Consider the following 56,296-nt stretch of genomic DNA (forward strand, 5'->3'; position numbering starts at 1 on the left):
CACGGGCGGGGCGCCCCCGCGCGGTGGGTCAGCCGAGGATCTCGACGTCGTAGCCGGCCGCCTCGGCGGCCGCGCGCAGGTCCTCGACGGAGGTGGTCGGCAGCTCCTCGAAGATCTCCGTCACCATGAACTGCTTGATGCCGGCCAGGGAGGAGGAGAGCCGGGTGGCCTGCTCCGCGTCCTCGAACTTCGAGAAGGCCAGGTTCGCCATCAGCGACTGCAGGGCCTCGTCGCCGGAGGCGGCGGCCTCGCGGAGCTTGACGAGGGCCTCCTCGCTCACGCCGTCCCAGTTCGCGTCGCCCTGGGCGCCCTCGGCGTAGAGGCCGTCCAGCAGCTGCTTGGCCGGGGTCGTCACAGCGGTGTTCTCAGCCATGATTGGCTCCTTCTGGCTCGATACGGATCAACAGGACCACGGATAAGGGAAGTTCCCCGGCTTTCGCCGTTCCGTCTGTGCATGTATTCGACCAGTCGCGCAGAAGTCGGGTCAATGAAATGCCCATTGCGTTCGCTGAACCGCTCAATCGGACATGCCGATTCCCGCAGCTCCCGGCGGTCAGGCCGCCGTTGACATCGGATTGCCGCTCTCGTTCCCGCCGGAGTCCTCGGCCATGAATTCGACGGACCTGTCGATGAAGGTGCGCAGTTCCGCCGGCATCTGCCGGCCCCGGCGCCAGACGATCTGGGTGAAGACCTCGAAGGGCGGCGACCAGTCGAGCGCGACCAGCGAGCCGGCGGCGATCTCGTCGGCCACCGCGACGGCGGGCAGCAGGGCCACGCCCAGCCCGGCGCGCATGCCGCGCTTGGTGGACTCGATGGTGCCGAAGCCCAGCACGCCGGCCGGGCCGCCCCGTACCCGCCGCACGGCGGTCTCGAACAGTTCGCGGTAGCCGCTGCTCTCCTCGGGGGCCAGGACGGGCACCCGCGCCAGGTCCTTGGTGGTCACCGGCCGCACCGCGGCCAGCGGATGGGACGGCGGGGCGACCAGGAGCAGGGGAGCGGGCCCGAGCACTGTGGCGCGCAGGCCCGGGTGCTCTCCCCTCGGCGCCGGCAGGAAGCCCGCGTCCAGGGTGCCCTGGCGCACCGCCCGCAGGGTCTCCGCGCAGGGAGTGGGCCGCAGCACGACCTCGAGCCGGGGGTAGCGGCGGTGGAAGAACTCGAGCAGCGGAGGCATGCGGTACGAGATGACGCTCTCGGTGGTGCCCACCGTCAGGGTGCCGGACACGAGCCCGGCGCCCGCCGTCGCCGTGCGCGCCTCCTCGGCCAGCGACAGCATCCGCTCGGCGTACGGCAGCAGGCGCTGTCCGGCGGGAGCCAGGACGACCCCGCCCGGCAGGCGCTCGAAGAGGCTGACCCCCAGCGAGTTCTCGAGCCTTTTGATCTGTCCGGTGACGCTGGACTGCGCGTACTTGAGCTCGGCGGCGGCCCGGGTGAAGCTCAGGAGGGTGGCCACCTTGTGGAAGGCGGCGAGCTGCCGGATGTCCATGTGTTCTCCTTTCACGCAAGAGGAGCCACGGGAAGGTGCGGTGCCGGCCGGCGCTTCAGCGGCCTCCGCCGACTTCCAGGACGGCTCCTGTCGTATAGGACGAGGCGTCGGACAGCAGGAACCAGACGGCCTCCGCGACCTCGCCGGGCTTCCCGGCGCGCCCCAGCGGCACGTCGTGCCACGGAGGGCAGGCGCTCCCGGACGCGCCGCCGTTCCCGCCCCGGCCGTTCTCGATCACTCCCGGGGCCACGGCGTTGACCCGGATCCCCTCCGCCGCGAGCTCCTGAGCCGCTCCCCGGGTGTGGGCGTTGACGGCCGCGTGGAGGGCCGCGCCGTGCACGGAGAGGAATCCGCCGCCGGTGCGGGCGTCGAGCGAGGAGACGTTGACGACGGCGCCGCCGGCGCCGCCGCGGGAGACGGACATGCGGTGGGCGGCCTCACGGGTGCACAGCAGCACGCTGCGCAGCACGGACCGGTACGCGGCGTCGGCCTGCTCGATGCTCAGGTCGCCGATCCGGGCCGGGAGGCCGGTCGCGCGGGCGTGGTTGACCACGCCCGTCACCGGGCCCAGGGTGGCCGTGGCCGTGTCGAAGAGGCGCTCCACGTCGCACTCCTCGGAGGTGTCCGCGCGGACCGCCAGGGCCTGGCGGCCGGCGTCGCGGACCGTGCGCACCAGCGCGTCGGCCCGGCGGCGGTGGTGCAGATAGCCGACGCACACGGAGTGGCCCAGGCCCGCCGCCCGCTGGGCGACGGCGGCTCCGATGCCGAGACCGTCGGCGGTGACGATGATCAATGCGGCTCCCGGGCTCCGGTCGTCGACGGCACCTGCCGGCTGTGGGGCGTGTCCGCCCCAGGGGGTGTCCGCCCTAGTCCCAGATGTTCCCCGGCCCCGGCGAGGGGTCCTGGCCGGGAGCGGGCGCGGTGCCGGCGGAGAGGGGGGAGGCGGCCGGGACGCCGGGCCGGGCCGCGTGGGCCACGGGCAGCTGGGTGACGGCGACGGCCGCCGCGGTGAGCAGAGCGGCGGCCAGGCTGCGCTGAAGACGGCGACGGGTTCTCATCGGAATCCTCCGTGGGGGTCTCGCGGGCCCTGGGGGTGGCCCGCGTGGGACCGATACTCGAGGAGGAGGCGCAGTGGAACCAATGGTTCTAGGCTGGCGTGGCCTCGCCTGGCGAGTAGTTGCCACCTGCCACCTGCCGCACGTCCACGGGGGGATTAGGTCGATGGAGCCGTTCACTCTTGACGATGTGTCCGTCGCGGTATACCGCCTCTACATCATGCGTCCGGAGATCGAATCGGGGCGCATACCCGTGGCCCTGGGCCTTCCGGAGGAGCGGACGAAAGAGGCCGAACGGAAGCTGCGGCTCGCCCAGCTGCTGCAGCCCACGCCGGCCGGGGGATGGGTCGCGGTCAGCCCGGAGACGGCCGCCGACACCCTGCTCGCCGAGGCGGAGCAGAGCGTCCTGGAGCACCGGTCCCGCATCGCCGCCGTCCGCGTCGGGCTCGGGGCCTGGTCCGGTTCCTACATGGAGGCCAGGAGCATGCGGTCCGTGAAGGACCGCATCGAGGTGGTCCGCGGGGTCGAGGCGATCCGCGCGGTCATCGACGACCTGGCGCGCACCTGCACCGACAGCGTCGACGCGATGGTCCCCGGCGGGGGACAGACGGACCGGGCCATCAGCGCCGCGACCCCGCTGGACCTGGCGACGCTCGAGCGCGGGGTCGCCCTGCGCACCCTCTTCCAGCACGCGGCCCGCAACCACCGCGCCACGACGGCCTACGCCGAGGTCATACGCGCCGCCGGGGCGGAGGTGCGGAGCGCCAGCCTGCTGCCCTCCCGCATGCTCGTCTACGACGCCGCCACGGCCGTGCTCCCCCTCGACCCCGACCACACGGCCGCCGGAGCGGTCGTCGTCCGCGACCCCACCGTGATCCGGCTGCTGACCCACCTCTTCGACTCGCACTGGGAGCGGGCCATCGCCTTCGCCGCGGCCGAACGGCACGAGGGCGGTGAGCCCTCGGACCTCGAACTCGCCGTGCTGCGACTCATGGCGGCCGGCAAGAAGGACGAGGTCATCGCCCGTCAGACGGGACTGTCCGCCCGTTCCACCAGCCGCCTCATCGGCGGTCTGATGGAACGGCTGGGTGCCGACAACCGCTTCCAGGCCGGTGTCCGGGCCACGGTGAAGGGTTGGCTCCCGTGAGCGGACGGCACAGGGGGCGGCGCAGGGGACGACACAGGGGGCGGGCGCCGTACGGCGCCCGCCCCCTGCGGGATTCACTTACGGATCACGGCTTGGCGGTGCCCGCGGTGACCGTCAGCGTGTAGGGGTTCTCCAGCAGCGGGGAGGTGCGGCGGGACTCCACCTCGAACTCCCAGACGCCGGGGACCGGGTTCTTGTACGAACGCTGGTCCGGGCGGCAGGTGTTGTCCGGGTTCGGGTAGTTCGGGTAGCAGTTGATCGTGGAGGTCTTGTCCACCGGCACGCCGTAGGGGTTGATGGCGATGAACCGGGTCTGGCTGCCGTCGGCCAGGCCGCTCATGGCCACGTCCAGCGACGTGGCGCCCTGGGGGACGGTCACGAAGTACGACGTGGTGGCGTTGCGGGTGGCCTTGCCGGACGACTTGAAGACGTTCGAGACGAGCGGCTCGGCCACGATCACGGTGGTCATGATCTGCTTGTCGACGCCCTCGGTGCGCTCGTCGTCCAGGGCCAGGATCGCGCTGTGGACGCCGGCCGACTTGGCCTTCGCCCTGACCTTGACGGTCACCGGCTTGTTCAGCGGCAGCTTGACCTCGTCGTCACCGACGAGCTTGAAGGTGCCGTCGTTGTTGCGCCACTCCAGCTCGTGCCGCACCGGCTTGTCCGGGCCGGAGGTGCGGGTGATCGTGACGTCGTACGTACGGGTCTCGCCGGCCTTGAGGCCGCCCTCGCGGTCGTAGACGCCGGTGCCGAAGCCGGGGGTCTTGAGCCGGCCGGACAGGGCGGTGGACACGGGCGCCTTGACGGCGTACTCGTGGGCGGTGGCGCCGTCGCGCAGGGATTCCCAGGCCTCGACGATGTCGATCAGGCCGGAGCCCTGCTCGTAGGCCTGGAAGCCCTTGATCTTCTTGGCGGTGCTGGTCAGCGCCGTGCGCAGGTCGGCCGGCGCCAGCTTCATGTGCTTCTGCTTGGCGGCCGAGATCAGCAGCGCCGCCGCGCCCGTGGCCTGCGGGGAGGCCATCGAGGTGCCCTGCAGCATGCCGTAGCCGGGCGGCAGCTCGTAGCCCGCCTCGGCGACCGGGGCGCCGGGCTGCCAGGTCGGGATGGTGTTGATCGACGCGCCCGGGGCGGTGATCGTCGGGGCGAAGCCGCCGTCCTCGCGCGGGCCGCGGGAGGAGAAGGGCATCATCGCGTACGAGGTCTTGACCTCGGAGCCGTAGTTGGCGGCCCAGGTCTCCTTGGAGACGGAGGCGCCGACGCTGACGACCTTGTCGGCCAGGGCCGGGTCGCCGATGGTGTTCAGGCCGGGGCCGCTGTTGCCCGCGGAGATCACCAGCTGGACGCCGTAGGTGTCGATGAGGCGGGTGTAGAGCTCGGCGCGGGCGTTGTTGCCGTCGTTGAGCGCGGGCAGGCCGCCGATCGACATGTTGACGATGTCGACGCCGCGGTTGACCACGAGGTCGATCATGCCCTCGGTGAGCGCGACGTTGGTGCAGCCGCCGGTCCAGGTGCAGGCGCGCGAGGAGACGATCTTCGCGCCGGGCGCCGCGCCGTTCATCCTGCCGCCGAACAGCCCGTTGGCGGCGGTGATGCCCGCGACGTGGGTGCCGTGCTCGGACTCGATGACGCCGATGTTGACGAAGTCGGCCTTCTTGCCGATCCAGTCGCCGCCCTTGGGGTCCATCGGCACGTCCTTGCGGACCTGCACGACGAAGGGGATGCGCTCGGCGATCGGGGTGTCCGGGTTGTCCTTGCCGAAGTAGCCGACCTGGAAGCCGTCCTTGTACGGCTTCATGTCCGCGTCGTCGCCGAAGTTCCCGTCGTCGTCGAGGTCGACGCGGACGGTGCCCTTGGCCTTGTCGTAGAGGACCGCCCAGGAGTCGGTGGTGTCGCCGTCCCGGTTGAGGTCGCCCTTCATGTCGCCGCCGGTGGTCTCGCTCTCGCGGAAGAGGGCGACCTGGTACGAGCCGGTGGCGGGCGCGGTGTAGGTGCGGCCGTTGAAGGAGAAGGAGGGGCCGGACACGTCGGACGTCATCGGCAGCCAGGTGCCGTCCTCGTCCGCGAGCGGGTCGGTGGCGGTCACCCAGTCGACGATCTTGCGCTCGCCGGTGGTGGTCTTCTGCAGCGCCGGGTGCCCGAGGTCCACGCCGGAGTCCAGGATGCCGATGGTCACGCCGCGGCCGTCGGCCTTGGGGTGGTCCTCGGTGAACTCGACGGCGCCCGTCTCGAAGGCGGGCTGATAGGGGTTCTTCGCCGGGGTGTTCTTCCCCGGGGCGGGGTAGGTCCGGCCCTTGGCGAGCTTCCGCGCGGACTGCGCCGCGGCGCCGGTGTCGGCGCGCGGGGTCGGGTCCGGGAGTCGGATCTCCTGCTTGAGGTCGATGCCGTGCACGGCGTCGAGCTTCTTGGCCTCGTCGATGGCGGCGTCGGCCTTGCCGGTGGGCACGGTGACGCGGACGTAGCCGAGCTTGTCGTAGGCCTGGCCCACCGAGGCGCCCTTGATCGCGTCCAGCGCGCCGGCGACCTGGCCGGTCTTCCCCGGCTGGGTGGCGATCATCATGGTGACGGTCTTGTCGCCGTCGGCCTTGGCCTTCGCGAGCAGGTCCGCGTCCTGCGAACCGAGCTTGTCGGCACCGGACTTGGCCGGTCCCGGAGTGGGCCGCGGGTCGTCGGCGAGCGCGGGGGCGGCGCCCGCCGCGGTGAGGGCGGCCACGAGCGAGGCCGCTATGGCTATTCGGGCCGCGGTTCCGGCGCCCGGCGGCGCGTTCCGGGGGTCGGGGGTGGTGGTCATGGGCATCCCTGACTGGAAGTGAGAAAGAGAAGAAAACGCAAACAACGGAGAGTGCACAGCGGTGGGCACTACGACCTGGCGTCCGGAATGCGGAGGCCGGTGAGCGATCACTTTGATGGAAGTGGCGGGGGTTTGGGGAGAGTTGTCGGAGAGGGAATATAAGGATGGCGTAAACCCGCCAGGCGCCACGCGGGATGAAGCGGGACGGAGGCCGTGAAGCGGTCAGCGGCGTTCTCGCAGCTCAGCGGCTGTACGACAAACGGACCAACGCATTGGCCGGTGATGGGCGCCAGGGTTCCCCTCGCGAGTGAACGCTGAGTGAGCGTCAGTGCTCCAGGGGACGAGTGGTGTATGTCAGTTCGCACCAGCCAAGATCCATGTGAGGTGATCGGCGGCGACCGTTGCGGTCATGTTCACGCCCAGGTCATTCGCGCTGCCGACGATCCTGACTGACCGGGGCCGCAGCCCGCCCGCACGACCGCCAGCCTTCGCGTTCGCACTCGGGGAGACCGCCATGCACCGCAGATCCCACAGAACCGCAGACTCGCAGTTCGACCGTCGTTCCTTCCTGGCCGCCGCGGGCGCCGTCACCACGGCCGCCGGCCTGGGCCTGACCGTGGGCATGGACGCCCGCCCGGCCGCCGCCGCGCCGGGAGACCCCACCCCCACGGCCGCGACGCCCGCCCAGGAGACGCCCGCCGCCGAGGCCGCGCCCACCAACGCGGGCACCACCCTGGTCTCCGTCGCCGCCCCGCGCGGCAGCGGAGGCTACCGGCGCCTGGGCGAGGGCCCCGGCTGGTCCAGGGTCGTACGCGCCGACCTGGCCGAGGGGCGGTCCGGGCGCGAGGACCGGCGTACCGCGCTCGCCTGCTTCGTACAGTTCACCGACCTGCACCTGACGGACGTACAGCACCCGCTGCGCTACGAGTTCTTCCGCTCCGCCGACGCCGGCGGGTGGCGGCCGCACGAGGCGCTCACGCTGCCCGGTGTGGTCTCGCTCGTCGAGCGCGTCAACAAGCTGCGCCGCGGGCCCGCCACCGGTAAACCGCTCGGCTTCATGGTCACCACCGGCGACAACGGCGACGAGAACGCCAGGATCGAGGTGGAGTGGTTCCTCACCGCCCTCAGCGGCGGCCGGATGAACCCCAACACCGGCGACCCCCGCCACTACGAGGGCGTGCAGAACAGCGGCCTCAAGCTCTACTGGCACCCCGACACGGCCCTGCGCGACCAGGACAAGGCCGTCGGCTACCCCCGGATCGACGGCTACCTCGCCGCCGCCTGCCGCGGCGTGACCAGCCCCGGCCTGAACATCCCCTGGTACTCCACCTTCGGCAACCACGACGGCCTCTCCGGCGGCTGCTACCCGGCCGCGGGCACCTTCATCTCCGACGTCGCCGTCGGCAACAAGAAGCTGCAGTACATCCCGCCCGCCGAGGCCAAGTACCTGATCGAGGGCGAGGTCAACGGCGCCGACCCCAAGGGCAAGCGCATCGAGGCCATGCTCAAGGCCCACAAGAAGGACATGCGCACGGTCACCCCCGACCCCCGCCGGGTGCCCCTGACCGCCCGGCAGTACGTGGCCGCCCACCTCGACCCCCGCTACGCCGGCCGCGGTCCCGTCGGCCACGGCTACACCCGCGCCAACCTCGACTCCGGCAACCTGTACTACACCTTCCGCGTCTCCGACCGGGTCATCGGCATCAGCCTCGACTCGACGGACCCCGGCGGCCACTACCAGGGCTCGCTGGGCACCGCCCAGTTCAACTGGCTCGACCGGACCCTCGCCCAGCACAAGGACGAGTACGCCCTGGTCTTCAGCCACCACCCGAGCTGGAGCATGAGCAACATGACGCCGGACCCCGCCCGCCCGGGCGAGAAGCGGCACAACGGCGACGAGGTCCTCGCCCTGCTCGGCCGCCACCCCAACGTCCTGGCCTGGATCAACGGCCACAGCCACCGCAACCGCATCCGGCCGCGCGGCACCTTCTGGGAGATCGCCACCGCCTCGCACGTCGACTACCCGCAGCTCGCCCGCGTCATCGAGATCACCGACAACAAGGACGGGACGATCTCCCTGTTCACCACCCTCGTCGAGTCGGCGGCGCCCTACCGCACCGACTTCCACGACCTGTCCCAGACCGGGCTCGCGGCCCTCTACCGCGAGCTGGCCTTCAACGCGCCCGGCTCGGACACCTCGCTCGCCGGCTCGCCCACCGACCGCAACACCGAGCTGCTGCTCACCAGGCGCTGACGGCCCGCGGGCCGCCCCTCACCGGGGCAGCACGACGAGATACGCGGCGGGCTCGCGGTCGGCCGACGCCACCAGGGCGGTACGGACGACCGCGGCCTGCTCCTCGAGCGCGTACCGGCCCCGCAGTCCCCCCGGCGTCACCCGCACGACCGTGATCCCCAGACGCTCCAAGTGCTCGTGCCGACGCGACTGTTCGGACCACAGAGCGTCGCTCCCGCCGTGCGCGGCCCGGGTGTCCAGCTCGAGCGCCACGGCGTGGTCGGGCCAGAACGCGTCCACGCGGCCCAGGCTGGGCCCGCCCGGCAGCCGCAGGTCGACGTTCCACAGCGGGGCGGGCAGGGCCTGCTCGCGCACCATGTCGTACAGCCTGCCCTCCGCGGCCGAGCGGCTCTCGGCGAGCAGCGCGTCGACCGTCTCGGTCACCCGCGGCCGGCTCAGCAGCCGGGCCCGGGTCAGCTCCCGCACCAGCTCGGACGCCTCGCAGTGCCCGCCGCGCACGGCCTCCGTCAGCAGCCGCCGCACCTCGCCGGCGTCCGTCATAGGGGTCACGGCGTCGGCCACCGCGCGCGCGGCCGGCGCCACCGGCACCCCGGTGAGCATCGCCGGCCGGGGCAGGGTGTGCGCCCGTACGATCCGCGCGAAGCCGGTCGACCGCAGCCGCCGGGTGCGCGGCACCAGCACGTCGATGCGCTCCAGGGACAGCAGCGAGGGCACGGCCGTGAAGCGGTGCAGGGCCAGCGCCGCCGCGCCGGTGATCATCGCGTGGCCGTACGGGCCGGGGTCCGGCTCCCGCACGCCGCCCGGGCCCGGCTGACGCGGCACCTGGGCCCGCGGAAGGGTGTACATCAGGGCGGCGTGCAGCCGCTCCTCGCTGGTGGCCGGCCCGGTGTGGAGGAGGTAGACCCCCGGCAGCAGCAGCCGCCAGGGGCCGCCGGAGCGGCAGCGCTCACCCGCCTCGGCACCCGTCACGCCGTGCTCCCGCAGCTGACGGGCGGTCATGACACGGTGCCGGACGTCGGAGAGGTGGTACAGGGGGCGTGGCGAGAGGGGGGTGTCGGGGTTCATGCCCCGGCCATTCCCGCTCCCGCCCCACCCGCTAACCGCTGTTACGCACCCGTCGGGATTTCCGGACAACCCCGCCGTCTTGTAAGGGATTTGAAGGTCCGGTGAAGGCGCGTGGCCGGGCCTACCGGGCGGCGGCCCCCGCGTCGCACTCCTGGGCCCGCAGCGCCCGCGCCAGGTCGTCCCGGGCCTCGGCCACCAGCCGCCGCAGGGCGGGTGCGGCGTCCTCGTGCCCGGCGAGCCAGGCGTCGGCGGCCTTGAGCGTGCTCACGTCGTCCTGCAGCGCCGGGAACAGGCCGCGGACGATCGCCATCGCGATCTCGATGGACCGCTCCCGCCACACCCGCTCGATCGCCTCGAAGTAGCGCTCCGCGTACGGCGCCAGCAGATCCCGCCGGTCCGGCCGGGCCCAGCCGGTGATGGTGGCCTCGACCAGGGCGTTGGAGAGCGTGTCGGACTCCACGACCTCCGCCCACGCCGCGGCCTTGACCTCGGCGGCCGGGCGGGCCGCCAGGCAGCGCACCTGGTGCCGCCGGCCGGAGGCGGTGTTGTCGCGGGCCAGCTCGGCCGCGATCGCCGCCTCGTCGGCCGTGCCGCGGGCGGCCAGCGTGCCCAGGAACGCCCAGCGCAGTTCCTGGTCGACGTCCAGGCCGTCGATCCGCGCGGTGCCGTCCAGCAGGCCGCCGAGCAGCTGCAGGTCGGCCTCCGTGGCGGCGAGCTGGGCGAAGAAGCGGGCCCAGGCCAGCTGGTGGCCGCTGCCCGGCTCGGCCTGCCGAAGCTCGCTCAGCGCGCTGCCGGCCAGCTCCCGGCCGGCGGGCTCCCGCGAGTCGGGGGCCGTGTAGTACGTGAGCGCGCCGGTGGCCCAGGCCTGCACCATCTGGAGCACCCCGATGTCGGTCTCCGCGCCCGCGAAGCGCCGCACGAGGCCGAGGTAGTCGCGGGCGGGCAGCAGGCCGTCGCGGGTGAGGTTCCACAGGGCGGACCAGCACAGGGCGCGGGCCAGCGGGTCGGTCAGGTCGCCCAGGTGCTCGCGCAGGGTGTCCAGCGAGCCCTCGTCGAAGCGGATCTTGCAGTAGGTGAGGTCGTCGTCGTTGACGAGGATCAGCTCGGGACGCTCCGCCCCGGCCAGCTCCGCGACCACCGTGCGGGGCCCGGCGACGTCGACCTCGGCGCGGGCGTAGCGCTCGAGCGCGCCGCCGGCCTCGCGCCTGCGGTAGAGGCCCACGGCCACGCGGTGCGGGCGCAGCTCGGGATGCGCCTCGGGCGCCTCCTGGAGGACGGCCAGCTCGGTGATCCGGTCGGCCGCGTCGTAGGTCGCCAGGGGGGTGAGCGAGTTGACCCCGGCCGTCTGCAGCCAGGAGCGGGACCAGGCGGCCATGTCCCGCCCCGAGGTCTCCTCCAGCACCTCGAGCAGGTCGGCGAGGCGGGTGTTGCCGTAGGCGTGGCGCTTGAAGTAGCGGCGGGCGCCCTCGAGGAAGGCGTCGCGGCCCACGTAGGCGACGAGCTGCTTGAGCACCGAGGCGCCCTTGGCGTAGGTGATGCCGTCGAAGTTGAGCTTGGCGTCCTCCAGGTCGTGGATGTCCGCCGTGACGGGGTGGGTGGAGGGCAGCTGGTCGGCGCGGTAGGCCCAGGCCTTGCGGTTGTTGGCGAAGGTGATCCAGGCGTTGTCGAAGCGCGTCGCCTCCACCTGCGAGAAGGAGCCCATGAAGTCGGCGAAGGACTCCTTGAGCCACAGGTCGTCCCACCACCGCATGGTCACCAGGTCGCCGAACCACATATGGGCCATCTCGTGCAGGATGATGTTGGCCCGGCGCTCGTAGGACGACCGCGTCACCTTGCCGCGGAAGACGAACTCCTCCCGGAAGGTCACACAGCCCGGGTTCTCCATCGCCCCGATGTTGTACTCCGGCACGAACGCCTGGTCGTACTTGCCGAAGGGGTAGGGGTAGTCGAAGTGGTCGTGGAAGAAGTCCAGCCCCTGCTTGGTGACGGTGAAGATGTCGTCGGCGTCGAAGTGCCGGGCCAGGCCCTTGCGGCACAGCGCGCCCAGCGGGATGTCGAGGACGGTCCCGTCCTCGAGAGTGCGGCTGTAGTGGTCGCGGACGACGTGGTACGGGCCGGCCACGACGGCCGTGATGTAGGTGGAGATCGGCCGGGTGGGCACGAAGCGCCAGGTGGATGAGGAGACGTCGGCCTTCTCGGGCTCGCCGTCCTGCTCGCCGTTGCTGAGCACCGTCCAGTCGGCGGGCGCGGTCACCGAGAAGGTGAAGGGCGCCTTGAGGTCGGGCTGCTCGAAGTTCGCGAAGACGCGGCGGGCGTCGGCGGGCTCGTACTGGGTGTAGAGGTAGACCTCGCCGTCCTCGGGGTCGACGAAGCGGTGCATGCCCTCGCCGGTGCGGCTGTAGGCGCACTCGGCGTCGACGACGAGGACGTTCTCGGCGGCGAGGCCGTCCAGGGCGATCCGCGAGCCGTCGAAGACGGCCTTCGCGTCGAGCTCGCGGCCGTTGAGCGTGACCGAGGTGACGGCGGGCGCCAGCAGGTCGGCGAAGGTGGCCGCGCCCGGCTCGGCGCAGCGGAAGCGGATCGTGGTCACCGACCGGAAGGTGCGCGGCTCGGGGCCCGGGCCCGGCGCGGACCGCAGATCGAGGGCCACGTCGTAGGCGTCCACGGTCAGCAGCCTGGCCCGCTCGCGGGCCTCCTCGCGGGTCAGGTTCTCACCGGGCACGTCGCGGCTCCCTCGTTCGTCGGCTCGACTTCGTCACGTATATCGAACACCAGGAATCATGGCACGGGGCGTGCTTGTTGAATCGCTGACCGTTCAGTCCGTTCAGGACCCGTCAGAGGAGAATCGCGTGACCGCGGAGAGAGTGACCGCCGACTTCTGGTTCGACCCCGCCTGCCCCTGGGCCTGGATGACCTCGCGCTGGATGCTCGAGGTGGAGAAGGTGCGCCCGGTCGACGTGCGCTGGCACGTCATGAGCCTGGCGGTGCTCAACGAGCACAAGATCGACGAGCTGCCCGAGGAGTACCGCGCGTTCCTGAGCGTCGACGCCTGGCGCTCGGTGCGGGTGTGTGTGGCGGCCGCGAAGGAGTTCGGCGACGAGGTGCTGGGGCGCCTCTACACCGCCCTCGGCAACCGCTTCCACCTCCAGGGCCTGCCGCAGAGCCGCGAGACGCTCGTCGCGGCGCTGGAGGAGGCCGGCCTCCCGGCCCGCCTCGCGGACGCCGCCGAGACCGACGCCTACGACGCCGACCTGCGGGTCTCCCACAAGGAGGGCATCGACAAGGTCGGCCAGGACGTCGGCACCCCGGTCATCGCCGTGCCCGGCCCGGACGGCGACGAGGTCGCCTTCTTCGGCCCGGTCGTCACCCCCGCCCCCAAGGGCGACGCGGCGGCCCGCCTGTGGGACGGCACCCTGCTGGTCGCCTCCACGCCGGGCTTCTACGAGATCAAGCGGACGCGCACCAAGGGGCCGGTTTTCGACTGAGGCGGCCGAAGGGCGTGGCCGATCTTCGACTGACGGCGTTGCGGTTTCCCGTTCGGCGGGCGCCCGAGGGGATGGTCCCTTAATGTCCCGGTATGGACCAGGTCGACCTCTCCCGGCCGCTCGGCCGTGACGGCGGCTGGGCCGAGGCCGAGCCGCCCAGCGGCAACGCCGGCCACGCGGAGCTGCCCGTACGCCCGTACGACCTGCTGACGCTGGCCGGGTGCCACGCCCTGCGGGGCGTGTGGACGCTGCTCGGGCTGCGCTCCGCCTCCGGTGCGCTGCGGCACTATCTGCGCGGTACGGGTTCCCCCTACCGGGTGGACGCCGAGGCGCTGCTGGCGCTGCCCGCCGTGCGGCACGCGGCCGAGGCGCAGCTGGAGCGGTGGCGGGCGGAGGCCCTCGCGCGGTGGCGCGCCGGCGCCCGCGCCGCCGCCGCGTACCCCGCCGACAGCGGCTGGCGCGACGTGCTGATCACCCGGCGGGTGAGCCCCGACTGGTGGCTGGCCCTGCGCTGTGTGGAGTTCCGCCTGACCGGCACGGTCCGGGTGGCCGCGGACGGCGCGACGATCGTCGACTACCGCTTCGCGGTGCACAAGGCGTGGAACTTCGACCGGGGCAAGTCGGAGCTGGGGGTGCCGTTCACCCCGTTCGCCCGGCTGCACGAGACCGGGCTGGCCAAGGAGTTCCCGGTGACGGGAGAGGCGTTCGGCCATGGGTGAGGCGAGGCCCCCGTCGCGGTATCGGACCGCGCGGGGGCCCCGCCGTTACGCCTGCCGGGTGAAGGGTGAGAAGACGATCACGAGGCAGGCAGCCTGAGCGTCACGCGCGAGGCGTCACGGTCACGGCGCCAGCAGGATGCTGTTGCCCTTCGCCTTGGCGGCGGCGTAGCGCGCGGCGACGTCCTGCCAGTTGACGACCTGCCACATGGCCTCGATGAAGTCGACCTTCTGGTTCTTGTACTGCAGGTAGAAGGCGTGCTCCCAGGCGTCGAAGACCAGGATCGGGGTCGAGCCCTGGCCGACGTTGCCCTGGTGGTCGTAGACCTGCTCGACGATCAGGCGGCCGCTGACCGGCTCGTAGGCCAGGACGCCCCAGCCGGAGCCCTGGGTGGTGGCGGACGCCTTGGTCAGCTGGGCCTTGAACTTGGCGAACGAGCCGAACGACTCGGCGAGGGCGTCGGCGAGCTCGCCCACGCCGTCCTTGTCCAGCGGCTCGCCGCCGCCGTCGCCGGTCATGTTCTGCCAGTAGATGCTGTGCAGGATGTGGCCGGAGAGGTGGAACGCGAGGCTCTTCTCCAGGCCGTTGACGGCACCCCACTGGTCCTTGTCACGGGCCTCGGCCAGCTGCTCGAGGGTGTCGTTGGCGCCCTTGACGTACGCGGCGTGGTGCTTGTCGTGGTGCAGCTCGATGATCTCGGGGCTGATGACCGGGGCCAGCGCCGAGTAGTCATAGGGAAGTTCAGGAAGTGTGTAGATGGCCATGCCGAGCCCTCCGACTGCTTATTGCAATGAACTTGCAGGTAGACGCTACCAGTAAGTACTTGAAAGGAGGGGTAATGGGGGCAGGACTCGGACCAAAGACGGAGGCGGGGTAGGTCCTGAAGATCAGGACCTACCCCGCCTCAAGGAGTGGGGTGCCGCGGGCGCGTCAGGCGCGGGCCGCCGCCGCGCGCTGGCGGACGTATCCGGTCAGCGCGAGCACCAGCGTGAGACCGCCGGTGAAGTACAGCTGGATGCGGGTCTCCTCCTCGCGCAGCATCAGGGCCAGCACGCCGACGATGCCGGCCAGCGCCAGCCAGGTCAGGTACGGGAAGAGCCACATCTTGACCAGGAGCTGCTCCTTGGGGATGCGGCGCCGGCCCACCAGCTGGGAGACCGCGATGAAGCCCCAGACCACCAGGGTGGCCGCGCCGACCATGTTGAGCAGCCACTTGAAGATGGTGTCCGGCCACCAGTAGCTCAGCAGCACCGCGAGGTAGCCGAAGGCGGCCGAGGCGACGACCGCGTAGCGCGGCACGCCGCCGCCGCTGACGCGGCCCAGCGCCTTGGGCCCCTGGCCACGGCTGACGAGGGAGAAGGCGATGCGCGAGGAGCCGTAGATGTTGGCGTTCATCGCCGACAGCAGCGCGATCAGCACGACGACGTTCATGATCTGGCCGGCGCCGGGGATGTCCAGGTGGTTGAGGACGGCGACGTACGGGCCCTTGACCACGGACGGGTCGTTCCACGGGATCAGGGTGACGACGACCAGCAGCGAGCCGACGTAGAAGAGCCCGATGCGCCACATCGCGGTGCGCACGGCCTTGGCGACGCCCTGGCGGGGGTGCTCGGACTCGGCCGCGGCGATGGTCACCGTCTCCAGGCCGCCGTAGGCGAAGACCGAGGCGAGCAGGCCGACGACCAGACCGTTGGCGCCCATCGGGAAGAAGCCGCCGTGGCCGGTGAGGTTGGAGACGCCCGGGGAGTGGGTGCCGGGCAGCATTCCCATGACGGCGAGGATGCCCAGGACGAGGAAGACCGCGATCGCGGTGACCTTGAGGGTGGCGAACCAGAACTCGAATTCACCGAAGTTGCTCACCGCGGCCAGGTTGGACACGGTGAATATGATCATGAATAGGCCGACCCACATCCAGGAGTCGGTGCCGGGGAACCAGCCGGTCATGATGGACGCCGCGCCGATTCCCTCGGCGCCCACGGCCACGCACAGCAGGGTCCAGAACACCCAGCCGGAAGTGAAGCCGGCCCAGGGGCCGATCGCCCGGTCGGCGTGCACGGAGAAGGAGCCCGAGGCCGGGTTGGCCGCCGACATCTCGCCGAGCATGCGCATCACGAGCATCACCAGCAGCCCGGAGGCCGCATAGGCCAGCACGATCGACGGGCCGGCCGCGGCGATGCCCGCGCCGGAGCCGACGAAGAGGCCGGCGCCGATGACGCCACCGAGGGCGATCATCGAAAGGTGGCGCTGCTTGAGGCCGTGCGCCAGTGCCGGACCCGACGGTGGGATGTCCGCCGGGGCGGCTTCGGGGACGGGGGTCCCGCACGCCGCCGGCGGGGAGGGTGTACCAGTCATGATCGTGTTGCCCCGTTGGTGAGAGCGGAAAAGTTGCCTCAGTGTCGGGGCGATGTTGGCTGAGGACAATACCCCTTACACAGATATCCGATATTCGGACAGACGTATGACCGTCTGTGCCTGACATATCGGCAAAAACGAAAAACCTCAGGCGTCGCGGTGCTCGGACCGGCGCAGCCGGACCTCGCGCAAACCGGCCACCAGAAGCACCGCGCCGGTCGCCGCCGCCGACCACATCAGCTGCGGCCGCGCCTCCGCGTCGGTGAGCATCAGCACCAGCACGCCGCCCATGCCCGCCAGCGCCGCCCACGTCAGATAGGGGAAGCACCACATGCGCAGGGTCAGCAGCTCGGGCGTCTCGCGCTCGATCCGGCGCCGCAGCCGCAGCTCGGACACCGCGATCAGGCCCCAGACGAACAGCAGGACCGCGCCCACCGCGTTCAGCAGGTAGCGGAAGATCGAGTCCGGCCACTCGAGGTTCAGCACGACCGAGGCGAAGCCGAACGCCACCGACGCCAGCACCGCCCGGCGCGGCACGCCGCCGCCGGAGACCTTCAGCAGCGACCGCGGCGCCTCGCCCCGCTCGGCGAGCGAGAAGACCATCCGCGACGAGCCGTAGAGGTTGGCGTTCAGGGCCGACAGCAGGGCCACGAAGACCACGATGTTCATGATCTGCCCGGCCGCCGGCACACCGACGTGGTCCAGCACGGCGACGTACGGGCTCTGCCCCGGCTTCAGCGACGTCCACGGCAGCAGGGTGACGATGACGAGCATCGAGCCCACGTAGAAGAAGAGGATCCGCCACACCGCGCTGCGCACCGCGCGGGCCACGGCACGGGCGGGGTCGTCGGACTCGGCGGCGGCGATCGTGACGACCTCCAGGCCGCCGAAGGCGAAGACCACGGCGAGGACGCCGGAGATCACGCCGCTCCAGCCGTTGGGCAGGAAGCCGCCCTGCCCGGTGAGGTTGGTGAAGCCCACCGGCTCGGTGTCCGGCAGCAGGCCGAAGATGGCCAGCAGGCTCAGACCGAGGAAGAGGACGATGGCGCCCACCTTCAGGGCCGCGAACCAGAACTCGAACTCACCGAAGTTCTTCACGGCCGCGAGGTTCGCGGTCGTGAAGACCAGCATGAAGATCAGGACCCAGCCCCACTGCGGCACCGACGGCGCCCAGCCGTGCGCGATCTGCGCCGCGCCCGTCGCCTCGACGGCGAGCACGACCACGAGCAGGAACCAGTACAGCCAGCCCACCGTGAAGCCCGCCCACCGGCCGAGCGCGCGCTCCGCGTGGACCGAGAAGGCGCCGGAGGCGGGCATCGCCGAGGACAGCTCGCCCAGCATCCGCATCACCAGCATCGCGAGCGCGCCCGCGATCAGATAGGAGACGATGATGCCGGGACCGGCGACGGCGATGCCCGCGCCCGAGCCGACGAAGAGGCCGGCGCCGATGACGCCGCCCAGGCCCAGCATCGTCAGATGACGCTGCTTGAGTCCCGGGGCCAGAGGTTCCTTCTCACCGGCGGCCGGCGGCTCGGCGACAAGCTGTGCGTCGTGCATGGGGCTCGTTCTTTCGGTTGTGCGTGGTGCCGCGCGGGGCGCGCGAGAAACAGGGGGGCGCGCGCGAAAACGCGAGGTGCGGTTCCAGATTCCCCCGGCCGGGCGGCCGCCGCCAAGCCGCACGCGGTCTCTCGTGACAAGCATCACGTTTACGTAAGCAACCACTTTTGAAGTGGGCACACACCGGACGGCGCGCTGGGAAACCCGCCAAAGCTCAGTGGTCAGCCTTTGTCGCAGCGCTCCGGTGCCCAAGGCGTGACGCTCGGCTAACGTCGGGCTGTCCCTGCTCATCCCTTCCCGCGGAGTACCGATGGCCACCGCTACCGTCCCCGTCACCCGTGCCCGTACCGGTGCGGTCCTCGCCGATCTGCTCCCGGCCTCCACCGCCGGGCGCGCCCGCGTCCGCGACGCGGCCCTGGTCCTCGGCGGCGCCGCGCTCACCGGCCTCACCGCGCAGATCGCCGTGCCCGTCCCCGGCTCGCCGGTCCCGGTCAGCGGCCAGACCTTCGCCGCCCTGCTGGTGGGCACCGCCCTCGGCGCCCGCCGCGGCTTCCTCTCCCTCGCGCTGTACGCCGTCGCCGGCGTCGTGGGCATGCCGTGGTTCGCCGAGGCCCGCTCCGGCGCCACCTTCCCGTCCTTCGGCTACGTCCTGGGCATGCTGCTGGCCGCCACCGTCGTGGGCGCCCTCGCCCAGCGCGGCGCCGACCGCTCCGTGCTGCGCACCGCGGGCACCATGGTGCTGGGCTCCGCCATCATCTACGCGGTCGGCGTCCCCTACCTCGCGCTGGCCACCCACATGCCGATCGGCCAGGCCGTCGCGGTGGGCCTGACGCCGTTCCTCATCGGCGACGCCCTCAAGGCCGCGCTGGCCATGGGCGCCCTGCCCACCGCCTGGAAGCTGCTGGGCCGCCGCGGCTGAGCCGTCTCCCCTCTCTACGTGCGGATCTCTCTACGTACGGACCGGGCCCGCACCCTCCTTCGGGGGTGCGGGCCCGACTCGTGGGCGGTGCGCCGGGAGGAGCTCAGCGGCGGCCGCCCCGGCCCCGGGTCAGCCAGACGCCCGCGGCGCCCCCGGCCAGCAGGAGGGCGGCGAGTGCGGCCGCCACGAACAGCGGGGTGGACGAGGTGCCGGTGCGGGCCAGCTCGTCGTCGTCGTACTCGTCGTCCTTCGACGGGGACGCGGCCGGCCGGTCCGCGCTCTTCGTCGGGGCGGGCGAGGTGCCGCGCGGGCCACCGGTGCTCTGGCCGGGCGGGGTGGCGGGCGCCGTGGTCCGCGGGCCGCCGGTGGTCGCGCCGGGTGTGGCGCCGGGCCCGCTGGGGGTGGCCGCGGAGCCGGAGGGCACGTTCTTGGTGCCCAGCAGCAGCGGGGTGTCCGGCGCGTCGGAGCTGGTGTCGGTGGTCCCGAAGTGCACGGGGCCCTGCTGCCACAGCAGTGTCTTGCCGTCGCCCAGGGTGACCGGGAGACAGATCTGTCCGGTCTTTCCCAGATCGAAGGTCGCCGCCACCCGATAGCTGTGGCTCCGGCCTGCCGCGAGTTTGTCGACGGTGCACACGAATCCGCTGTTGGAGTCCGGCGGGAGTTGTCCGGTGGGAATGGCGGTGCAGCCCTCGACGGATGTGATCCGCATTCCCTGGAATCCCACGACCTTCAGTTTGAGACCGCTGACCTCCTTGGTCCCGCCATTGTGGACCGTCGCGGTCAGACTGGTGTTCCCCGTCTTTTTGTTCACGGTTATCCGGCCCGGCAGTTCGGTGCTGACCTGATATCCGGCCGGCGCGCTCGCCGCCGGGCTGCCGCCCTGACTGCTCCCCGGCGTGGGCTCGTCGGCCCGCGCGCCGAACGGCAGCAGCGCCACCGCCGCCACGGTCAACGCCACCGCATGGCGCATTCGGTGACTACTTCGGAACATTTCCGCTCCCCCCTATCTCCACTCCCTGCAGAAGTATTTGAATAGGTACCACAAGATTCCAATGTCCGAAGGTGCGGAAAGGTAATTCCGCAATGGGGGCGGGCCTGGTGGGAAATTCGGGTGACGAGATGCGGGGGCGGCTCGTGGTGGGCCGCTACCGGCTGCTGGAATTGATCGGGCGCGGCGGAATGGGGCGGGTGTGGCACGCGGCCGACGAGACGCTGGGGCGGCGCGTGGCGGCCAAGGAGATACGCATCGACGGGCTCGTCGGCGAGGAGAGCGCGGTCCAGCGCGAGCGCAGCCTGCGGGAGGCCCGGGCCACCGCCCGCATCGACCACCCCAACGTCGTGCGCGTCTACGACGTGGCGGAGGAGGACCGGCGGCTGTGGATCGTGATGGAGCTGGTGGACGGCCGCTCGCTGGAGCAGGTGCTGGTGCGCGAGGGGCCGGTGGCGCCGCCGGAGGCGGCCCGGATCGGGCTGGGGCTGGTCCGGGCGCTGCGCGCGGTGCACGCGGTCGGGGTGCTGCACCGTGACATCAAGCCGGGCAACGTCCTGCTCACCGCGCGCGGCCGGATCGTCCTCACCGACTTCGGCATCGCGGCGATGCAGGACGCCGCCGCGCTGACCATGGCCGGGACGCTGGTCGGCTCGCCGGACTACATGGCCCCGGAGCGGATCGAGGGGCGGCTGCAGGGGCCGCCGTCCGACCTGTGGTCGCTCGGCGCCACCCTGTGCGCGGCGGTGGACGGCCACTCGCCCTTCAGCCGGGCGACCACGATGGCCACCCTGCACGCCGTTCTCTACGAGCAGCCCGAGATCCCGGCGGCCTCGGGACCGCTGCGGGAGCTGCTGGCCGGGCTCCTGTTGAAGGACCCCGCCCGGCGCCCGACCCTGGACGGGACCGAGGAGACGCTGGAGCGCCTCCTCGCGCCCCCGCCGCCGGAGCCGGTCCCGCACCCGCCGACGGCCGCCGTGGCCGCGCCCGCGCCCGTCCCCGCGCTCCCGCCCGCTCCGGCACCCCCGCCCGTGCCCGTGCGCGACGGCGCGCCGCCCCGGCGCTCACGGCGCAGGACGACCGCGCTCATCACCGGAGCGGTCGTGGCCGCCGCGGCCGCCGCGGCCGTGATCGTCCTCGTCGTCCAGGGGCCCGGGGGAGGGGACACGCCCGGGGGAGACGACACGAGCCGCCCGCCTGGGACGACGGCTCCCGGAAGGACGCCGTCCGGAACGAGGCCGTCCGGCTCCGCCGCGCCCGGCACCACCGGCCCCGGCAGCCCCCGGCAGAGCCAGGGCGCCTCGACCGCCGCCGCGCGCCGCTCCGAGGACGGCTTCAGCTGGGTGCCGCCCGCCGGCTGGAACCGTACGCAGCAGAGCCCCAGCGACGTCACGTACACCTCGAAGGACGGCGCGATCGAGGTCTCGGCCAAGCAGGGCCGTACGACGGAGGACCTGCTGACGCACTGGCAGCGGTTCGAGGAGGGCTTCCACGGCACCCCCGGTTACCGCAAGATCCGGCTGGAGCGGACGACGTTCTCCGGCGATTCCGCGGTGGTGTGGGAGTACGCCTTCCTCCAGGGCGGCGAGCCGCGGCAGGGCCGTCAGCTGGGCTTCGAGGAGGGAGGCAGGACGTACCAGGTCAGCGTCTGGTACGCCGACGCGGCCGAGAGCACCGCGCTCGGCGTCTACGAAAGCGTGAAGGGGTCGTTCCGCGCCGGTTGACGGCGTGGAACGACCCCTTCGGGCGTCCGGTGAGGCGGACCGTTACTTCTCGACGGCCGCCGCGCGGTGGCGACGGTCCCTGACCACGCCGATGAGCAGGACGAGCACGCCCACGAGGGTCGAGAGCAGGACCTGCTCACGGTTGTCGCCGCCGTCGTAGACCATGAAGCCGAGCACGAAGGTGATCATGCCGATGGTGGCCCACGTCAGGTACGGGAACAGCCACATCTTCACGAAGTGCCGGTCCGGCATCTCGCGCTTGATGATGCCGCGGAACTTCAGCTGCGTGACACAGATGACCAGCCACACGAAGAGGGCGATGGCACCGGAGGAGTTCAGCAGGAACTTGAAGACGGTGTCCGGCCAGACGTAGTTGAAGATCACCGACACGAAGCCGAAGACGACCGAGCCGAGGATCGCGGCCTGGGGCACGCCACGCGAGTTCGTCTTGGCGAACGCCTTGGGGGCGTCGCCGCGCTGGCCGAGGGAGAAGGCCATGCGCGAGGCGGTGTACAGGCCCGAGTTCAGGCAGGACAGCACGGCGGTCAGCACGATGACGTTCATGAACTGGCCGGCGTGCGGGATGCCGATCGAGTCCAGGGCGGCGACGTAGCTGCCCTTCTCGGTGATCGTCTTCGAGTCCCACGGCAGGAGCGAGACCACGACGAGGATCGAGCCGAGGTAGAAGACGCCGATGCGCCAGATGACGCTGTTGGTGGCCTGGCGGACGGCGCGCTGCGGGTCCTCGGACTCACCGGCGGCGAGCGTGACGATCTCGCTGCCCATGAAGGAGAAGACGACCATCAGCACACCGGTGAGGATCGCGCCGGGGCCGTTGGGCAGGAAGCCGCCGTGCGAGGTGAGGTTGTCGAACCCGGCACCCGGGTTGTCCGAGCCGGGCAGGACGCCGAACATCGCCAGGCCGCCGATCACGATGAACGCGGCGATCGCGACGACCTTGATACCGGCGAACCAGAACTCGAACTCGCCGTACGAGCTCACGGAGGCCAGGTTGGTCGCGGTCAGGACGACCATGACGATCAGGGCCCAGGCCCACTGCGGGACGGCCGGTATCCAGCCGTTGAGGATGCCGGCGCCCGCGGTCGCCTCGACCGCCAGCACCACGACCCAGAAGAACCAGTAGAGCCAGCCGATGGTGAAGCCGGCCCAGCGGCCCAGCGCCCGGTCCGCGTAGGCGGAGAAGGAGCCGGAGGTCGGGTTGGCCGCGGCCATCTCGCCCAGCATTCGCATCACGAAGACGACCATCGCGCCCACGAGGGCGTAGGACAGCAGGATGCCGGGGCCCGCGGCGGCGATGCCGGATCCGGAACCCACGAAGAGGCCGGCGCCGATCACACCACCAATGGCGATCATGGACAGGTGGCGGTTCTTGAGTCCGGCCTTGAGGCCATCCCCGCCAGCCTCCGGGGCGTGGCCGGGATCGCCGGTCGTCGACCCCTTCGTCATGGTCGGCGGTGTCGCGCTCATATGCACGTTCCTTCGGGTTGTTCCTTTGGTTCTCGGGTTACGAGCCACCGCATTAGAACTTTTCGAAGGCGTCTTTAGGAAGACCTGAATCCATTTCGTTGTGTTCACTCAGAGTTACGTATCCCCTGATGACCGGCCGGGGCCTCGGGACGTGCCACACTCGTGCCCATGCGCGTGTACCTCGGCTCCGACCATGCCGGCTACGAACTGAAGAACCACCTCGTCGAGTGGCTCACGGCCCACGGCCACGAGCCCGTGGACTGCGGTCCCCACATCTACGACGCCCAGGACGACTACCCGCCGTTCTGCCTCCGCGCCGCGGAGAGGACCGCCGCCGACGCCGACGCCCTCGGCATCGTCATCGGCGGTTCGGGCAACGGCGAGCAGATCGCCGCCAACAAGGTCAAGGGCGTCCGGGCCGCGCTGGCCTGGAGCGAGCAGACGGCCGCGCTGGGCCGCGAGCACAACAACGCCAACGTGATCAGCATCGGCGGCCGCATGCACACCCAGGAGGAGGCGACGAAGTTCGTCGAGATCTTCCTGAGCACCCCCTACTCGGGTGACGAGCGCCACACCCGCCGCATCGAGATGCTGAGCCGCTACGAGACCACCGGCGAGCTCCCGGCGATCCCGGCCCACCACCCGCAGCAGGACTGACACCGCCGGGCCCTTCCCCCTCCTGTTCGCTCTCCGATTAAAGGGGCGCGCGGCCGGGAGGGGCCCGCCGTGCGGCGGCGGGCGGCTACGCGCCGGCCCGCGGTCGGCGACGAACGAACCGTCGGAGGACGAGACCCCATGCCCGAAGGGCATACGATCCACCGCCTCGCGGCGGACCACACCGAGGCCTTCGCGGGCCGGACGGTGCGGGCGACCAGCCCGCAAGGCAAGTTCTCCGACAGTGCCGCGCTGATATCCGGCCAGATCCTCGAGACCGCCGAGGCCCACGGCAAGCACCTCTTCCTCGGCTTCGCCGGCCCGCACTGGGTCCATATCCACCTGGGCCTCTTCGGCAAGTACACCTGGGGTGCGGGCGCCTCGGCGCCGCCGCCCACCGAGACGGTGCGGCTGCGGCTGGCGAACCCCGGCGCGTACGCGGACCTGCGCGGGCCGACGACCTGCGCGCTGATCACGGACGCCGAGAAGCAGGCGATACACGACCGCCTCGGCCCCGACCCGCTGCGCGCGGCCGACGACCCGGACCGGGCGTGGCGGCGCGTCTCGCGCAGCCGCACCACCGTGGCCGCCCTGCTCATGGACCAGAAGATCGTCGCCGGCGTCGGCAACGTCTATCGCGCCGAGGTCCTTTTCCGGCATGGCATCGACCCGTACCGCCTGGGCCGCGATCTCAGACGCTCGGAATGGGACGCCATCTGGTCGGATCTGGTGCTCCTGATGCGCGAGGGCGTCCGTAACAACCGCATCGACACCGTGCGGCCCGAGCACACCCCCGAGGCTATGGGGCGCCCGCCGCGCGTGGACGACCACGGCGGCGAGGTGTACGTCTACCGCCGCACCGGACAGCCCTGCCATATCTGCGACCAGGAGATCCGCACGGCGGACCTGGCCGCCCGCAACCTCTTCTGGTGCCCCGGCTGCCAGAAGAACTGACACACCGGCATACCGGCCCCGGCGCGCGTGCGGCCCCGCGCGCGGCCGTGGACACCGGCGAGCGGGACCGCACTCCATCTGTTGCGTATGAGGCGTACGTGAACTCTGCGGCGCGCGGCCGGGAAAGAACGGCTCCGGCCGTCCTGCGTACCCGCAGCTCGGCACGCGAAACCCGCCCTCGGCGGGGCGTTACCGATCAAATGAACGAATGTCGCATATGGTTGCTCTTCGGGTGGCCGCCCGGCGCCCCGAACGCGGTCGTCTCGGCGCGGCGTGAATCGACGCACCGCCGAATGGGTGGATAAGGTCCCGATGCAATGACTGGCGGTGCGGAGACCCCGACGGCCCGGATGCGCAAAGCACTGCACCGGGCCCGAACGAGCATGCGCAAGGCCGGTGTCGACTACTTCCGGGGCGACGGTTCCGACTGGCTCGCCCTGACCGCGCTGCTGGTGTCCGTACCCGCGCTCGCCCTGGGCACCATCGCCCAGCCCGAGTGGTGCGCGCCCGCCGCGCTCGTCCTGCCCATCGTGGCCGGCGGCCTGCTGCTGCGCCCCGCCAGCCTCCTCGGGCTCTACGCCGCCGCGGCGGCGGCGCTCATCACGGAGTCGGCGGTCCTGGACGACCCGTACCGCTACGGCACCGACCGGGTCAGCCCCGGCACCATCCTCGTCGTCGCGGCCGTCGGCTTCTTCGGGCTGCTCATCGCGCAGTTCCGCAGCCGGGTCGGGGTCCCCTGGCGACGTGGCGGAACGATGCTCTTCGACCTGCGCGAGCGCATCCGCGTCCAGAGCAAACTGCCCAAACTGCCCCGGGGCTGGCACCGCGAGATGGCGCTGCGCCCGGCCGGCGGCCAGTCCTTCTCCGGCGACTTCGTCGTCGCCGCCCGCACCAACAGCGGCCGCACCCTGGAGGTCGTCCTCACCGACGTCTCCGGCAAGGGCATGGACGCGGCCTCCCGGGCGCTGCTGCTGTCCGGCGCCTTCGGCGGCCTCCTGGGCTCCCTGCCGCCCCACGCCTTCCTGCCCGCCGCCAACGGCTACCTGCTGCGCCAGGACTGGGACGAGGGCTTCGCGACCTCCGTCCACCTCGTCCTCGACCTCGACACCGGCGACTACGAACTCTTCTCCGCCGGCCACCTCCCGGCCCTCCAGCTCAGCGCCGGCACCGGCCGCTGGGAGGAGAAGGCCGCCGACGGCCCGCTCCTGGGCGTCTACGACGGCGCCGGCTTCGACCCGGTGAAGGGCACGCTCCGCCGGGGAGACGTACTGATGCTCTTCACCGACGGCCTGGTCGAGACGAACGAACGCGAGCTGACCGAGGGCATGGACCGCCTCACCGGCGAGGCCGACCGCTATGTCACCTCCGGCTTCCACGGCGCCGCCTGGCACCTGATCGAGGCGGTGGCCAAGGACGTCAACGACGACCGGGCGCTGCTGCTGATCTGCCGGGACTAGGGCCTGTCCGATGGGTTCAGCACAGGCCCTGGGGCGCGGGCGCGTCGTGGCCGCCCGCGGGTAGGTTGGGCGGATGCCCACGCCGCCCATGATCCTCCTGCTGTCCGGAAGCGTACGTTCCGGCTCGTCCAACGAGGCCGCGCTGCGCACGGTGCGGGCCGTGGCCCCCGACCGCCTGCGCGTCGTCCTCCACGAAGGCCCGGCGGAGCTCCCGCACTTCAACCCCGACGACGACCACGACCCGCTGCCCCCCGCCGTGGCGAGGCTGCGGGCGGCGATCGACGAAGCGGCCGCCGTGCTGATCTGCACGCCCGAGTACGCCGGCACGCTGCCCGGGGCGTTCAAGAACCTGCTGGACTGGACCGTCGGCGGCACCGAGATCTGCGACAAGCCGACGGCCTGGATCAACGTGGCGGCCCCCGGCCGCGGGCACGGCGCCGAGGCCACGCTGCGCACCGTGCTCGGCTACACCGGCGCCCGCATCGTGGAGCCGGCCTGCGTGCGGATCCCCGTCGCACCCGGCACGGCCGGCCCGGACGGCGTCCTCACGGACGCGGACGTGCGCGAGCGACTGGCCGAGGTGCTGGACGCGCTGACGGCCTGACGCGCCCGGCGACGCCGCACGACCCGTCGGAGCGTCAGGAAGCGGAGCCGGCAGCGCTGTTCGCCGCCGCCGCTGCCCCGGCGCCGCCCCCCGGAGGTAATCTCGGACGATGTCCCAGATCTCACCCGCGACCGCCGCCGACACCGTCACCGACCGCATACGCGGCGCTCTGCTCGGCGGCGCGATCGGTGACGCCCTCGGCAATCCGATCGAGTTCCTCTCCCTGGCCGCCATCCGCTCCGCCCACGGCCCCGACGGCGTCACCGGCATGGTCGCCGACGCGGATGGCGTGACCGGCCGGGTCACCGACGACACGCAGATGACGCTCTTCACGGCGGAAGGGCTCATCCGCGCCCGCGCCCGGGCGGCGGCCAGGGGCATCGGCGGAGCCCAGACCGCGATCATGCGCCACGCCTACCTGCGCTGGCTGGACACCCAGCACCACCCGGCCCCGCCGCCCGCCGACGGCCGCCTCGACGTCGTCCGCTCCGGGTGGCTGCGCCTGCAGCCCTGGCTGTACGCGCGGCGGGCGCCCGGCAACGCCTGCCTGTCGGGGCTGCGCCAGGGATACACCCCGGACCCCCGGGCCGCCCTCGACGGCAGCCGCGGCCCGGTCAACCCCGAGTCCAAGGGCTGCGGCACCGTCATGCGCTCGGCCCCCTTCGGCCTCACCGGCATCCCCGCCCGCCGGGCCTTCGAGCTCGCCGCCCGCTGCGCCCGGATCACGCACGGCCACCCCACCGGCGCGTACGCCGCGGGCGCCTTCGCCGTGATCGTTCGCCACCTCCTGGACGGCGAGTCCCTCGCGGGGGCGGTCCGCCGGACGCTGGAGCTCCTCGCCTCCTACCCGGGCCACGACGAGACGACCGCCGCCCTCCGCGCGGCCCTCGACCTCGCCGCCGAGGGCCCCGCCACCCCGGAGCGGCTCGAGACGCTCGGCGGCGGCTGGATCGCCGAGGAAGCCCTCGCCATCGCCGTCTACGCCGCCCTCGCCCGTACGGACTCGGTCGCCGAGGCCCTGCTGCTGTCCGTCAACCACTCGGGCGACAGCGACTCCACCGGCTCCCTCTGCGGAAACCTCCTCGGCGCCCTGCACGGCGAGGCGGCCCTGCCGGCGAGCTGGCTGGCCGCCACCGAGGGCCGGGCCGTCATCGCCGAGCTCGCCGACGACTTCGCGCTGCAGTTCCACGGACCGACCCCTCCCTACGGCGAGTCGGCCCTGCCGCGCGAGCGCTACCCGCACAACTGACCCCACGGCACGGCACGCCGCCGGCCCCGGGACGACAGGGGGAGACCACCACCGCATGACATACCTGAACCTCACCGAGGTCGAGGCCCTCGCCCGCCGCGCCCACGCCGGGCAGACCGACAAGGCCGGACGCCCGTACACCGAGCACCTCGCGGCCGTCGCCCGCGGCGTGCGCGAACGCGGCGGGGACGAGGCGCAGATCGCCGCCGCGTGGCTGCACGACGCCGTCGAGGACGACGCCCTGACCGTCGAGTGGCTGGCGGGCGCCGCGCTCCCGCGGCGGACCAAGGACATCGTCCTCGCCGTCACCAAGCGCCCGGGCGAGCCCCCCGAGGCCTACGCCGCCCGGATCCTCGCCACGCCCGGCGCGCTCCTGGTCAAGGCCGCCGACCTGGCCCACAACGCCGACCCCGGGCGCCTGGCCGCCCTGGACGACGCGGCCACCCGGGACCGGCTCCGCCGCAAGTACGCGCGCGTGCGCGCGCTGCTCGGGTTGGCCGACGACCCCGGCGCGTAGCGGCGGGCGGAGACGACGAGAGGCCCGGCGCCTTCCGGCGCCGGGCCTCTTTCTTGTGCGTGTTTCTTGTGCGTGCGGGAGGGCTATCCCTTGCGGAACGCCCAGTCCATCCGCGGTTCCATCACGCAGCGGAACACCCGCCGCACCGGCGCGGTGCACAGCACGGTCATCATCGCGATCGCGAGGAGGGTCACCACGACCTCGCCCACCGGCTTGCGGATCCAGTCGGCGGCGTCGTACCACTCCCACCACCGGGAGAGCTTGATCAGGAAGCCGTGGAGCAGGAACCCGTAGAGGGTGCCGCCGCCCAGCGCGGTGAACCACATCGTCCGGCGCGGCACCCAGGCGAGGAAGCCGGCGATGAGCACGGCGGCGCAGGCGAAGAGGGCGAGGAGGACGACCGGGGCGGTCCAGACCGGCTCGTGCAGGCCCTGGGCGCTGTCGTTGTGGAAGAACCACTCGGTGTTCAACTGCGGCGGCTGCCAGTAGGCCACCGCGATGGCCGCGGCGAACACCGGCACGGCGGCGATCCGCACCCAGCGCCGCCGCACCAGGTCGAAGTGGGAGCGCTTGAGGTGCAGGCCGATCACGAAGAAGGGCAGGAACTGCAGCACCCGCTGCAGGTCGAAGTCGCTGCCGACGTCGGGGGAGACCGCGGCCAGGAGGGCGATCGCGAACGAGATCGGGATCGGCCAGCGGATCACCTTCCAGATCGGCGTGGTCAGCCGCCAGATGAACAGCGCCGCCAGGAACCAGTTCAGGTACCAGGGGTTGGTCAGCGAGATGTTCTCCGGCGGCGCGTCCTCCGCCCAGTGCTGGAAGTAGGTGTAGGCGATCTCGAAGACCACGTACGGCACGACCACGCCGGTGATCAGGCGCTTGACCTTGGCCGGGCTGAGGTCGAAGCTCCGCGAGAAATAGCCGGATATGAGGATGAAGGCCGGCATGTGGAAGGCGTAGACCGTGTAGTACAGCGCCGACGCCGCGTGACTGGTGTAGGTGAGCGGCTGCCAGGCATGACCCAGGGCGACCAGGACGATCGCCAGGTACTTCGCGTTGTCGAAGAACGGGTCGCGCCCCGCCGGGGCGCCGGCCGCCGCGACGGGCGGCTCGGGAGCGGGGGCCACCGTGGCAGGAGTGGCGGTGGGGGACATTCGAGGCACCCTAGCCGTCGATGGGGGGCCGGTAAAACCCTCGCCGGCGCCCCTCCGGAGAGACTCTGAATATGGTCGGATCTTTACTCCGTCCGCATGGATTCCGACCGTACCCGCCCTCCGGCACCCCTGATAATCCCCCGATGCGGCATCAGGGCATCCCCCGGGCCGGGAAGTTGGTGGCACCATGGTTCGGCAGAGTGGGGGCGTGCGGGGCGGCATGGCTCCCGGGCCCGGCCAGGCTTCCGACCGAAGGTGTGATCAGTTGTGGCCATTTCACTGTCCGTGGTGCTGCTCCTGGCGATCATCCTGGTGGTGATGATCCGCAGCAACAACATCAAGGCGGGGCCCGCGATCGTCGCCGTCCTCTTCGGCTTCTTCCTCGCCTCCACGGGCATGGCGCCGTCGATCCACAGGTTTCTGGACTCGATCGCCCGGACCATAAGCGGCATCAACATCTGAAGGTCCCGAAAAGACAAATGCCTCCGGCCGGGGCCGGAGGCATCGTGGAGCGGGCGACGGGAATCGAACCCGCGTAGCCAGTTTGGAAGACTGGGGCTCTACCATTGAGCTACGCCCGCGTGAGCCGCACAACGCCAGAGCGGAGCGGCACGCAGTGCATCGTAGCGGGTCGACGCGGTGCACCGCACGCCACCCCCTCACGACCCCCGTCCACGGTCCGGCCAAGCGGCGTCCGACACCCCCGGGGGCATGTACCCTACGTCTCGCACCGACGGGGTGTGGCGCAGCTTGGTAGCGCGTCCGCTTTGGGAGCGGAAGGTCGTCGGTTCGAATCCGGCCACCCCGACCAGCAAGATCACATTGTGGGGCCCATCCTGCTTGCGGTTACTATGCAAGCTGCGCGTCCGTGTGTCCTTCTACCGGGCGCGGTCCGCTGACCATCACTATCCGATGAGCAGCAAAACCCAGCAGTCAGCCCCAAGGAGACCGAACCGTGAAGAGCGCCGTGGAGACCCTGAACCCGACTCGGGTTCGGCTCACTGTCGAGGTGCCCTTCGAGGAGCTCAAGGCCAGCCTCGACGCGGCGTACAAGAAGATCAACCAGCAGGTCACGGTGAAGGGCTTCCGCTCGGGCAAGATCCCGGCGCGCGTCATCGACCAGCGCTTCGGCCGTGGTGCCGTGCTGGAGGAGGCCGTCAACGACGCGCTTCCGAAGTTCTACACCGAGGCGGTCAACGAGGCCGACCTGAACCCGCTGGGTCAGCCCGAGGTCGACATCACCGAGCTGAAGGACGGCGAGCTGCTGGCCTTCACCGCCGAGGTCGACGTCCGTCCGACCCTGGAGATCCCGGACTACTCCGGTATCGAGGTCACCGTCGACCCGGTCGAGGTCACCGACGAGGACATCGAGAAGTCGGTCGAGCAGCTGCGTGAGCGCTTCGCCACCACCTCCCCGGTCGAGCGCGCCGCCGCCGAGGGCGACATCGTCACCGTGGACCTCGAGGCCAAGGTCGACGGCGAGGTCCTGGAGGACGGCGTCGCGTCCGACGTCGACTACACCATCGGTTCCGGCCAGCTGCTGGACGGCATCGACGAGGCCGTGAAGGGTCTCGAGGCCGGTGCCTCCGCCACCTTCACCTCGCAGCTCAAGGGCGGCAGCGCCGAGGGCAAGGACGCCGAGATCAAGGTCGACGTCAAGTCCGTCAAGGCCCGCGAACTGCCTGAGCTGGACGACGACTTCGCCCAGCTGGCGAGCGAGTTCGACACCCTCGACGAGCTCAAGGCCGACAGCCGCAAGCGCCTCGAGCGCATGAAGAAGTTCGACCAGGCCACCCAGGCCCAGGAGAAGGTCCTCGACGAGCTCATCAAGCTGGTCGAGGTTCCGATGCCCGAGAAGCTGCTCGAGGACGAGGTCAACACTCGTAAGCACAACCTCGAGCACCACCAGCTCGGCCAGATCGGCATGGACCTGGACAAGTACCTGGAGATGCAGGGCAAGTCCGTCGAGGAGTTCGAGGCCGAGCTCAAGGAGCAGGCCGAGAAGGGCATCAAGACCCAGTTCATCCTCGACGAGATCGTCAACAAGGAGAAGGTCTCGGTCGGCCAGGACGAGCTCACCGAGCACCTGGTCCGCCGTGCCCAGTCCTCCGGCATGAGCCCCGACCAGTTCGCCCAGGCCGTCGTCGAGCAGGGCCAGGTCCCGATGCTCGTCGGTGAGGTCGCCCGCGGCAAGGCCCTCGCGACCGTCGTCGAGGCCGCCACGGTCAAGGACACCAACGGCGAGGTCGTCGACCTCGAGGACGAAGACGAGGCTGCCGAGGCCGCCGAGGCCGGCGAGACCGTCGAGGCCGCGGACGAGACCACCGAGGCCTGAGCCTCGTCTCACCGCTCACCTGAGCGGCCACGGCACCCCCGGGCGGTGTGAGGGAGTCCTCGCGCCGCCCGTGCGGAGCCCGGCCGCTCGCGGGGAGCCTCTCCGCCGCGTACGGAGCCCTTACGGACGGGCCCGGTCGTGACCCCCAGCCGCTTGCGCGCGGGGGCCGCGACCGGGCCCTCCGTGCTCTCCGGCACCCGCCCGGAGGGGGTCCGGGAGGGGTCCGGGAGGGGTCCGGGAGGGGGTCCAGGAGGGGGGCGACCGCCGGAGCCCCGCAGGGGCCCGGGAGCGGCCCCGAACCTGCGCTCAGAGCGAACAGTTCCTGATGCGGGATGGCGCCTGCCGACCAGCGCGTTAGGGTCCGTAGATACGAGGGCAGGGGAGACATGGCAGCGCGCCGGCGCCCGTACCGGCCACGCCACCCCCCGGTCCCCAGAGAAGACGCGGAGACGGCCCGTTGCCGTCAGAGACGAGCAGGTGGATACGTGACGAATCTGATGCCTTCCGCCGCCGGTGAGATCGCCATCGGTGGTGGCCTCGGCGACCAGGTCTACAACCGGCTGCTCGGGGAGCGGATCATCTTCCTCGGCCAGCAGGTCGACGACGACATCGCGAACAAGATCACCGCGCAGATGCTCCTCCTGGCCGCGGACCCGACCAAGGACATCTTCCTCTACATCAACAGCCCCGGCGGCTCGGTGACGGCCGGCATGGCGGTCTACGACACCATGCAGTACATCCCCAACGACGTGGTCACCATCGGCATGGGCCTCGCGGCCTCCATGGGCCAGTTCCTGCTGACCGGCGGCACCGCGGGCAAGCGCTTCGCGCTGCCCAACACCGACATCCTCATGCACCAGGGCTCCGCGGGCCTCGGCGGCACCGCCTCGGACATCAAGATCCAGGCCGAGCAGCTGCTGCGCACCAAGAAGCGCATGGCCGAGATCACCGCCGCGCACACCGGTCAGACCGTTGAGACGATCATCCGTGACGGTGACCGTGACCGTTGGTTCACCGCTGAGGAGGCCAAGGAGTACGGGATCATCGACGAGATCATCACGCACGCCTCCGGCGTTCCGGGCGGCGGCGGCACCGGGGCCTGACGCCCCGGCCGACCGGGCCCCCGCGCCCGGTCGTACCGCCGAACAGCCGTACCTCAGCCCACAGACCGCCACCAGGATGGTGAACACCCGCATGAACATCTCGTCCCCCAGCGGCCTCTACACCGGCCCGCAGGCCGAGGCCCGTTACGTCGTCCCGCGCTTCGTCGAGCGCACCTCGCAGGGCGTGCGCGAGTACGACCCGTACGCGAAGCTCTTCGAGGAGCGCGTGATCTTCCTCGGCGTCCAGATCGACGACGCCTCCGCCAACGACGTCATGGCGCAGCTGCTGTGCCTGGAGTCGATGGACCCCGACCGTGACATCTCGATCTACATCAACAGCCCGGGTGGTTCCTTCACCGCGCTGACGGCGATCTACGACACGATGCAGTTCGTGAAGCCGGACATCCAGACCGTCTGCATGGGTCAGGCCGCCTCCGCCGCCGCGATCCTGCTGGCCGCCGGTACCCCCGGCAAGCGGATGGCCCTGCCGAACGCCCGCGTGCTCATCCACCAGCCGTCCAGCCAGACGGGCCGGGAGCAGCTCTCCGACCTGGAGATCGCCGCTCAGGAGATCATGCGCATGCGCACCCAGCTGGAGGAGATGCTGGCGAAGCACTCCACCCAGCCGATCGAGAAGATCCGCGACGACATCGAGCGCGACAAGATCCTCACGGCTGAGGACGCGCTGGCGTACGGTCTCGTCGACCAGATCGTCTCGACGCGCAAGTCGTCCGTCGCGGTCTGATCGGAACCGATCGGTCCGTACGGGCCGGCGCCGTTCCGTCCGGTCTCACCCACCGGTCGGTCCGGTCTCGGCCACCGTGCCGCCGATGACGGGCCCTCCCTTGGCCGAGTAGGGGCAAGGGGGGCCCGCACGGGGGGCCCGGCAAGGTACCGTCGATAGGCAAGCACCCGGGTTCGCAGAGCAAGGCGGATCCCAGGCGAAGGGGAAGCACCTCGTGGCACGCATCGGTGACGGCGGCGACCTGCTCAAGTGCTCGTTCTGCGGCAAGAGCCAGAAGCAGGTGAAGAAGCTCATCGCGGGTCCTGGTGTGTACATCTGCGACGAGTGCATCGACCTCTGCAACGAGATCATCGAGGAAGAGCTCGCGGAGACCTCCGAGGTCCGCTGGGAGGAGCTTCCCAAGCCGCGCGAGATCTACGAGTTCCTCGAGGGCTATGTGGTGGGCCAGGAGGCGGCCAAGAAGGCCCTGTCCGTGGCCGTCTACAACCACTACAAGCGCGTTCAGGCCGGCGAGAACGGCGGCCACAACCGCGACGACGGCATCGAGCTCGCCAAGTCCAACATCCTGCTGCTCGGCCCCACGGGCTCCGGCAAGACGCTGCTCGCGCAAACGCTGGCCCGCATGCTGAACGTCCCCTTCGCGATCGCCGACGCCACGGCCCTGACGGAGGCCGGCTACGTCGGCGAGGACGTCGAGAACATCCTCCTGAAGCTGATCCAGGCCGCCGACTACGACGTCAAGAAGGCCGAGACCGGCATCATCTACATCGATGAGATCGACAAGGTCGCCCGAAAGAGCGAAAATCCGTCGATCACACGGGACGTGTCGGGCGAGGGCGTCCAGCAGGCCCTGCTCAAGATCCTCGAGGGCACCACGGCCTCCGTGCCGCCGCAGGGCGGGCGCAAGCACCCGCATCAGGAATTCATCCAGATCGACACGACGAACGTCCTGTTCATCGTGGGCGGCGCCTTCTCCGGCCTGGAGAAGATCATCGAGTCGCGCGCGGGCGCCAAGGGCATCGGCTTCGGCGCCACGATCCGCTCCAAGCGCGAGATCGAGGCCAGCGACCAGTTCCAGGAGGTCATGCCGGAGGACCTGGTGAAGTTCGGGATGATCCCCGAGTTCATCGGCCGTCTCCCCGTGATCACCAGCGTTCACAACCTCGACCGCGAGGCCCTGCTGCAGATCCTGGTCGAGCCGCGTAACGCCCTGGTGAAGCAGTACCAGCGCCTCTTCGAACTCGACGGTGTGGAGCTCGACTTCGATCGCCCGGCCCTCGAGGCCATCGCCGACCAGGCGATCCTGCGCGGCACCGGCGCGCGAGGCCTGCGCGCCATCATGGAAGAGGTCCTGATGTCGGTGATGTACGAGGTCCCGTCCCGCAAGGACGTCGCCCGGGTCGTGATCACCGCGGACGTCGTGCAGTCGAACGTCAACCCGACGCTGGTGCCGCGCACGCGCGGCAACGAACCGGGGGAGCGGCACGAGAAGAGCGCGTAGCGCTCGGGTTTTACGCACGTACGAGAGGGGGCGCCCGGCCGGATGGCGGGGCGCCCCCTCAGCGGTTTGCCGTGAGGACTCAGCCGCCGTGGACGAAGATCTCTTCGGCGGTGGACACGGTGACAGCCGCCTCCAGCCAATACCCCAAGGTGTCCATGAAGGTGCAGGTCATGATGCGCTCATGGACTGCGGGTGACACGGGAATGCCCCGGCTTTCCAGGACGCGCAGCACCGATTCCGCACGCTCTTTCAATCGACCCTCAGCCTCGGCTTCCAGCCACGTCTGCTCGATGAGGGTGCCACGGCCGGGGAAGAAGGTACGCGGCATGAGTTTCCTCCAGATCTCTCGCGCCGGGGTGTTCCCCAGGCCGATTCCGGGCGGTGAAGTGACCACGGCCTGACGGTAGGAGCGCGACCTGAGCGGCTTCCTGTCTTTGGCGAGCGTTCACCCGTTCGAGTAGTGCTCCTCGATGTGCCGCAAGGTGGCCTCGAGCGCGTCGCCCGCCGCCGTCGGGATGTCCGGGACGACACCGACGCCCTCCCAGTTGGTCCCGGTGACGGTGCTGATGGTGCGGGCGGCGGGCACGGTGACGGTGATGTGCTCGGTGACGGGGTAACGGGCGGTGGGGTGGGCGCCGCCGCGGGTCGTCTCGCCGACGAGCGTGGCGCGGCCGTGCGCCTGGAGGGTGTAGGCGATGTCCTCGCCCGCCGAGAACGTCGCGGCGCTGGTGAGCACGTAGACCGGACGGCCGAGATAGCGGGGCGCGGGCAGGTGCCCGGCGGTCCAGTACTGCCGGGTGGTGTCGGTGGCGCGCTCGTAGATGTCGTTGAGGTGCACCTGGTCGTCGGCGAAGAAGTAGCTGCACCACATGGCGGCCCCCTCGGGCACGCCGCCGCTGCACGCGCGCAGGTCGAGGACGAGCGCGCGGGTGCCCGCCGCCATCTCCATGGCCGCGCCGATCGTACGGGCCCCCTCCTCCGGGAAGGCGACGCGCCGGACGTCGAGGTGGCCGACCCCGCCCTCCAGGAACTCGAAGCGCCGGACGCCCTGGTTCTCCTTCCGCAGCAACGCGAGGAAGGCCGCCTGCCCGGTCTCCTTGTCCTTGTCCGCCGTATCCATGGACTGCGGCTCGTCCTGCCACAGCAGCCGCAGGTGCCGGTCCGGACAGGCCTCCTGCAGGTGAGCGGTCACGGCCTCGCAGAACGCGGGGCCGGTGAGTCCCTCGTACTCCCCGGAGGCGAGCCGACCGCGCAGCGCGGCGTCGATGGCCGCGACCCGTTCGGGGAAGACGTAGCCGGAGGCTATGCGCTCGAGGGCGCGGTCGATGACGCGGACGGCGTCGGCGGCGGTGAGCGCGAGATCATTGGTAGGCATGAGTGCGGAGCGTACGGTGCCAGCGCGAGGCGTGGGTAGGGATTTTGTTCGGGCGGCTCTACCAGCCCAAGCTTCCCTGACCGAGGGCCCCGAGGGGTTCGGGAGGTGCGAGGGGCTGGGGAGGCCTGAGTAGCGATCTGAGTAGGAGCGCTCAGGGCGGGCTTCGGCCGGGGCGCGATGCTGGAGGCATGACGACGCCCGTTCCCGCCTGCCCGCCCACGTACCCGCCGCACCCCGGCTACGCACCGCCGTTCCCGCCCCCGTTCCCGCCCGCCCCTCCGGTGGCGCCACGGCGGACGCGCGGGGCCGTGGTGGCCGGGGTCGTGGCGTTGATCGTGCTGGCGGTCGGGGGCGGCACCGCCTGGTGGCTGACGCGTGGTGAGGACGGTGCGCTGGCCGGCCGGCCGCGGGTGACGGACGCGGCGGCCGGGATCTCCTATGCGATACCCGAGGGCTGGAAGCACGACGAGGGGAAGGAGCTCATCAACGCCTTCACCTCGTCGATCACCGGGAAGCGCACCGAGGGCGACAGCCGGGGCGCGGGCGAGGACAAGGGCGGGAGCGTCGTCCTCGCCGGCCGGTCCCGTGGCGTACCGGAAGCCGATCTGCAGCGGCAGGTGGAGCGGGCGGCCCGGTCGAACGCCGAGTTCTTCTACCCCGACGGCAGCTCCACGCGGGAGGAGTCCCGCCCGACGACGGTCAGCGGCCGCCCCGCGCACACGGTGGTGCTGAAGGTGAACGACGGCAAGGGCGGGGAGGCCCACCTCCGTATGACCCTCATCGCGGTGGACACCAGCCGCTCGGCCTTCCTCCTCGGCCTCACCCAGCCGGCCGGCCCGTCCGCGAACAAGCTGGTCGACGCGGTGCTGGAGAGCGCCACCGTGAGCGGGCCCGAGCGGGGGACCGGCGGGCGTATCCCGGCTTGAACCTGACGCGGCGTGAGGATGCATCGTTGTCCCATGACCGCATCCGCAAGCTGGAAGGTGGGCCCGCTGGCCGAGGCCAGCGGGCTGACCGTGCGCACACTGCACCACTGGGACGCCATCGGCCTCCTCAGCCCCTCACAGCGCACTCAGGGGGGACACCGGGAGTACACCGAAGGGGACCTCGTCCGCCTCTACCACGTGCTGGCGCTGCGCAGCCTGGGGCTCGGCCTGGACACCATCGCCGTCTGCCTCGATGCCGGAGTCGACCCGACGCGGCTGGTCCGGGACCACACGGCCGGCGTCGAGGCCTCCCTCGCCGCGCTCGAAACCCTGCGGGAGCGGCTCGTACGGCTCGGCGACGCGCTGGCGGCCGGCCAGGCCCCCTCGGCCGACGCCCTACTCGACGCGCTGAAGGCGATCGGCGGCACCGGCCCGGAGGCCGAGCACACACTGCGCCGCCACCTGGACGCCGACCAGATCCAGGCCCTGCGGACCCGGGCCGCCGCCCTGGGGCCCGCGATGCACTACCTGCTCGAGGTCGAGTGGCCGGAGCTGTACCGCAGAGCCGACCGGCTCCGCGCGGCCGGCACCCCTCCCACCGACCGCAAGGTCCGTCGGCTGGTGGCCCGCATGGACGAGCTGAGCGCGTTGTTCACCGGCGGCGACGCCGGCATCTCGGCGGGCGTACGGGACGCCTGGCACGACGACCCCGCCGCCATGGCCGCGGACCCCGACGCCCCCGCCGACGACTGGCGCGAGCTGGCCGACTACCTGAGCCGCGCCCGCCAGAGCCTCGCCTGACCGGCCCGCGCCGCCCCCCTGTCTCGAATCCCTACGTGCCGAAGGAGCCCGGCCATGAGCCGCCGAACCCGTCTGCGTATCGCCCTGACCTCAACGTTCCCTACGCTCCTGGCCGTTCCGGTCTGTTGCCTCCTGGCCGTGGCCGGCATGGTGCCGTGGAGCCTTCTCCTCGCCCTGCCGGTCGCGCTCGCGGTGCACGCCGCCGTCACGTTCCGCCGCCTGAACCGGAGCCTGCCGGACGCTACTTCCGGCCGTCCTGGTGCAGCGGCCCCTTGTCCGTGAGGACGTAGCCGCCCTCGACGACCTTCGCGTCGGGCGCCGGGGCCATGCACTTGGTCAGCAGGGGCTCGCCCTTCTTCGTGGCCCCGGACAGCCCGATCCGGCTGGGGCCGCCGTCCTTGTCGGCGACGTGGAAGCTGACGCCCATGCGCGTGTGCGGGTCCAGCTCCTTCCGCCAGGGGTGACCGGGGCTGGTACGGACGAGCCTGCCCGTCACGGTCGCGTTGGGGCCGCCGGTGGTGAGGCAGTCGACCGTGAAGTCGCCCCAGAAGACCAGCGGCTTCTTGCCGTTCGGCTGGTCGATCTTGTGAGAGATGCGGAAGGTGCCCGAGGACTTAGTGGGGAAGACCGGGCTCTTCGAGGTGTACGTGCCGTGGGCGTCGACGGTGACCCGGATGTCGTTGCCGGGTTCGGGGAACTCCATGCGGGCCGCGCCCTTGATCGAGGCGGTGGTCGTGGCGACCGCGGCGGCTGGGGCCTCTGTGGCCGAAGCGGCCGGGGCGATGGCCGTGGTCGCGGTCGCGGCGGCGAGCACGGCGAGGAGGACGCCGGTGCGCAGAGCGGTCTTGTTCATGCCGGTCCTAATGTTCGGTGGGCAGGTCCTGTGATCGCTTCCGATCCTCGTCGCCGGCCCGCGCACGCCCATCCGTCGCCCGGACGACATCTGTGACGGCCGGTCCACCGCACGGGGGAACGCGGAGGTCGGATGTAATGCGGGCATGGACAACTGGTGGTACTCCCTTCCGGAGTCGACGCGTGAGCGGGTGGACGGTCTCGTGCTGCGGGACAGCCGGCTCCTGGCGGTTCGCGAGACGTGGGAAGGGGTGAAGACACTGTGGGGCGACTCCCGGGCCCCGCGTCCCGGCGTGTACGACTGTGAGCGCGTGGTGGCGGCCCGGTACGAGGCGCTGGCCGACCGGATCGTCCGTACGCCGGAACGGCCACGGGACGTGGAGACGCTCGCCGCCCGCACAGCCGCGCTTCCCGGCCGCCCGGCGGCAATAGAGGCGCTATGGGACGGCGATACGAACGGCTGGTTCGTGGCCCTGGTGGCCCACTTCGACGATCCGCGGAGCGAGGTGGAACTGGCACTGATCCGCCGCGGCCGGGACGACGCCGACGCCAGGTGGCCCCAGGCGCGGGAAGCCGCCACCACGGGCACCGCCCTGGCGGAACGCTTCGGAGTGCCCTTCCACTTCGCCGGCCCCGACGCCCCCGACGACGAGGCACCTCGCTGGCGAGCCGCCGAGCGCTAGGCGCGGTGTCGGCGGTGGCGCGCCTCGCGGTATTCCACTTCGCTGGGAGTCATCGGGGCCGTGATGCTGTAGACGTCACCGACCCGGAGGCCGTTCGGCGTGACGCCCTCCTCGCGGGCGCCGATGACGCTGACGGCCACGAGTGAATCCGGCTGCCAGAACGTGCGGTAGTACGGCGCCTGCACCGGATCCTCCGGAACCTCGACGAGTGCCGTGCCGCGCTTCGCCAGCAGCCGCTGCAGTTTCTCGAACCGCAGTCGCCGTTCGAACCGGCCGTACCGGGCCCGGAGCGTCTTCTCGACGGCATCGCTCCGCCCGTAGGCGAGCCGGTGCACCTGCAGGGTGAAGTGGTGGCCAAGCCACGGGTGGTCGGCGGACTCGCGGCTCCAGAAGAACTCCGTCATGCCGTAGTCACGCCACATGCTGTGCACGTCGAAGGAGTTCTCGGCGAAGTCCGGCCCCAGGAGCTTCGCCACCTGGTCGGGGGTGTCCGTCGGCTTGGCGCCGAGGACCGTGCCGGAGGTGATGACGTCCATGTAGAACGCCAGGGAGTAGGGCGTCACGTCAGGTGGTGGGGGCCTGGGGGGTCACGAACGAGCCCATGCCGGGCGTCGTGATGATCAGGCCTTCTTTTCTCAGGGCCGCAGTGACCTTTCGGACCGTCACGCGAGCGACGTCGAACTCCTGCTCCATGCGGACTTCGGAGATCAGGTGGTTCGGCGGGTACTCGCCGGTGGCGATGCGACGCCGGATGACATCGGCGATCTGGATCCACTTGGGGCGCGTCGGGTCGTACTCCATCACGGCAGGGAGGGTATGTATTCGCACCCAATCGAACATAGAGACCCGAAGGGGTATCTAGCTATAGACAGGGGTCTCAAGAGACCTACAGTGGCCTCAATCACAAGACCCCCGCGACCGTCCGACCGGTCCGGGGGCAGGGCCACCAGCTGACCAAGGAGCCGATGACGTGAGGGACTTTATCGCCCGCTTCTTCCGCCGGGTAAGGGGCGCGTGCGCGCCCCGAACGGCGACAACGGTCGACGTTCGCGCCGCAGTGTCGCCGCCGGAACCTCAGGCGGTGTTCGCGTTGGTGGGCGCCCATGGGATCGACATCCGGCGTCGCCCGGCCGAACCGATCGAGTGTCACTGCCCCGCCCCCGAGCATCAATCCGTCCCCGAGTCGGGTGCGTTCGTCATCGACACCCGCCGCGACAAGGTCGGCCAGGTCATGGGCCACGAAGGTCCCCGGCTGCAGCTTCGCCCACCGCGCGGCGGACGGGAGTGGGAGGCGGCGCCCGAGGACGTACGCCCCGTCACCCACGCGGAGTCGCCCGTGCGGTGAATGCGACGGGCGCCGCGACCGCCCCCGTGGTGGTCGCGGCGCCCGCGCGGGTCACTTGTCCTTGCGGACGGCGTTGCGGATGTTGGCCGTGGCCTCGGATAGATCCTTGGCCGACATCACGTTGCCGGAGGAGGAGGTGACGGTTCCGGCGATGCCGCCAGAGGCCTTGGTGACCTGGTGCTCGACGATGCCCACCGCGCTGCTGTCGGCCCAGACGCAGGTGCTGACCTCCGTGTGGGTCGACGTGGGGCCGGCGGTCCTGTCGGCCTTCTGCGTCAGGCACTTGACCACCGTGCCGTCGAAGCCGTTCGGGTGGTAGACGGCGGTCGGCGAGACGGTCTCGATGCTCGTCTTGAACGTCTCCGCGCTGCGCTTCTGGTTCTCGTCCATCTTCGCGAGCATCGCGTCGGCCGTCTTGCCGGGGTCGGTGATCTCGCCGTAGATGCCGGTCACCCGGAGCTTCTGCTTCTCGTCGTTGCGGTACGAGCCCTTCACGGCCGTTCCGTTGACGATGCCCATCTCCTTGGCCTTGGCATCGTTGCTGAGGTCCTCGGTCTCCTTCGCGCCCTCGAGGGACTGCTTGGTGTACTTCCCGTCGAGCAGCTTCTCCGGGAGCGCGATCGTGTACGGCTTCATCCTGCTGTCGTCCTGGCCGTTGGACCCGGACTCGGACCCGGTGGCGAAGAACAGGATTCCGCCCACGAGCGCGCCGATCGCGACGACGGCACCGACCGCGATGCCGATCACCTTGCCCTTGCCGCCGCCGCGCTGGGGCGGCATGGGCGGCATCGGAGGCTGGCCGTAGTACGGGCCCGGCTGCTGCGGCGGGCCCCAGGCACCGGGTGCCTGCGGCTGCTGCGGCGGTATCGGTGGCGGCGGGCCGTACGGGCCCGGCTGGTTATAGCTCATGTGAATCCCCCGTAGAACCGTCGCCGGCCTACTTCTCCTTGCGGACCTCGTTGCGGATCTTGGCGGCGGCCTCGGAGAGCTCCTTCGCGGGCATGACGTTGCCGCTCGAGGAGCCCGTGGAGCCGGCGAGGCCACCCTGGGTCTTGCTGACACGGTGCTGGACCACTCCCACGGCGCTGGTGTCGCCCCAGACGCAGGTGGAGAACTCGGCCGTGCTCGTGATGGAGCCGTAGGTGTAGGTGCTCTTCTCCGTCTTGCACTTCATCACGGCGCCGTCGAAGCCGCTCGGCGAGAACTCCGACCAGGGAGTGACCGTTTCGACCTGGGCCTTCAAGATCTGCTGGTTCTTCTTCGAGTTCTCTTCGTTCTTGGCGATCGCGGTGCCGACGGTCTTGCCGGGGTCGGCGATGGCGCCGTAGGTACCCCCGACCGACATGAACTGCTTCTCGGAGTTGGTGTAGCTCTGCGAGACGAACTGGCCGTTCTCGATGCCCAGTGCCTTGGCGTCCTTGTCGTCGGACAGGTTCTTCGTCTGGTCGGGCGTCGTCGCCGCCGCCTTCGTGAACTTGCCGTCCAGCAAGGACTCCGGCATCACCATCGTGTACGGCTTCACCTCGCCGTCACTGCCCCCGGCGCCCAGGAAGAAGACGGCACCGCCCACGATGGCGCCCACCACCACGAGCGCGCCCACCACGAGGCCGATGGTCTTGCCCTTGCCGCCGCCCTGGGGCGGCATCGGCGGCGGGTACTGGCCCGGAACGCCCGGCATGCCCGGCTGCTGGCCGTAGGGGCCCGGCATGCCCGGCTGCTGCGGCTGGCCCCAGCCGCCCGGGTGCGGCTGCTGCGGCGGGGCGCCGTACGGCGCCGCCGGCGCCGGGGGCTGCTGCGGGTAGCCGTAACCGGGGGCACCGGGCTGGCCGTACGGCGGCTGCTGCGGGGGCTGGCCGTAGGGGCCCGGCTGCTGGGGGTAGCTCATCGTGTCTCTCTTCGGTGGGGACGTGCGCGACGGTGGTGGGGGTGCTCACGCGACAGATGGTCAACATCCTTGCGGATGGCTTATCCCAGCCTTACCTCGGGGACGCAACGGTTTCGGAACAGTCCCGTCTCCGTTGCGGGGCCGGGTGTTACGGGATTTCGACGCGGGTCTCGCGGCGCAGCTTGGCCGTGATGTCGCCCGCGGAGGCGAGGGGGATGTCCTCCTCGTTGAGGACCTTCGCCGCGTCGACCACGAAGACGCTGCCGACCGTGCTGTGGTCGGCCCAGATGCACAGCGGCATCTTGATGGGCTTGGGCGCGGTGGCGTCCTTGATCTCCGTCTTCTGGCACTTCATGACGGCGCCGTCGTCGAGGCCCTCGGGGGTGACCTTCTCCGGCTTGCCCTCGAGCTGGGTCTTGCTGTCGTCCTTGGACGCCAGCGAGACGCTCAGGAACATGCTGTCCACGGTGCTCTCGGGGTTGGCGACCTCGCCCCAAAGGCCGCTCAGGCGCAGGGCCTTGCGGGTGAGGGCGGCGCCGTCGGTCTTCCAGGCGCCGGCGATGCTCTCGGCGTTCTTGATGCCGACGATGGCGAGCTGGCTCTTGTCCTTGCCGGCGAAGCCGTCGTTGCTGCCGCTGGCGTCGTACTTGTACTCGCCGAGGACGGTGTCCGGTGTGGTGATCTTGTAGCGCTTGCCGGCGACCGGGGTCGCGGAGGGGGCGGCGCTGCTCGCGCTCGCCGACGGGGTGTCGCTCGCCTTGGGCTTGGCGTCGTCGGACTTGTCGTTGCTGCCCAGAAGGACGAATCCGCCGCCCACGATCGCGCCGACGAGGATGACGGCGCCGACCGCGATGCCGATGGCCTTGCCCTTGCCGCCGCCCTGCGGGGGCACCGGCGGGCCCATCGGCGGCGGGTACTGGCCGGGCACGCCCGGTCCGCCCGGCTGCTGCGCGTACGGGTTGGGCTGGGCGTACGGGCTCGGCTGGGCGTACTGCCCGGGCTGCGCGTACGGGTTGGGCTGGGGCTGGCCCTGCGGCGGCTGGGGCTGGCCCTGGGGCTGCTGAGGGGGAAGCGGCGGCTGCTGAGGCGGTATGCCACCGCCGTACGGGTTCGGCTGCTGGTCGGTCATCGTTGCCTTCACGTCTCTCACCGCCACGGGACTCGCGGCGGAACGGTTGCGCGCCATCCTCGCCGATGGCGCGTCGCGCTACTTCTTCGGGATCTCCACGCGCACGTCGGCGCGGAACTTCGCGGTGACCCGGCCCGCTTCGTCCACAGACGTCTCCTTGCCGGCCATGGCGGTCGCCATGTCGAGAGTGAACACCGCCGCCGTGGTGCTGTGGTCGGCCCAGACGCACAGTTGCATCATCGGGTGCTCGCCGCTTGGCGTAGTGGAGCCCACCACACGGACCGCCTGGCACTTCATCACGCCGTCGTCGAAGCCGCTCGGGGAGACCGCCTTGGGGCTGCCGACGAGCTGGAGCTGGCTGCTCTTCTTGCTGTTCGCCGCGCGCATGCCGGTGAACATGTTGTCCACCACGGTCTCGGGCTTCTTGATGCGTCCCCAGGCGCCCATGAACCGGATCTGTTTACCGGTGAGCTGCGCACCGGGGGTCTGGTACACACCGCTGAGGGTCTCGGGGTCGGCCACGCCCATGCCCTTGAGGTCGGCCTTCGCGGCGGCGCCGAACTCCGGCAGCTTCGCGTCGCGGTCCAGCTCGTACTCGCCGACGACCTTCTCCGGGGTCGTCAGCTTGTAGTGCTTGCCGTCGTCCGGGACCGAGCTGCCGCCCGCGAAGAAGAGGAAGCCGCCGATCACGACGGCGCCGACGACGATGACCGCGCCGAGCGCGATGCCGATGGCCTTGCCCTTGCCGCCGCCGTGCGGCGGGACCGGCGGCGGGTAGGGGGCCGGGTAGGGGGCGGGGTACGGAGACTGCTGTGCTCCCGGATGGCCGTACGGGCCGGGATAGCCGTAGCCGCCGGGCTGCTGCCCGTAGCCGGCGGCGGGCTGCTGACCGTACGGTCCCGGCTGCTGGCCGTACGCGCCCGGCTGCCCGTACCCACCAGGCTGCTGTCCGTGGCCGCCGGGCTGCCCGTAGGGGTTCGGCTGCTGGGGCGGCTGCGGCGATATGCCGCCTCCGTACGGGCCCGGCTGCTGGTGGCTCATCGTCGCCTCTGTGTCTCGACAGACATGGATAGGCCATCCTTCACGATCGTTTATCCGTCGCTTACGGCGGGGCCGGGCCGGACGGAAACGGGTTCGTGAGCTGTCACCCCCGCCCCGTAGAATTCCCCCCGTGACCGAGAACACTCAGCAGACACCAGACAGCGCCCCCGAACTGCCGACCCAGTACGCGCCGGCCGCGGTAGAGGGACCGCTGTACGAGCGCTGGGTAGAGCGCGGTTACTTCACGGCCGACGCCAAGAGCGAGAAGCCCCCGTACACCATCGTCATCCCCCCGCCGAACGTCACCGGCTCGCTCCACCTGGGCCACGCCTTCCAGCACACGCTCATGGACGCCCTCACCCGGCGCAAGCGCATGCAGGGCTTCGAGGCGCTGTGGCTGCCGGGCATGGACCACGCCGGCATCGCCACGCAGAACGTGGTCGAGCGTGAGCTCGGCAAGGAGGGCGTCTCCCGCCACGACCTGGGCCGTGAGGCGTTCACCGAGCGCGTCTGGCAGTGGAAGGAGGAGTACGGCGGCAAGATCCTCGGCCAGATGCGTCGTCTGGGTGACGGCGTCGACTGGAGCCGTGAGCGCTTCACCATGGACGAGGGCCTCTCCAAGGCCGTCCAGACGATCTTCAAGAAGCTCTACGACGACGAGCTGATCTACCGCGCCGAGCGCATCATCAACTGGTGCCCCCGCTGCCTCACCGCGATCTCCGACATCGAGGTCGAGTACCAGGACGACGACGGCGAGCTCGTCTCCATCACCTACGGCGAGGGTGACGAGACGCTGGTCGTCGCCACGACCCGCGCCGAGACGATGCTCGGCGACACCGCCGTGGCCGTCCACCCCGAGGACGAGCGCTACGCCCACCTCGTCGGCAAGCGGATCAAGCTGCCGCTGACCGACCGCACGATCCCGGTGGTCGCCGACACCCACGTCGACCCCGAGTTCGGCACCGGTGCCGTCAAGGTCACGCCCGCGCACGACCCCAACGACTTCGCGATCGGCCAGCGCCACGGCCTCGAGTCGATGACCGTCATGGACGAGCGCGGCATCATCACCGTCCACGGCCCGTTCCTCGGCCTGGACCGCTTCGAGGCCCGCTCCGCCATCGTCGGCGCCCTGCGCGCCGAGGGCCGGATCGTGGCCGAGAAGCGCCCCTACGTCCACTCCGTCGGTCACTGCTCGCGCTGCAAGACGACGCTCGAGCCGCGCCTGTCCATGCAGTGGTGGGTCAAGGTCGAGCCGCTCGCCCAGGCGGCCGGCGACGCCGTCCGCGACGGCAAGGTCGCCATCCACCCGGCGGACATGTCGAAGCGCTACTTCGACTGGGTCGACAACATGCACGACTGGTGCATCTCGCGCCAGCTGTGGTGGGGTCACCGCATCCCCGTCTGGTACGGCCCCGACGGCGAGACCGTCTGCGTCGGCCCCGACGAGCAGCCGCCGTCCGGCGAGGGCTGGACCCAGGACCCGGACGTCCTGGACACCTGGTTCTCCTCCGGCCTGTGGCCGTTCTCCACGCTCGGCTGGCCGGCGAAGACCCCGGACCTGGAGAAGTTCTACGCCACCGACGTCCTGGTCACGGGCCACGACATCATCTTCTTCTGGGTCGCCCGGATGATGATGTTCGGCCTGTACGCGATGGACGGCGAGCCGCCGTTCCACACGATCGCGCTCACCGGTCTGGTCCGCGACCAGTTCGGCAAGAAGATGTCGAAGTCGTCGGGCACCGCCGTCGACCCCCTGGACTGGATGGACCAGTACGGCTCCGACGCCGTCCGCTTCACCCTGGCCAAGGGCGCGAACCCGGGCACGGACGTGCCGATCGGCGAGGACTGGGTCCAGGCGTCCCGCAACTTCGCCAACAAGATCTGGAACGCCACCCGCTTCGCGCTGATGAACGGCGCCACGCTCGAGGGCGAGCTGCCGCCGGCCGAGGAGCTGTCGGCCACCGACCGCTGGATCCTCTCCCGGCTCAACGCCACCATCGCCGAGGCCGACGCCTACTACGACGACTACCAGTTCTCGAAGCTCACCGACGCCCTCTACCACTTCGCGTGGGACGAGGTCTTCGACTGGTACGTCGAGCTGTCCAAGACCACGTTCATGGGCGGCGGCGAGCCGGCCAAGGTCTCGGCGCGCGTGCTCGGCGAGGTCCTGGACGTCACGCTCAAGCTGCTGCACCCGGTCATGCCCTTCGTGACCGAGACGCTGTGGACCACACTCACGGGCAAGGAGTCGGTCGTCATCGCCGACTGGCCCAAGGACAGTGGCTTCCGTGACGCCGCCGCCGAGGCCGAGATCGAGAACCTCCAGCAGGTGATCACCGAGGTCCGCCGCTTCCGCGCCGACCAGGGCCTGCAGCCCGGTCAGCGCGTCCCGGCGACGCTCGACCTGTCGGGCACGTCGCTGGCCGCCCACGAGGGCGCGATCCGTCAGCTGCTGCGCCTGCAGCCGGCCGAGGACGGCTTCCAGGCCACCGCGACCCTGCCGATCGCCGGCGCCACGGTCGCCCTCGACCTGTCCGGCACGATCGACGTCGAGGCCGAGCGCAAGCGTCTGGCCAAGGCGCTGGCCGCGGCCGAGAAGGACAAGGCGCAGTCCACGGCCAAGCTGGGCAACGAGGCGTTCCTCGCCAAGGCCGCCGAGGCCGCCGTGGAGAAGATCCGCAAGCGGCTGGAGACGGCCGAGGCCGACATCGAGCGGATCACCGCCCAGCTCGAGGGCCTGCCCAAGGGCTGACGCCCCCGGGCGGCGCCACGAGCGCTAGCGCGCCCAGGGCCTTTCACGGCCCGGGCGCGCCCACGGCCTCGTACGTCCCGGATCCCACATGGGGCCCCACGGCCCCTCCACAGGCTCCTCGTCCCCCGGGTCGAGGGGCCTGTGCTGGTTCCGGTCCCGGCGGTCGCGTACGGGCGCGAAGAGCACGTAGGCCGTCGACACCACCACGAACCCCAGCCGGATCAGGCCCTTGGCCGACTCGTCCGGCACGGCGAACACGCTGCCGTAGAGCACCAGCAGCGCGATCCAGCTCCACCACGGCACCAGCCGCCGCTGGCCGCACACGTCCCACAGCAGCGTGCCCAGCAGCACGGAGGCGGTGTAGTAGGTGTAGACGCTGGGGTCGAGGACGATCCGGGCGTTGGCGCCCAGCAGCACCACCGCCGCCCATCTGCCGCGCCAGACGGCGATCGCGCCGAGGCCCAGGCCCAGCGCGGCCTGGGCGGGCCGGGCCCAGTTCGGGGTTTCCGGGTCGTTGGCGCCCAGCCAGCGCAGGGCGGACGCCGGGTTGTTGGGGATGGTGAACTTCGCCGCGGCGAACGAGTGCGGGTCGACGACGAAGAACGGCAGCCACGCCACCGCCACCAGGCCCACGCACCACAGGCCCGCGCGCAGCCACCGCTCCTTGGGCAGGGCCAGCAGCAGCGGCAGGAACGCCAGCGCGGTGGGCTTGGAGTCCAGGGCCAGGGCCATGCAGATGCCGGTGCCCGCCGCGTTGCAGCGCGTGAGGCAGTACACCGCGAGGGCGGTGAAGAACAGCGCGAGGACGTCGTCCAGATGGGCGAAGCGGACCGAGACCTCGATCCACATGGGGATGAAGGCCAGGCCCGCGACGAGCACCCGCTGCCGCAGCCGCTGGTGGTTGGTGCCGGTGCCCAGGAAGTGGCGGGCGGCGCTGCGTCCGGCGAGGACCAGGATCACCAGGCCCAGGCCCGACATGAACGCCTCGGCCAGCACCTGCCCGACCTCGGCCGGGAAGGGGTTGAACAGCCCCGCCACCAGGAAGCTGATGGGGCCCATCTGCAGCTCGGGGTGGCGGGCGTAGAGGTTGAGTCCGCCGTCGCCCGAGGAGCCGCCCTCGTAGATCAGCTCACCGCCGGTGCGCAGGTAGTGCCAGGAGAAGCCGCCGCTGGGCTCCACGACGATGAACCAGAGCACTGCCCACGCGGTGAGCAGCAGCAAGTGCATCCGCGAGCTGAGTTCCGGTATTCGCACAACGCTCCGTTCCGCCACCCGGAACCGTTCCGGGCATAAATATCACCGGCGGTCAGATGACGGAACGGAACGTGAAGTTGCCTCGTCGGCCGATTCTGTGACCGAACTCATGGCATGGACTCGTGATGGAGGCTCAGGCCTCGATGGCCACGGGGCCCGACTCCACGCGCTCGGCGTTGCGCCGCGTCTTGGCCCAGCCGTTGCGGCCGCGCAGCATCCGCGCGAAGCCGCGCGCGGACGCCGGGAAGAGGTGGTACGCGTACAGCCACAGTGCCAGTCCCCACAGCAGGGCGGTCAGCAGCGACCGGTCGGACGCGCGGTCGCGACGGTAGACCGGGCCCCAGAGCACGAACGGCGTTACGGACACCACGGCCAGCGCCAGCACCAGCGGCCACAGCTCCAGCATGCCGCCGAAGGCCTCGTCCACGCCGTCCTGAGCGGCCGTCAGGCCGAGCAGCGCGAACATCACGGCGCACAGCGCGAGCGTGACCAGGTGGGCCACGGGCTGCAGGAAGGTGTAGAGGGTCTCCAGCACGCCCTTGCCGCCGTAGTGGCGGGAGGAGACGATGCGCGGCGCGTAGCGGACGCACTGCAGGTTGCCCTGTGCCCAGCGGGTGCGCTGGGTCAGGAAGCGGCGGCCGTGCGGCAGGCCCTCCTGGGAGACCCAGGTGTCGGCTATGTGGGTTATCCGGTCGCCGGTGAGGGTCATGTGCAGGCCCAGCTCGTAGTCCTCCAGCAGCGCGCCGCGCTGCCAGGGGCGGCGTTCGGCGGCGGCGATGCGGTCGAGCGAGGCCAGCCGGGTGAACTGGCCGTTGCCGCCGAGGCCCACGGAGCCGGTGCGGCCGCGCAGCAGCTGCATGCCGGCGTTGGAGACGGAGAACTCCATGTCCTGCATGCGCACCAGGAGGCGGGCGAAGGCGTTGGCGATCCGACCGCGGTCGGGCAGCGGGCGCGGGTCGTCGGTGTTGCGCATCCGGACGCTGACCTGCACGCCGCCGGTCTCCGGGTCGCCGAAGCCCTGCGGGCCGGAGACGCGGGCCAGGGCGTGGGGGTCGAGCTGTCCGTCCGCGTCGATGACGCACACCACGGCGCGCTCGCGGTCGACGTCCTTGGACAGGAACTGGTTCAGCTCGTCGTACGCGGCGTTCAGGGCCGCGCCCTTGCCCTGGCGGGCGTGGGGGCGGTGGCGGCGGACGAGGTGGACGCGGCGGTCCTCGTCGGCCAGCGCGGCGACGATCGCGCCGGTGCGGTCGTCGCTGTCGTCGTCGATGACCCACACATGGGCGCCCGGGTGGTCGGCGCGCAGCCGGCTCACGGTGGTGCCGACCACGGCCTCCTCGTCCCGGCAGGGGACGAAGAAGTGCCAGTCGAAGGCGTGCGGGTCGCCGTCCTCGACGGCGGGGCGGCGCAGGTAGGCATGGCGCGCGCCCGCCCAGTAGAGCAGGAAGCACAGCAGGAGGAAGAAGGGGAAGGCGAGGAGGAAGGGGTTGGAGAACATGCGGGGGCGAGACTCCTGGAACGCGTGGGGCGGGCGGTACGGGCGGGCTGGGCCGGAAGGCGTCCTACGCCGCGGCCGCCAGCTGCTCCGGCGCGCCGATCGCGACCAGCAGCGCCACGATGCGCTCCGACGCCAGCCCGTCCCCGAAGGGGCTCGGCAGGGCGGCCAGGCGCTCCAGTTCCCGCGTGCCGGAGGCCAGCCGGCGGCGCGCGGCCGCGCCGATGGCGGCGCCCGGCTCGACCAGGTCCGCGAAGTCGGCCATGGCCTCCTGCCGCTCCGTGGAGCGGCGGACGACCACCAGCGGGCGGCCCAGGACCGTGCACTCCTCCTGGATGCCGCCGGAGTCGGACACCAGCAGCGCCGAGTGGCGGGCCAGCGCGAGGAACTCGGAGTAGCCCAGGGGCGCGGTCACCGTGAGCGGGGCCAGCAGGTCCGTGAGGCCGGCGGCCTCCACGCGGGCCCGGGTGCGCGGGTGCAGCGGCAGCACGACCGGGCGGTCGGCGGTGGCGAGGGCGCCCAGCTCGCGCAGGATCGCCCGCAGCGCCTCGGCCGAATCGGTGTTCTCGGGCCGGTGCACGGTGGCCAGGACGTAGCCGTCGGCCACGAGACCCTGCCGGGCCAGGAGCGCCGCGCGCTCCCGCTCGCCGGGCAGCTGGTTGCGTACGGCCTCGACGACGGTGTTGCCGGTGACGGCGATGCGGGCGTCGGCGACGCCCTCGGCGAGCAGGTTCGCCCGGTTGTCCTCGGTGGCGGCGCACAGCACGTCGGCGACGCGGTCGATCAGGACCCGGTTGTGCTCCTCGGGCATGGCGCGGTCGTGGCTGCGCAGGCCGGCCTCGACGTGCACCAGGGGGATGCCGCGGGCGTTGGCGGCCAGGGCACCGGCGAGAGCGGCGTTGGTGTCGCCCTGCACGACGACGGCCAGCGGCGGCTCGGCGGTGAAGAGCGCGTCGAGCTGGGCGAGGGCGGCGGATATCTGCACCGCGCGCGGACGACCGCCGACGCCGGTCAGGAAGGTCGGCTCCGGCAGGCCCAGATCGGTCAGGAAGCGGCCCGACAGCTCCTCGTCGTAGTGCTGTCCCGTGTGCACCAGGTGGGCCGCCGGGCCCAGCAGGCGCACGAGGTCGGTGAGCTTGACGAGCTCGGGACGGGTACCGAGGACGACGGCGACACTCCGCGGGGGCAGGGGCTGCACGAGGGACTCCTGAGGCTGCTGGCGTGTGGGGACAGCACCAGAGCCTGCGGTTCCTCGGTTGCCCTTCCGGGGGGACTTCGGTTGCCGGACGGTTGCGACCGGATGATCGATGACCTAGGTCCCGGCCGGGTCAGGGACCTTCGTCCCTGTCGGGTCAGAGGCCTTCGTCCCCTCCTCCGCCCCCTCCCGCGCCCCCGTGCTCCCCGCCCGCCGGCCCGTCCGGCGCGCGGTAGCGGTAGCCCAGGCCGCGCACGGCCTCCAGCGGGTCGGCGGCCTCGTCCCCGGCGGCCTGGCGCAGCTTGCGCCGCAGCCGCAGCACCGCGAACTTCACCCGCTCCCGGCCCGTGCCCTCCGGGTCGTCCCACACCCGGTCGAGCAACTGATCGGTGGTGATCACCCGGCCCCGGTTGCGGACGAGCACCTGCAGCAGCCGGTACTCGATGTCGCTGAGCCGTGCCTCGTGCCCCTGCCACACCGCCGAGCGCCGCTCGGGCACCAGCCGCAGCCCGTCGCCGCCGAAGGAGTCGCCCGCCCAGCGGGTGGGCGCGCTGCGCCGCAGCAGGGCCTCGACCCGGGCCAGCAGCTCGTCGTTGCCGAACGGCTTGGGCAGATAGTCGTCCGCGCCGGCGCGCAGGCCGCGCACGCGGTCGCTCTCGGCGCCCCGGGCCGTGAGCAGCAGCACGGGCAGGTCGCTCATGTCCCGGGTGCGCTCGAGCACCTCCCAGCCGTCGAGGCCGGGCAGCCCGATGTCCAGGAGCAGCAGGCCCGGCCGCTCGGCGAACAGCAGCCGCAGGGCCTCGCGGCCGTCGTCGGCGTGGGCCACCTCGTAGCCGGCGCGGGTGAGCAGCACGCGCAGGGCGAGGCCGAGGTCGGGGTCGTCCTCCACGACGAGGATGCGGGTCATGCGCCCTCCGGGGCGGGGGTACGGATCATGCGCCCTCCCGGGCCGGGGGCCGGTCACGCGTCCTCCCGGCCGGTGGGCGGCGGCCCCGCGATCGGCAGCCGGACGCGGAAGACGGCCCCTTCCCCCTCCCGGCCCCCGGCCGAGATGGCGCCGCCGTGCTGCTCGACGACGCTGCGCCCGATGGCCAGGCCCAGCCCCGTCCCGGGGTAGCCGCCGGAGCGGGCGTTGGACGCCCGGACGAAGCCGGTGAAGATCTCGTGGCGGGCCTCCTCGGGGATGCCGATGCCGGTGTCGGCCACCTCGATGTCCCAGTAGGGGCCGCGCGGGGCGGCCGTGACGGTGATGTCGCCGCCGGGCGGGGTGAACTTCGCGGCGTTCTCCAGCAGGTTGCCCAGCACATGCCGCAGCCGGTGCCCGTCGCCGCGCAGCGCGGGGCCGCTCGCGCAGTCCAGCACGGCGAACAGGCCCGCCCGCTCGATCGCCCCCATCTGGTCCATGACGGCGTCCTGCAGCATGCGCGGCACGTCCACGGGAGCGAACTCCAGCTCCGGCCCGGAGGCCCGCAGGCGGGTGGTCAGCAGCAGGTCGGAGATCACCCGCTGCATCCGCCCGGCGTTGCGCCGGATGGCGTCGAGGAAGGAGGCCTGCTCGGCGGTGAGGGTGCCGAAGGCCGGGTCCGCCAGCAGCTCGCCGAAGCTGCTGATGGAGGTGAGCGGGGTGCGCAGTTCGTGGGAGGCGGCCGCGGTGAAGGTGTTGCGCTGCCGGGCCAGCTCCGTCAGCGCCCGGTTGTCGCGCTCCAGGTCGCGCTCGCGCCGCTTGGCGTCGCTGATGTCCGTGAACATCCACAGGGCGCCCAGGTAGGCGCCGTTCCTGCGCAGCGGCTCGACCACCCGCCGGACGACGCGCCCGTCCTCGAGCCGGATCTCGGCCACCCGGTGGACGTGCCGGCCGGGGGAGAGGCCGGCCCCGCCGTCCGTGCCGAACATGGCGGTGAACCTCCGGTTGACCGCCAGCACCTCGTCGGACGGGCTCTGCAGCACCGCGCCGGCGGGCAGCGCCTCCAGGACCGCCTGGAGCCGGTCCCGGTCCTCGGACCCCATGGCTCTCACCTGCCGAACGCCCGTCGGAAACGCACTCAACGGATCTTTCGGAAAAACCGTATGCCAAAGCGGATGCGCGCGCTCCCGATGCCCCGGCGGGTGCCCCGGCCCTCCGCGCGCCCCCTGTCCGTAGACTGGGCGCCGTGAGCGAGCGCCCCCTGAACGACGACAACGGCGATATCGAACCCGGCGAATCCGGCGAAACCGGTCCGGGTGACCGGTTCGAGGAGATCGTCGAAGCCGAGACCGACCGCGACCCCGACCTGGCCGTGATCGAGGCCGGAAGCCGCACCCTGCGCACCCAGGGCGGCCCCCCGCAGGGCGACGGCGTACCCGCCCGCCCGGAGGACCCCGAGGTGGACCGGGCGCTGCGCGAGGTGGAGACCGAGCTCGCGGGCCGCTGGGGCGAGACCAAGCTGGACCCCTCGCTGGTCCGCGTGGAAGCCCTGATGGACATCCTGGGCCAGCCGCAGCGCGCCTACCCCTCGATCCACATCACCGGCACCAACGGCAAGACCAGCACCGCCCGCATGATCGAGGCCCTCCTGGCCGCCTTCGACCTGCGCACCGGCCGCTACACCAGCCCCCACGTCCAGTCCGTCACCGAGCGCATCAGCCTGGACGGCGCCCCGATCGCCGCCGAGCGCTTCATCGAGACCTACCGCGACATCGAGCCGTACGTCCGGATGGTGGACGAGCGCGAGGAGCACCGCCTCTCCTTCTTCGAGGTTCTCACGGGCATGGCCTACGCGGCCTTCGCCGACGCCCCCGTCGACGTCGCCGTCGTCGAGGTCGGCATGGGCGGCACCTGGGACGCCACCAACGTCATCGACGGCTCCGTCGCCGTCGTCACCCCCATCTCGCTCGACCACACCGACCGGCTCGGCTCCACCCCCGGCGACATCGCCCGCGAGAAGGCCGGGATCATCAAGTCCGGCGCCACCGTCGTGCTCGCCCAGCAGCCGGTGGACGCGGCCCAGGTGCTGCTCAAGCACTCCGTCGACGTCGACGCCACGGTCGCCCGCGAGGGCATGGAGTTCGGCGTCACCGCCCGCGAGGTCGCCGTCGGCGGCCAGCTGCTGACCCTGCGCGGCCTCGGCGGCGACTACGAGGAACTCTTCCTCCCCCTCTACGGCGCCCACCAGGCGCACAACGCCGCCGTCGCGCTCGCCGCCGTCGAGGCGTTCTTCGGCATCGGCTCGCAGCACGCCCGCACGCTCGACATCGACACCGTCCGCCGCGCCTTCGCCTCCGTCACCTCGCCGGGCCGGCTCGAGGTCGTACGCCGCAGCCCCACGGTCGTCCTGGACGCCGCGCACAACCCGGCGGGCGCCGCCGTCACCGCCGACGGCATCACCGAGGCCTTCGGCTTCAGCCGCCTCATCGGCGTCGTCGGCACCAGCGCCGACAAGGACGTGCGCGGCCTGCTGGAGGCCTTCGAGCCGATCTTCGCCGAGGTCGTCGTCACCCGGAACTCCACCCCGCGCGCCATGGACGTCGACGAGCTGGCGGCGCTGGCCGTCGAGGTCTTCGGCTCCGAGCGCGTGCAGGTCGAGCCGCGCCTGGACGACGCCCTCGAGGCCGCGATCACCCTCGCGGAGGAGGAGAGCGAATACTCCGGCGCCGGCGTTCTGGTGACCGGTTCGGTGATCACGGTCGGCGAGGCCCGGCTGCTGCTCGGAAGGGGCTGACATGCGGACGCTGTGCGCGAGCACTCTGATCGGTGAATTCTTCGTCATCGGCTTCGCCGGCCTGGTGGCGATGCAGACCTCGGACCTGTCCACGGGCACGGTCTGGGCCGTCAGCGGCACCGCGATGGTGCTGAGCGTGCTGCTGTGCGGGATGCTCACCCGGCCGGGCGGCGTCCAGCTGGGCTGGGCGCTGCAGATCGGGCTGATCGCCAGCGGCCTGGTCGTCCCGACGATGTTCATCCTCGGCGCGGTCTTCGCCGGCCTGTGGTGGGCCTCGGTCCACTTCGGCCGCAAGGTCGACGAGGCGAAGGCGCGCTTCGCGGCGGCCGCCGCGGCGGACGCCGCCTAGTCCGGTTGTGGGTGGGCGAGGGCGTCCCTGTACCCTTCGCCCCACCGCATCCGATCGCCTGCCCGCAAGGAGCCGTACGTATGAGCCAGCGCACCCTCGTCCTTCTCAAGCCTGACGCGATCCGCCGTGGATTGATCGGCGAGATCATCGGCCGCATCGAGCGGAAGGCCGGCTGGACGATCGGCGCGCTGGAGCTGCGCACCCTGGACCGCGCCACGCTG

The 56,296-nt window shown here is 71.4% G+C and carries 51 protein-coding genes, 2 tRNA genes and 1 pseudogene (1 of these 54 running past the window's edge); 26 read left to right on the forward strand and 28 right to left on the reverse strand.

Annotation, left to right across the window (positions count from 1 at the left end; genetic code table 11):
• Positions 1 to 28: 28 nt before the first annotated feature.
• The 4 genes from AB4K12_RS06525 to AB4K12_RS06540 all read right to left on the reverse strand — a co-directional run bounded on the left by AB4K12_RS06525 (position 29) and on the right by AB4K12_RS06540 (position 2,541).
• Positions 29 to 373: a hypothetical protein gene (locus tag AB4K12_RS06525; RefSeq protein ID WP_368433316.1), complete on the reverse strand. Its 345-nt coding sequence runs from the start codon at positions 371 to 373 to the stop codon at positions 29 to 31.
• 180 nt (positions 374 to 553) lie between these two features.
• Positions 554 to 1,483, reverse strand: coding sequence for a LysR family transcriptional regulator (locus AB4K12_RS06530; RefSeq protein WP_368433317.1), 930 nt, complete (start codon positions 1,481 to 1,483; stop codon positions 554 to 556).
• Positions 1,484 to 1,538: 55 nt separating this feature from the next.
• Complete coding sequence (locus AB4K12_RS06535; protein ID WP_368433318.1) at positions 1,539 to 2,276, reverse strand: SDR family oxidoreductase; 738 nt, start codon at positions 2,274 to 2,276, stop codon at positions 1,539 to 1,541.
• Between the two features lie 73 nt (positions 2,277 to 2,349).
• Positions 2,350 to 2,541 (reverse strand): hypothetical protein, encoded by a 192-nt coding sequence (locus AB4K12_RS06540; protein ID WP_368433319.1) that lies wholly within the window; start codon positions 2,539 to 2,541, stop codon positions 2,350 to 2,352.
• 187 nt (positions 2,542 to 2,728) lie between these two features.
• Here AB4K12_RS06540 and AB4K12_RS06545 point away from each other — a divergent pair, with 187 nt between their 5' ends.
• Positions 2,729 to 3,685: a LuxR C-terminal-related transcriptional regulator gene (locus AB4K12_RS06545; protein WP_368433320.1), complete on the forward strand. Its 957-nt coding sequence runs from the start codon at positions 2,729 to 2,731 to the stop codon at positions 3,683 to 3,685.
• A 115-nt stretch (positions 3,686 to 3,800) separates the two neighbouring features.
• On the opposite strand, the pseudogene AB4K12_RS06550 reads toward AB4K12_RS06545, so the two are convergent.
• Positions 3,801 to 6,473, reverse strand: a pseudogene (locus AB4K12_RS06550) (S8 family serine peptidase); the annotation flags it as partial.
• Positions 6,474 to 6,987: 514 nt separating this feature from the next.
• On the opposite strand from AB4K12_RS06550, the gene AB4K12_RS06555 reads away from it, so the two are divergent.
• Positions 6,988 to 8,727 carry a TIGR03767 family metallophosphoesterase gene (locus tag AB4K12_RS06555; protein ID WP_368433321.1) on the forward strand — a complete coding sequence of 580 codons (1,740 nt, stop codon included), beginning with the start codon at positions 6,988 to 6,990 and terminating at the stop codon, positions 8,725 to 8,727.
• Between the two features lie 18 nt (positions 8,728 to 8,745).
• Here the strand turns inward: AB4K12_RS06555 and AB4K12_RS06560 are convergent, their stop codons facing one another.
• Entirely contained in the window at positions 8,746 to 9,792 is a 1,047-nt protein-coding gene (locus AB4K12_RS06560) for a hypothetical protein (RefSeq protein WP_368433322.1), read from the reverse strand.
• Positions 9,793 to 9,913: 121 nt separating this feature from the next.
• Positions 9,914 to 12,514, reverse strand: coding sequence for an aminopeptidase N (gene pepN / locus AB4K12_RS06565; RefSeq protein WP_368433323.1), 2,601 nt, complete (start codon positions 12,512 to 12,514; stop codon positions 9,914 to 9,916).
• A gap of 127 nt (positions 12,515 to 12,641) precedes the next feature.
• Here pepN and AB4K12_RS06570 point away from each other — a divergent pair, with 127 nt between their 5' ends.
• On the forward strand, positions 12,642 to 13,277 hold the full coding sequence (locus AB4K12_RS06570) for a DsbA family protein (RefSeq protein ID WP_368433324.1): 636 nt from the start codon (positions 12,642 to 12,644) through the stop codon (positions 13,275 to 13,277).
• A 92-nt stretch (positions 13,278 to 13,369) separates the two neighbouring features.
• The gene (locus tag AB4K12_RS06575) at positions 13,370 to 13,996 is read left to right on the forward strand and encodes a hypothetical protein (RefSeq protein ID WP_368433325.1); all 627 of its coding nucleotides are present in this window, start codon (positions 13,370 to 13,372) and stop codon (positions 13,994 to 13,996) included.
• Between the two features lie 120 nt (positions 13,997 to 14,116).
• Here the strand turns inward: AB4K12_RS06575 and AB4K12_RS06580 are convergent, their stop codons facing one another.
• From AB4K12_RS06580 to AB4K12_RS06590, 3 genes are all read right to left on the reverse strand, one after another.
• Positions 14,117 to 14,758: a superoxide dismutase gene (locus AB4K12_RS06580; RefSeq protein WP_086566569.1), complete on the reverse strand. Its 642-nt coding sequence runs from the start codon at positions 14,756 to 14,758 to the stop codon at positions 14,117 to 14,119.
• A gap of 166 nt (positions 14,759 to 14,924) precedes the next feature.
• The gene (locus AB4K12_RS06585) at positions 14,925 to 16,226 is read right to left on the reverse strand and encodes an amino acid permease (RefSeq protein ID WP_368433820.1); all 1,302 of its coding nucleotides are present in this window, start codon (positions 16,224 to 16,226) and stop codon (positions 14,925 to 14,927) included.
• 267 nt (positions 16,227 to 16,493) lie between these two features.
• Positions 16,494 to 17,903, reverse strand: coding sequence for an amino acid permease (locus AB4K12_RS06590; protein ID WP_368433326.1), 1,410 nt, complete (start codon positions 17,901 to 17,903; stop codon positions 16,494 to 16,496).
• 310 nt (positions 17,904 to 18,213) lie between these two features.
• Here AB4K12_RS06590 and AB4K12_RS06595 point away from each other — a divergent pair, with 310 nt between their 5' ends.
• A complete protein-coding gene (locus tag AB4K12_RS06595) occupies positions 18,214 to 18,822 on the forward strand; it encodes a biotin transporter BioY (RefSeq protein ID WP_368433327.1) in 609 nt (202 codons plus the stop codon).
• A gap of 103 nt (positions 18,823 to 18,925) precedes the next feature.
• Here the strand turns inward: AB4K12_RS06595 and AB4K12_RS06600 are convergent, their stop codons facing one another.
• Positions 18,926 to 19,792, reverse strand: coding sequence for a hypothetical protein (locus AB4K12_RS06600; protein ID WP_368433328.1), 867 nt, complete (start codon positions 19,790 to 19,792; stop codon positions 18,926 to 18,928).
• A gap of 128 nt (positions 19,793 to 19,920) precedes the next feature.
• Here AB4K12_RS06600 and AB4K12_RS06605 point away from each other — a divergent pair, with 128 nt between their 5' ends.
• Positions 19,921 to 21,534 carry a serine/threonine-protein kinase gene (locus tag AB4K12_RS06605; protein ID WP_368433329.1) on the forward strand — a complete coding sequence of 538 codons (1,614 nt, stop codon included), beginning with the start codon at positions 19,921 to 19,923 and terminating at the stop codon, positions 21,532 to 21,534.
• 42 nt (positions 21,535 to 21,576) lie between these two features.
• Here the strand turns inward: AB4K12_RS06605 and AB4K12_RS06610 are convergent, their stop codons facing one another.
• Positions 21,577 to 23,001 (reverse strand): amino acid permease, encoded by a 1,425-nt coding sequence (locus AB4K12_RS06610; RefSeq protein WP_368433821.1) that lies wholly within the window; start codon positions 22,999 to 23,001, stop codon positions 21,577 to 21,579.
• Positions 23,002 to 23,190: 189 nt separating this feature from the next.
• Between AB4K12_RS06610 and AB4K12_RS06615 the strand changes: the two genes are divergently transcribed.
• The 6 genes from AB4K12_RS06615 (at position 23,191) to AB4K12_RS06640 (ending at position 28,457) form a co-directional block, all read left to right on the forward strand.
• A complete protein-coding gene (locus tag AB4K12_RS06615; RefSeq protein WP_362251446.1) occupies positions 23,191 to 23,679 on the forward strand; it encodes a ribose-5-phosphate isomerase in 489 nt (162 codons plus the stop codon).
• A gap of 138 nt (positions 23,680 to 23,817) precedes the next feature.
• Positions 23,818 to 24,630, forward strand: coding sequence for an Fpg/Nei family DNA glycosylase (locus AB4K12_RS06620; protein WP_368433330.1), 813 nt, complete (start codon positions 23,818 to 23,820; stop codon positions 24,628 to 24,630).
• 317 nt (positions 24,631 to 24,947) lie between these two features.
• Positions 24,948 to 26,087 (forward strand): PP2C family protein-serine/threonine phosphatase, encoded by a 1,140-nt coding sequence (locus AB4K12_RS06625; RefSeq protein ID WP_368433331.1) that lies wholly within the window; start codon positions 24,948 to 24,950, stop codon positions 26,085 to 26,087.
• A gap of 73 nt (positions 26,088 to 26,160) precedes the next feature.
• On the forward strand, positions 26,161 to 26,691 hold the full coding sequence (locus AB4K12_RS06630) for an NADPH-dependent FMN reductase (protein WP_368433332.1): 531 nt from the start codon (positions 26,161 to 26,163) through the stop codon (positions 26,689 to 26,691).
• 109 nt (positions 26,692 to 26,800) lie between these two features.
• Positions 26,801 to 27,940 (forward strand): ADP-ribosylglycohydrolase family protein, encoded by a 1,140-nt coding sequence (locus AB4K12_RS06635; RefSeq protein WP_368433333.1) that lies wholly within the window; start codon positions 26,801 to 26,803, stop codon positions 27,938 to 27,940.
• Positions 27,941 to 27,995: 55 nt separating this feature from the next.
• A complete protein-coding gene (locus AB4K12_RS06640; RefSeq protein ID WP_368433334.1) occupies positions 27,996 to 28,457 on the forward strand; it encodes an HD domain-containing protein in 462 nt (153 codons plus the stop codon).
• Between the two features lie 83 nt (positions 28,458 to 28,540).
• Here the strand turns inward: AB4K12_RS06640 and AB4K12_RS06645 are convergent, their stop codons facing one another.
• Positions 28,541 to 29,611: an acyltransferase family protein gene (locus AB4K12_RS06645; RefSeq protein WP_368433335.1), complete on the reverse strand. Its 1,071-nt coding sequence runs from the start codon at positions 29,609 to 29,611 to the stop codon at positions 28,541 to 28,543.
• 267 nt (positions 29,612 to 29,878) lie between these two features.
• Here AB4K12_RS06645 and AB4K12_RS06650 point away from each other — a divergent pair, with 267 nt between their 5' ends.
• Complete coding sequence (locus AB4K12_RS06650) at positions 29,879 to 30,073, forward strand: hypothetical protein (protein WP_086566549.1); 195 nt, start codon at positions 29,879 to 29,881, stop codon at positions 30,071 to 30,073.
• 45 nt (positions 30,074 to 30,118) lie between these two features.
• Here AB4K12_RS06650 and AB4K12_RS06655 read toward each other — a convergent pair.
• Positions 30,119 to 30,192 (reverse strand) — tRNA-Gly (locus AB4K12_RS06655).
• Between the two features lie 153 nt (positions 30,193 to 30,345).
• On the opposite strand from AB4K12_RS06655, the gene AB4K12_RS06660 reads away from it, so the two are divergent.
• From AB4K12_RS06660 to clpX, 5 genes are all read left to right on the forward strand, one after another.
• Positions 30,346 to 30,422: transfer RNA gene (locus AB4K12_RS06660), tRNA-Pro, on the forward strand.
• A gap of 144 nt (positions 30,423 to 30,566) precedes the next feature.
• Entirely contained in the window at positions 30,567 to 31,946 is a 1,380-nt protein-coding gene (gene tig / locus AB4K12_RS06665) for a trigger factor (protein WP_368433336.1), read from the forward strand.
• A gap of 497 nt (positions 31,947 to 32,443) precedes the next feature.
• Positions 32,444 to 33,049, forward strand: coding sequence for an ATP-dependent Clp protease proteolytic subunit (locus AB4K12_RS06670; RefSeq protein ID WP_368433822.1), 606 nt, complete (start codon positions 32,444 to 32,446; stop codon positions 33,047 to 33,049).
• 76 nt (positions 33,050 to 33,125) lie between these two features.
• Positions 33,126 to 33,794: an ATP-dependent Clp protease proteolytic subunit gene (locus AB4K12_RS06675; RefSeq protein ID WP_179198752.1), complete on the forward strand. Its 669-nt coding sequence runs from the start codon at positions 33,126 to 33,128 to the stop codon at positions 33,792 to 33,794.
• A gap of 214 nt (positions 33,795 to 34,008) precedes the next feature.
• Positions 34,009 to 35,295: an ATP-dependent Clp protease ATP-binding subunit ClpX gene (clpX, locus tag AB4K12_RS06680; RefSeq protein WP_086566545.1), complete on the forward strand. Its 1,287-nt coding sequence runs from the start codon at positions 34,009 to 34,011 to the stop codon at positions 35,293 to 35,295.
• 79 nt (positions 35,296 to 35,374) lie between these two features.
• On the opposite strand, the gene AB4K12_RS06685 is transcribed toward clpX, so the two are convergent.
• Positions 35,375 to 35,689: a hypothetical protein gene (locus AB4K12_RS06685; protein ID WP_368433337.1), complete on the reverse strand. Its 315-nt coding sequence runs from the start codon at positions 35,687 to 35,689 to the stop codon at positions 35,375 to 35,377.
• Positions 35,690 to 35,740: 51 nt separating this feature from the next.
• Positions 35,741 to 36,670: a S41 family peptidase gene (locus tag AB4K12_RS06690; protein ID WP_368433338.1), complete on the reverse strand. Its 930-nt coding sequence runs from the start codon at positions 36,668 to 36,670 to the stop codon at positions 35,741 to 35,743.
• 188 nt (positions 36,671 to 36,858) lie between these two features.
• On the opposite strand from AB4K12_RS06690, the gene AB4K12_RS06695 reads away from it, so the two are divergent.
• Positions 36,859 to 37,596 (forward strand): hypothetical protein, encoded by a 738-nt coding sequence (locus tag AB4K12_RS06695; RefSeq protein ID WP_368433339.1) that lies wholly within the window; start codon positions 36,859 to 36,861, stop codon positions 37,594 to 37,596.
• Positions 37,597 to 37,629: 33 nt separating this feature from the next.
• Positions 37,630 to 38,397, forward strand: coding sequence for a MerR family transcriptional regulator (locus tag AB4K12_RS06700; RefSeq protein ID WP_368433340.1), 768 nt, complete (start codon positions 37,630 to 37,632; stop codon positions 38,395 to 38,397).
• Positions 38,398 to 38,638: 241 nt separating this feature from the next.
• Here the strand turns inward: AB4K12_RS06700 and AB4K12_RS06705 are convergent, their stop codons facing one another.
• Positions 38,639 to 39,250, reverse strand: a complete 612-nt coding sequence (locus AB4K12_RS06705; RefSeq protein WP_368433341.1) for a hypothetical protein — start codon at positions 39,248 to 39,250, stop codon at positions 38,639 to 38,641.
• A 145-nt stretch (positions 39,251 to 39,395) separates the two neighbouring features.
• Here AB4K12_RS06705 and AB4K12_RS06710 point away from each other — a divergent pair, with 145 nt between their 5' ends.
• On the forward strand, positions 39,396 to 39,932 hold the full coding sequence (locus tag AB4K12_RS06710) for a hypothetical protein (protein WP_368433342.1): 537 nt from the start codon (positions 39,396 to 39,398) through the stop codon (positions 39,930 to 39,932).
• Here AB4K12_RS06710 and AB4K12_RS06715 read toward each other — a convergent pair.
• Together AB4K12_RS06715 and AB4K12_RS06720 are read right to left on the reverse strand one after the other, a co-directional pair.
• A complete protein-coding gene (locus AB4K12_RS06715) occupies positions 39,929 to 40,495 on the reverse strand; it encodes a hypothetical protein (protein WP_368433343.1) in 567 nt (188 codons plus the stop codon). The two genes, AB4K12_RS06710 and AB4K12_RS06715, sit on opposite strands and share 4 nt — an antisense overlap.
• 1 nt (position 40,496) lies before the next feature.
• Positions 40,497 to 40,736 carry a GntR family transcriptional regulator gene (locus AB4K12_RS06720; RefSeq protein ID WP_368433344.1) on the reverse strand — a complete coding sequence of 80 codons (240 nt, stop codon included), beginning with the start codon at positions 40,734 to 40,736 and terminating at the stop codon, positions 40,497 to 40,499.
• Between the two features lie 334 nt (positions 40,737 to 41,070).
• On the opposite strand from AB4K12_RS06720, the gene AB4K12_RS06725 reads away from it, so the two are divergent.
• Positions 41,071 to 41,277 carry a hypothetical protein gene (locus AB4K12_RS06725; protein WP_368433823.1) on the forward strand — a complete coding sequence of 69 codons (207 nt, stop codon included), beginning with the start codon at positions 41,071 to 41,073 and terminating at the stop codon, positions 41,275 to 41,277.
• 51 nt (positions 41,278 to 41,328) lie between these two features.
• Here the strand turns inward: AB4K12_RS06725 and AB4K12_RS06730 are convergent, their stop codons facing one another.
• The 4 genes from AB4K12_RS06730 to AB4K12_RS06745 all read right to left on the reverse strand — a co-directional run bounded on the left by AB4K12_RS06730 (position 41,329) and on the right by AB4K12_RS06745 (position 45,332).
• A complete protein-coding gene (locus AB4K12_RS06730; protein WP_368433345.1) occupies positions 41,329 to 42,186 on the reverse strand; it encodes a hypothetical protein in 858 nt (285 codons plus the stop codon).
• 28 nt (positions 42,187 to 42,214) lie between these two features.
• Complete coding sequence (locus AB4K12_RS06735; protein WP_368433346.1) at positions 42,215 to 43,162, reverse strand: hypothetical protein; 948 nt, start codon at positions 43,160 to 43,162, stop codon at positions 42,215 to 42,217.
• Positions 43,163 to 43,310: 148 nt separating this feature from the next.
• Positions 43,311 to 44,291, reverse strand: coding sequence for a hypothetical protein (locus tag AB4K12_RS06740; RefSeq protein WP_368433347.1), 981 nt, complete (start codon positions 44,289 to 44,291; stop codon positions 43,311 to 43,313).
• A gap of 78 nt (positions 44,292 to 44,369) precedes the next feature.
• The gene (locus tag AB4K12_RS06745) at positions 44,370 to 45,332 is read right to left on the reverse strand and encodes a hypothetical protein (RefSeq protein ID WP_368433348.1); all 963 of its coding nucleotides are present in this window, start codon (positions 45,330 to 45,332) and stop codon (positions 44,370 to 44,372) included.
• Positions 45,333 to 45,462: 130 nt separating this feature from the next.
• Here AB4K12_RS06745 and AB4K12_RS06750 point away from each other — a divergent pair, with 130 nt between their 5' ends.
• On the forward strand, positions 45,463 to 48,084 hold the full coding sequence (locus tag AB4K12_RS06750; protein ID WP_207248654.1) for a valine--tRNA ligase: 2,622 nt from the start codon (positions 45,463 to 45,465) through the stop codon (positions 48,082 to 48,084).
• 24 nt (positions 48,085 to 48,108) lie between these two features.
• On the opposite strand, the gene AB4K12_RS06755 is transcribed toward AB4K12_RS06750, so the two are convergent.
• From AB4K12_RS06755 to AB4K12_RS06775, 5 genes are all read right to left on the reverse strand, one after another.
• Positions 48,109 to 49,311 carry a hypothetical protein gene (locus tag AB4K12_RS06755; protein ID WP_368433824.1) on the reverse strand — a complete coding sequence of 401 codons (1,203 nt, stop codon included), beginning with the start codon at positions 49,309 to 49,311 and terminating at the stop codon, positions 48,109 to 48,111.
• Between the two features lie 160 nt (positions 49,312 to 49,471).
• Positions 49,472 to 50,836 (reverse strand): glycosyltransferase, encoded by a 1,365-nt coding sequence (locus tag AB4K12_RS06760; protein WP_368433349.1) that lies wholly within the window; start codon positions 50,834 to 50,836, stop codon positions 49,472 to 49,474.
• Positions 50,837 to 50,900: 64 nt separating this feature from the next.
• Positions 50,901 to 52,031, reverse strand: a complete 1,131-nt coding sequence (gene wecB / locus AB4K12_RS06765; protein WP_368433350.1) for a non-hydrolyzing UDP-N-acetylglucosamine 2-epimerase — start codon at positions 52,029 to 52,031, stop codon at positions 50,901 to 50,903.
• 154 nt (positions 52,032 to 52,185) lie between these two features.
• A complete protein-coding gene (locus tag AB4K12_RS06770) occupies positions 52,186 to 52,935 on the reverse strand; it encodes a response regulator transcription factor (RefSeq protein ID WP_368433351.1) in 750 nt (249 codons plus the stop codon).
• Between the two features lie 53 nt (positions 52,936 to 52,988).
• A complete protein-coding gene (locus AB4K12_RS06775) occupies positions 52,989 to 54,035 on the reverse strand; it encodes a sensor histidine kinase (RefSeq protein ID WP_368433352.1) in 1,047 nt (348 codons plus the stop codon).
• A 179-nt stretch (positions 54,036 to 54,214) separates the two neighbouring features.
• On the opposite strand from AB4K12_RS06775, the gene AB4K12_RS06780 reads away from it, so the two are divergent.
• The 3 genes from AB4K12_RS06780 to ndk form a co-directional block, all read left to right on the forward strand.
• Positions 54,215 to 55,726 carry a folylpolyglutamate synthase/dihydrofolate synthase family protein gene (locus AB4K12_RS06780; protein WP_368433825.1) on the forward strand — a complete coding sequence of 504 codons (1,512 nt, stop codon included), beginning with the start codon at positions 54,215 to 54,217 and terminating at the stop codon, positions 55,724 to 55,726.
• A gap of 1 nt (position 55,727) precedes the next feature.
• Positions 55,728 to 56,075 carry a DUF4233 domain-containing protein gene (locus tag AB4K12_RS06785; RefSeq protein WP_086575478.1) on the forward strand — a complete coding sequence of 116 codons (348 nt, stop codon included), beginning with the start codon at positions 55,728 to 55,730 and terminating at the stop codon, positions 56,073 to 56,075.
• A gap of 80 nt (positions 56,076 to 56,155) precedes the next feature.
• Positions 56,156 to 56,296 carry the 5' portion of a nucleoside-diphosphate kinase gene (gene ndk / locus AB4K12_RS06790; RefSeq protein ID WP_086575476.1) on the forward strand. The gene runs 273 nt beyond the window's last position, so the window shows 141 of its 414 coding nt (coding positions 1–141); it begins with the start codon at positions 56,156 to 56,158; its stop codon lies off the right edge, out of view.

The sequence above is a fragment of the Streptomyces sp. C36 genome (genome assembly GCF_040932295.1).
GTDB lineage: Bacteria > Actinomycetota > Actinomycetes > Streptomycetales > Streptomycetaceae > Streptomyces > Streptomyces triculaminicus.

Coding starts and splice junctions, on each gene's coding strand:
- AB4K12_RS06525 (WP_368433316.1), bottom strand. CDS start 373: ATGGCTGAGAACACCGCTGTGACGACCCCGGCCAAGCAGCTGCTGGAC.
- AB4K12_RS06530 (WP_368433317.1), bottom strand. CDS start 1,483: ATGGACATCCGGCAGCTCGCCGCCTTCCACAAGGTGGCCACCCTCCTG.
- AB4K12_RS06540 (WP_368433319.1), bottom strand. CDS start 2,541: ATGAGAACCCGTCGCCGTCTTCAGCGCAGCCTGGCCGCCGCTCTGCTC.
- AB4K12_RS06555 (WP_368433321.1), top strand. CDS start 6,988: ATGCACCGCAGATCCCACAGAACCGCAGACTCGCAGTTCGACCGTCGT.
- AB4K12_RS06560 (WP_368433322.1), bottom strand. CDS start 9,792: ATGAACCCCGACACCCCCCTCTCGCCACGCCCCCTGTACCACCTCTCC.
- AB4K12_RS06575 (WP_368433325.1), top strand. CDS start 13,370: ATGGACCAGGTCGACCTCTCCCGGCCGCTCGGCCGTGACGGCGGCTGG.
- AB4K12_RS06580 (WP_086566569.1), bottom strand. CDS start 14,758: ATGGCCATCTACACACTTCCTGAACTTCCCTATGACTACTCGGCGCTG.
- AB4K12_RS06585 (WP_368433820.1), bottom strand. CDS start 16,226: ATGATCGCCCTCGGTGGCGTCATCGGCGCCGGCCTCTTCGTCGGCTCC.
- AB4K12_RS06590 (WP_368433326.1), bottom strand. CDS start 17,903: ATGCACGACGCACAGCTTGTCGCCGAGCCGCCGGCCGCCGGTGAGAAG.
- AB4K12_RS06595 (WP_368433327.1), top strand. CDS start 18,214: ATGGCCACCGCTACCGTCCCCGTCACCCGTGCCCGTACCGGTGCGGTC.
- AB4K12_RS06600 (WP_368433328.1), bottom strand. CDS start 19,792: ATGCGCCATGCGGTGGCGTTGACCGTGGCGGCGGTGGCGCTGCTGCCG.
- AB4K12_RS06610 (WP_368433821.1), bottom strand. CDS start 23,001: ATGACGAAGGGGTCGACGACCGGCGATCCCGGCCACGCCCCGGAGGCT.
- AB4K12_RS06615 (WP_362251446.1), top strand. CDS start 23,191: ATGCGCGTGTACCTCGGCTCCGACCATGCCGGCTACGAACTGAAGAAC.
- AB4K12_RS06620 (WP_368433330.1), top strand. CDS start 23,818: ATGCCCGAAGGGCATACGATCCACCGCCTCGCGGCGGACCACACCGAG.
- AB4K12_RS06625 (WP_368433331.1), top strand. CDS start 24,948: ATGACTGGCGGTGCGGAGACCCCGACGGCCCGGATGCGCAAAGCACTG.
- AB4K12_RS06630 (WP_368433332.1), top strand. CDS start 26,161: ATGCCCACGCCGCCCATGATCCTCCTGCTGTCCGGAAGCGTACGTTCC.
- AB4K12_RS06635 (WP_368433333.1), top strand. CDS start 26,801: ATGTCCCAGATCTCACCCGCGACCGCCGCCGACACCGTCACCGACCGC.
- AB4K12_RS06640 (WP_368433334.1), top strand. CDS start 27,996: ATGACATACCTGAACCTCACCGAGGTCGAGGCCCTCGCCCGCCGCGCC.
- AB4K12_RS06645 (WP_368433335.1), bottom strand. CDS start 29,611: ATGTCCCCCACCGCCACTCCTGCCACGGTGGCCCCCGCTCCCGAGCCG.
- AB4K12_RS06670 (WP_368433822.1), top strand. CDS start 32,444: ATGCCTTCCGCCGCCGGTGAGATCGCCATCGGTGGTGGCCTCGGCGAC.
- AB4K12_RS06675 (WP_179198752.1), top strand. CDS start 33,126: ATGGTGAACACCCGCATGAACATCTCGTCCCCCAGCGGCCTCTACACC.
- AB4K12_RS06690 (WP_368433338.1), bottom strand. CDS start 36,670: ATGCCTACCAATGATCTCGCGCTCACCGCCGCCGACGCCGTCCGCGTC.
- AB4K12_RS06695 (WP_368433339.1), top strand. CDS start 36,859: ATGACGACGCCCGTTCCCGCCTGCCCGCCCACGTACCCGCCGCACCCC.
- AB4K12_RS06700 (WP_368433340.1), top strand. CDS start 37,630: ATGACCGCATCCGCAAGCTGGAAGGTGGGCCCGCTGGCCGAGGCCAGC.
- AB4K12_RS06705 (WP_368433341.1), bottom strand. CDS start 39,250: ATGAACAAGACCGCTCTGCGCACCGGCGTCCTCCTCGCCGTGCTCGCC.
- AB4K12_RS06710 (WP_368433342.1), top strand. CDS start 39,396: ATGGACAACTGGTGGTACTCCCTTCCGGAGTCGACGCGTGAGCGGGTG.
- AB4K12_RS06730 (WP_368433345.1), bottom strand. CDS start 42,186: ATGAGCTATAACCAGCCGGGCCCGTACGGCCCGCCGCCACCGATACCG.
- AB4K12_RS06735 (WP_368433346.1), bottom strand. CDS start 43,162: ATGAGCTACCCCCAGCAGCCGGGCCCCTACGGCCAGCCCCCGCAGCAG.
- AB4K12_RS06740 (WP_368433347.1), bottom strand. CDS start 44,291: ATGACCGACCAGCAGCCGAACCCGTACGGCGGTGGCATACCGCCTCAG.
- AB4K12_RS06745 (WP_368433348.1), bottom strand. CDS start 45,332: ATGAGCCACCAGCAGCCGGGCCCGTACGGAGGCGGCATATCGCCGCAG.
- AB4K12_RS06755 (WP_368433824.1), bottom strand. CDS start 49,311: ATGCACTTGCTGCTGCTCACCGCGTGGGCAGTGCTCTGGTTCATCGTC.
- AB4K12_RS06760 (WP_368433349.1), bottom strand. CDS start 50,836: ATGTTCTCCAACCCCTTCCTCCTCGCCTTCCCCTTCTTCCTCCTGCTG.
- AB4K12_RS06770 (WP_368433351.1), bottom strand. CDS start 52,935: ATGACCCGCATCCTCGTCGTGGAGGACGACCCCGACCTCGGCCTCGCC.
- AB4K12_RS06775 (WP_368433352.1), bottom strand. CDS start 54,035: ATGGGGTCCGAGGACCGGGACCGGCTCCAGGCGGTCCTGGAGGCGCTG.
- AB4K12_RS06785 (WP_086575478.1), top strand. CDS start 55,728: ATGCGGACGCTGTGCGCGAGCACTCTGATCGGTGAATTCTTCGTCATC.